A 57,671-nucleotide genomic window follows, 5' to 3' on the forward strand; every position below is an offset into this window, starting at 1 on the left:
CTCGCAGGAGGCACAGCTGCGACAGCTGTCGACCATGCAACCGACGCCGGCCAGGTCGCCGACCTTGAAGCCTGTCACCTCATCACCGACGGCCGTCACGCGGCCGACGATCTCGTGGCCAGGCACCGACGGGTAAAGCGTGTTGTGCCATTCGTTGCGTGCGGTATGCAGATCCGAGTGACACACGCCGCAATAGGCGATGTCGATCTGCACGTCGTTTGGGCCGGGCTTGCGCCGTTCGAACACGAACGGCGCAAGCGGTTGGTCGGCGATTTGGGCAGCGTAAGCGTAGGCTTTGCTCATGGGAAAGGCTCCGGGGCGTTGCGTCGTCGGCGACAAGTTGCAAACGACAGAAAAGTAAGGAATCGGTAGCTTAAAACAGAGCGTGTCGCGCTCCTGCGACAGTCCGTCTTGTCTGCCCTTTCGCGAACGCTACCGGAGCACCATGATGCGCCGTATGCGTGTTGGCGTTCGATCAAAGCCGTGCTATGCGTGAATGGCACGCTAACGCCTGAGCTTCTAGGCGGACCAAGCACCTGATCGCCCTGCACCATCGCCGCTGGCCGTGTCCTCCCCCCGCGGCCGCCCACGTCGATGCCGAAGGAGGCTTCCATGTTCCGCTCTCCCCCAAAATTCCAGCGTCTGCGCGGTGCCGCACTCGCGCTGACCCTGCTCGCTACACTGCCATTGGCGCATGCCAAGGAGCCTGCTGGCGCGAAGAAAGAGTCCGCTGGGCTGAAATATGTCGGCGTCAGTCTGTCCGGCGCCGAATTCAACTCGCGCAAGAAACCCGGCATCTTGTATAAGGACTACACCTACCCGGCGGCGTCGGATTTCAGCTATTTCGCCGCCAAGGGCATAAATACGATCCGCCTACCGTTCCTATGGGAACGCGTCCAGCCCAAGCTCAACGACAATCTGGATCCGGCCCAGCTGGGGCTGATCAAAAAATCGCTCCGAGCCGCCAAGGCCAACAAGCAATACCTGATCCTGGATCTGCACAACTACGCCAAATACAACGGCCAGCGCATCGGTACCACCGGGATCCCCGCTGCGGCGGTGGCCGATCTGTGGCGTCGGCTGGCGCTGGAATTCAAGGACGACAAGGCAGTGATCTTCGGCTTGATGAACGAACCCAACGGCATTTCCGCGCCCGATTGGGCCAGCGTCGCGCAGGGCGCGATCAACGCGATCCGCAAGACCGGCGCAAAGAATCTGATCCTGGTGCCAGGTACCGCCTACACCGGTGCGCATAGCTGGCGCAGCACCAATTACGGCGTCTCCAACGCCAAGGCGCTGGAGATCGTCAAGGACCCCGGTAACAAGCTGGCTTTTGAAGCGCATCAATATCTGGATAGCGACTACAGCGGCACCAAACCGGTCTGCACGAGCGCAACCGTGGGCGAAGAGAAGTTGCGTGGCTTCACTGCATGGTTGCGTGAAAACAAGCAGAAGGGATTCCTGGGCGAGTTCGGCACCGCCAACAATCCTGTCTGCAATCAGGCACTGGAAGGCATGCTGACCTACATGGAAAAGAACAGCGATGTGTGGCTTGGCTGGACCTGGTGGGCTGCCGGCGCATGGTGGAAGCCGGACTATCCTTTCACTGTGCAGCCGGGCAAGGACGGCAGCGACAAGCCGCAGATGTCGATCCTGAGCAAATACGCGCGCCGCGCCGGCAAGTAATTCAGGTATGTATAAGTGCGGCGGTCGCAACAACGGTTGTGGCCGCCGTTTCGTTTGGAGCAGCGCCGGTTACGGGGCTGTCGGTTGTTGAGCCAACCTCGTCGGCCGACTGTGAGGCGTACGCGCTATCGCGTGGAAGCGTATCGGACCGCCGATTGCGCAAGTGAAGTGTTCGCCCATCGCCACGCCTTTGTTGTGTTGGAGGAATTGGTCGCTGCCTTGCTGACGATAGGCGACAAGGCAGGGCGCCGGCGACGCTGGCCAGACAACCTGCACGCCGACAACACCTACGCAATCGACCGCTGCCGCCACTGCCTCAGGCAGCGCGGCATTCAGTGCGCGGATCGGCCGCAAAGGAACCGTGCGCAACAACCGGTTGGGCTGTTATCGCTGGAGCGTCGAGCGCACCCACGCCTGGTCTGCAGGGATGGACAAGTTGCGCATCCGCTTTGAACGCCGTATCGGTCTCCACCTGGCGTTGCTCTCGCTTACTTGCTCGGTCATTTAGTGACGGGTGCTGCCTTGGTTTTATTAGCGGCTCTTACTTCTTCCGCGCGAGTACCCGCTGAAACATAACTGCGAGTCACCGCACAGCTTGAGTGTTTTGATACCTCCCATCCGTAGTTTGTGCGGGTTAATACGCCTACTCTTGTGAAAAATGTGTCGTTGTCATTTACACGGCGAGCTAACGCCAAGGCCAACGCATCTTCTTCACAAACATCTTTCGCACCCAGTAGTCGTTAGGAGTAGGCCATGTTGTCCATCACCCCCCGGACGCGCCAGCTACGTAGCCGCGCGCTGTTTTTGCTGCTGCTTGCCATCGTACCGTTCGCACACGCACAAAGCGCTAACGTCCTGAAGTATGCAGGCGTCAATCTCTCGGGCGCAGAAAACAAATCGTCGAAAAAAAACGCCATGGTCAACATCGATTACATATATCCGGCAGCCAGCGATTACACGTATTTCGCCAGCAAACACATGAACACCATTCGACTGCCGATCCTGTGGGAGCGTGTGCAACCCAAGGCTGGCGGCGAACTGGATCCGGCGCAGTTGGCATTGATCCGGAAGGCGGTCGCCAATGCCAAGGCCGCGAAGATGTATCTGATTTTGGATGTGCACAATTACGCCAAGTATTACGGCAACACGATCGGCAGCAAGAAGGTGCCCATCAGTACCTTCACCAATCTGTGGCGACGTCTGGCGATCACATTCAAGAGCGACAACACAGTGATCTTCGGAATGATGAATGAGCCGTACAACATCAATCCACAATTGTGGGCAGCGGCGGCACAGGCATCGATCGACACGATTCGTAAAACGGGCGCCAACAATTTGATTCTGGTTCCCGGCGCGCGATGGACGGGCGCGCATAGCTGGTATTCCACTAATGCTGGGCAATCCAACGCGGTGGCGCTTGCCTCGATTTACGATCCACTCAATCGCTACGCGATCGAAGTGCATCAGTATATGGATAGGGATTCCAGCGGCACCAGCGCCGGTTGCGTCAGTGCCACAATCGGTGCCGAACGTCTGAGTAGCTTCACCAACTGGCTGCGCCTAAATAAAAAACGTGGTTTTCTTGGCGAATTCGGCACTGGCAACAACGCCAAATGCAATGCCGCACTCAACAGTATGTTGAAGTACATCGAGTCCAACAGCGATTTCTGGATAGGCTGGGCCTATTGGGCGGCCGGCGTGTGGTGGAGTTGGACATATCCATTCAACGTGCACCCCGACGCGCAAGGTCGCGACAAGCCTCAGATGTCGATATTAAGCCCCCACGCACGACGTATTACCGAGTTAAACCACACGCCAGACGGCAACTAACGTAACCCATGACAACCCGTAGTTCCCGGCTTTTCAATAACGGCGTGGCGTCCTGGAGATGACGTCATGCTGCTGGCGGCGAGCTTGTCCATACGACGCAAACTCGACAGCGCAGCAATAGTTTCGGCGCAACCAACGAAACGCACCGCACCGCACTTTGACGCTTTTTTCTGCTGCGTGTCAGGCCGAAAAGTTCGCATCCAAGCCCAGCCAGCTGGCGAATGCGGCCAGTGGATTGATCAGCAGCAGAATCTGCAGCCGCTTGCCGCGGCGGGTCAAACCGTCTTCCATCGCCTGGCCGTCGCGATGGGATTTCAGATCACGAAATGCCAGGTCGATCTGCATCCGTTGTGCACACAGATTTACCAACTGCCTTGCGCTGGCTGCCTGTAGCTACGGGATACAACCATCAACCATGGCTCGCGCTCACGGGCTGCTACCATCAGACTCGATGATGCATGTGAGGACCAGCCATCTTTGATGCCACCAACGCATTGCGTAACATCCAGGAGTATCGGATAGGGCAGCCCGCCGAGCCGAGCCGAGCCGTAAAAGCGTACTCGGATAGCTGACCAGGCGAACTGGTTGACGGCAGTCAACCGACTTGGCCAAGCCCGTACTTCAACGCCGACCTCGAAATCGCACCAGCGCCCCGACAGAATCGAGGCGTTGGTGTTTGCAAACGTTGCGGTATGTGGGCGCTGTCGTTGCCAGCGCCATACCTCCGTCAACTGCCTCGACTACCGCTCAGGGCGCCGGCTGATGGGGCGTATCGGGCGTAGCCACGTCCTGATACGGGATACGTTCGGCCAATGGAGCCTCGCCATATCCGAGCATCCGGGCCAGCGCTGGAAGGGCCTCGAAACTGGCATTCATGCCTCTGACAATTGCTGACCCTACATGACGCAACAACTCGCTCCTGGGAGCCAACGTCCGATGCAATTCTTCGGCGGTAATCTCACGTGTTCCGCTTTCCATGTTCTGGCTAGCACGCGCAAGAATGGTTTGCACCACGCGCGCGTGCTTGGCGTTGTCGGAGTCAAATAGCCCAGGAACTTGGACGCGCCCGCCAAGCGCCAACGCGTTCAGGGCGATGGCTTCGATCGGATTGAAGACGGTGCTTCGGAAAATACGCAGTATCTTTTCCGACAGCAATCCAGTGGCCTTTTTGCTGGCAATCAGCGGAATCATCCCGACAATGGATGCCAGACCCATGGATTTGACAGCGGTGCTTTCACCTGGGGCAACATCCAGCGCATGGCGAGTCATCTGCTCAATCGCCTCCTTCGCGCCCATCCCCTCCCCGGGATGCGCGATCACGCCGTCCTTCATGCTCTGGAACAAGCCAGCACGCATTACCTCTTCACTTTCCTTCAGCTCGGGTGGAATACCGGAGGCGGCGCCGAAAATGGCCGCTTCGGTTGTCGCCGTGTTGGCCGCAAAATCACCGACTCTGGATTTGAAACCAGTGTATTGCAAGAGGTTATTGGGGAATGAAACCACCGAGGAGATAGCGCCTGCCTTCATCGCTTTGGGGAGCAGGTCGCGCATCGACCAATCCTCACCCTTCATGCCCTTGACGATTGCCAGCACACACATGGTGTCCATGGTCTCAATCAGCAAAGGAGGGACTGAATCGATTCCGGCCAATTGCAAAGCATTTTTACTGGGTGAGAAACCCTTGCCGAAGACGGCATTCTTCAGCACTTCCGCAGCGCCAAGCTCCCATGCCGAGCCGAGTATGCTGCTGACGCCAATGCTGCCGGCTAGTCCGCCTAGCTGGAAGTGTTTCTTGGTGGCTGCGTGCAACAACTCTTCTGCGCCCAGGCGGACCTTTAGATCGTCGTCCTTTTCGAGTTTCTGGTTGACGAACTCTGCCAGGACATCGTCATTGGACGTAATCGTGGGAGCACACGAGGCAAGAAACGCTTTCGCGCTGATTTGGCTGCCATCCGGCGCCTCGATCATCGCGCCTGATCCAAATGCAGCTGCCCCCCGCTCGATAGCCTTGAGCAGTAAGGGGATATGAATGTCTGCGTTGATCTCCTCACTTACCCGCTCCGACGAGTCGGCATCGGGCATCAGTTGCGCCTTCTCCACCGTGAAGGCGGCTTTGAATTCCTCAAGTGCTTTTTCCGGATCCCGACGCGGCCGTATTTCCAGCTTGACCCCTTTAATGCTTGCGGCCTGTGGTGGCAATGCCTGATCAGCCTGCACGAAAGATAGCATCGCCTGCACGACTGGATGATCGGAGATAACACGTCCATCCTTCCTGTGGACCGATCCTACATGCACAGGTGGAAGCTGCGAGGGTGGGCAGAACTTCGCCAAAGACGTAAGTAATGAAGTTTCCAGATCGCCGCGATCAGTGAACTCGGATGTGCGCTCAGTATTAACCGGGATTACTCGGTCCCTGCTGGCGCTTCGCCGACGCGGAGGTCTGCCGGTCGGCAACCTGCCGTCATCGACCTGATGTTGACTGCCATGGCCGGGCTGGATGTCGTGGTCCGAACGCGAAGCGCCGTTGTCCAAATTAGAGGTGTGAGACTGCGCTTGCGTAAGTGACGGCAGAGATGCAGATCTAACAAGATTCGGTTTCATGTGCTCTCACTTATTTAGAAATGAATTAGTTTGTCTGGATGACACGTTAGAATTTTATATAGTGCAGGAAATAAAGATGTCATATCACCCGCAAAATTTCTTCTCGAAGCGAATGGAAGTCTTAATTAATCAATGATTTTTAATGTGAAAAATGTAAATTCATTAAATGAAATGTATCGCGCTCGGCGACAACCCAAAGAAGTTCCGAGCAACCAACCAACGTCTCGCAGTTTCAATCAGCGTCGCCTAGATAAGACGTGCAGTTGCCTTGAGTGGGGTCATTCATTCAACCTTTTGCGGTTTATTTAGAGCGGCTAACAAAACGACTGCGCTCACCGCCAGGCGGGCGCGACCGGTGCTCGGAATCGGCATGTACCACGCCTACACTGCGGTTCCTGCGCACCGTCCGCACCCACCGACGACTGCTCGCTACGTTTTGTCAGCCGCTCTTAGCCGTCAAAGACGGCATTGGCCCTTGGCAGCTAGCAACTGTCGGTGCATCATTCATAGATTGATCTGTCTATGCGCTTGCGATCAACAACTGACGCAATCGCCGCGATGCGTAAGTGTTTGATTTTCAGCATGGACGATCGTCGCGTTCGATCAAAATTCTAAGTTTGCTCGCCACGTCGTGAGTTGTTCGGACCCTCCCCTAGCGCAAGAAACTACGATTCGTACATATGTAGATCACTTCGCTTTTTTCTTTTGTGTGACGGGCGTCTGTCGCCACCATACCAGCCATATTCAATCATTGAGGTGATATGCCATGGGTGCGTGCTGCTCAGTACACCGTTGGCATGGCACTCGGGAAGATTTTCATACACCGAAAGCTCTCCAATGTCTTCGCCGCAGACCGGCAATAGACTGGAACGCGCGAGCAATGTCAGTCTGGCCGACGGCCGCTTACGTTGATTGAGCAACTTGAACCGCAGCCGGCCTGTGTCCCGATCATTCTCGGAGCGAAGTGCGCAATCCGACGGCCAGGATGCGGTGTGCGATGCCTTGAAATTCGTGCGGAGCTCCTACTACAAAAAATCCCGCCTTAAATCAGGCAACACGATGAAGCCAAATGGCGGGCCTGCTGAGGCAGGCCGCATTGCAAGGTGGCGCTTGATGTTGCCAGCATCGGGCCAGTCTCAGGCTCTTTGCCTTTGGACATGGCGCAGCGGGGTTTGGATGTGTAAGTCAGCAGCCCACACCAGGACTGCCTGAGAGCAGTGCTGTGAACGCCAGAGAAGGAAAAACCACCATGCATCGCGTTGAAACGAGCAAGCAGCGTTCTACAGAATTGGCAGAGTCGGTGAACCTTGCCGCCGTGCCGGCAGCGGCAACAAGCCCTTCTGTCGAGGGTTCGGCCAGGCAGTCCTCGCCACTGGAGGGGCTGTCTGCCAGGCCCACCAAACCTGTAAAGCCGCCCGTTGCCGGTTCGTCTGCTGCATTGCCTGGGCCATCACGCACGGCTTCATCGCGCGAGCCTGCCACGCAAACGCAGTTGATAGACCCGGTAGACATTCTGAAAATAGCGCTGAAAAAGACCAAAGTCTGGAACAAGGTGATCACTAGCGATGGCGAGCGGCGCAGTCAACAGGGGGCTGCACCACTGTTGTCCATGGAGCAGAGGGTCGAGCTCTCGCAGAACGCCATGAACTTTGCCCGTGAAGGGTTGCAGGCCGTCGTTGATTTGAAGTTACGGAACCGGCTGAGGTCAAAGGACGCAGTGGAGTATGAAGCTACGTTGTTTACGATTCTTGGAACGTCAGCTGCGACTGGTTACACAGCACGCAATGAACTGATACAAGAGCGGTTGCCGATATACCGCACTGATGTAGAGCGTCAGGATCCCGACGAATGGTACGGGTATCTGAGCGAACTCGAACAGTACCGGTCAGCAATGGATGAGTCGCTCAGACGCATGAAGAAGCCGGCTGCACCAGGAAACGCACTCGAAATTATTCACCGCACAATGACGCTGATCACGTTTAGTCACGGATGTTGCCATGAAACGATGCGGTCGATCCGATGTCTGCTTCTCCATATCTATCGCCTGAGGCTGGAGCATCAGGTCAAGGCCGGCGGCTTGCAGGAGGTCATGGCTCGATTGCACGAACTGGAAGAGGCCAGGAACTACCGCAGCGATACTGTGGCAGAGGCTTTTAGGATTCTGTCCTGCGTCTTGAGCGAGACGATATGCCCATCGGAAGCCAGCGCTGCGCTGACCCCGCAGATAGTGGCACAGCATAAGGACGTCCTTGAGGACTATGCAGAACGATTTGGGCGCGTCGGTCTGGGGTTATGCCTGGACGTCGCCGCTCTCATCAAGGGGGACGGCGACGATCACATCTGGCAATCGATGCTCCATCTGGCGCAGGTATTGACCGAGTATCGACAGTGTGTGCTCGACCTGATCCATTCCGTCGGTCACGGAAAGCGTGAGCTCGTCACACCGCCACCGGCAACGATCGAGGAGCCGCCGGTGTCGAGGGCGCGGACGAAATCGACGCGCAAGCATCGCAAGCCTGGCAATCGAGCGGCCGCAGAGTCCAGCCTCGTCCCTGCGGCCCCTGCAGTCCCGAACGATACACGTACGCTTGCGCAGCAGCAGGCGGACATTCTGTTGAAAAAGGTTCCGCTGGAACGCGCCATGGTGACCGAACTGGATGCGGACGTGATTCCGATCGCGAACAAGCTGGGGAAAGACACCAGTAGCGTTGACAAGATGATGCATGGCTCCGAGCAGGATGCGGTGATTGCCTTCACGTTTGTGCGGTCCTCGGTGCAGGAGTGGTTCGCAAAGGACCAGTTGCTACAAGCGAAAGCGAAACTGTCGCCGGGCGATGAGCGGATTGCTCAACTCAGCGAGCGGCTGGAACTGCTGGGCATGATCGAGCAGCGTGTGCAGATCCGCGAGGCAGATGCGCTGAAGAGCGACCCGCAGCCGCGCGCGCCGCATTTGTCGCGCTTGCTGGCGATGAATCAAGTCGCCCGCGTGACCTCGCCGACCCGGTTGCGGTCCGAGGACGACAGCGCAGATCGCGGCACCTTGTTCGAGATGCGTATCGAGCACGCGCCGTTGTCCAACGGCCAGCGCCCTGCGCCGTGGTTCGTGCACTTGCACACTGCCAAGCCGGTGACAGCCAATGCGCTGCCTTCGCTCGGCTACAAGGCGTTTACCGCCGTCCATCTCAAGACCGCGAAGGAGAAGAATCTGGGAAAGCGCTGGGAGACACTCATGCGAGCGCTCGGTCATACCGATGCGAAGGTACACCGATCCACGATCGATTCTGCGTTGCTCGCCAGTTTGTTTCACCTGCGCGGTGGTGGTGAATCCTCACCCGAGAAGTTTCCAAACCAGTAGCGGCGACTGCCTGAAAGCAGTGCTGTGAGCGCCCAGAGAAGGAAAAACCATCATGCATCGCGTTGAAACGAGCAAGCAGCGTTCTACAGAGTTGGCAGAGTCGGTGAACCCTGCCGCCGCGCCTGCAGATCCGGCAGCGGCAACAAGCCCTTCTGTCGAGGGTTCGGCCAGGCAGTCCTCGCCACTGGACGGGCTGTCTGCCAGGCCCACCAAACCTGTAAAGCCGCGAATTGCCGGTTCGTCTGCTGTATTGCCTGGGCCATCACGCACGGCTTCATCGCCCGCGTCTGACAAGCAACCGCAGTCGACGGTGCCGGCAGACATTCTGAAAACAGCGCTGCGCAGGGTCGAAGTCTGGAGAGCGGTGGCCTCTAGAGATGAGGCGCTGCGCAGTCAACAGGGGGGTGAACCACTGTTGTCCAGTGAGAAGAGGGTCGAGCTCTCGCATAGCGCCATGAGTTCTGCTCGCAAGGGGTTGCATGCCATCGGTGATTTGAAGTTGCAGAATCCGCTGACCTCTGACGCCTTAGTGGAGAACGAAGCTGCGTTGTGGACGATTCTCGGAGCGTCCGCTGCGAATGGTTACTCAGCATGTGAGGAGCTGATACGAGACAAGTGGACGCATCAGCTTGGCATCGCCGAGCCTACCGAGCCGATGCTCGGCCCCGTCGTTGTGCGGACGCCGTTGCACCACGCTGATTTGGAACGTCAGGATCCCAACGAATGGTACGGGTATCTGAGCGAACTCGAGCAGTACCGGTCAGCAATGGATGAGTCGCTCAGACGCATGAAGAAGCCGGAAGCGCACGGAAAAACAATCCAAAATATCCCCTCCATGATGGAGTTGATCAGAGCCACTCTAGGATTCTGCCATGAAACGATGCATACGACGCGAGGTATGCTCGTCGATATCCATCGCCTGCGGCTGGAGAGTCATGTCCAAGCCAGCGGCTCACAAGACGTCACGGCTCGATTGCACGAACTGTACGAAGCCAAGAACTACCGCAGCGATACTGTGGCAGAGGCTTTTACGGCTCTGGCCGAAGTTGTGATCGCGTCGATACGCCCATCGGAAGCCGGCGCTGCGCTGACCCCGCAGATAGTGGCACAGCATAAGGACGTTCTTGAGGACTATGCAGAACAATTTGGGCGGGTCGGTCTGGGGTTATGCCTGGACGTCGCCGCTCTCATCAAGGGGGACGGCGACGATCACATCTGGCAATCGATGCTCGATCTGGCGCAGGCATCGACCGAGTATCGACAGTGTGTGCTCGACCTGATCCATTCTGTCGGTCCCGGAAAGCGTGAGCTCGTCACACCGCCACCGGCAACGATCGAGGAGCCGCCGGTGTCGAGGGCGCGGACGAAATCGACGCGCAAGCATCGCAAGCCTGGCAATCGAGCGGCCGCAGAGTCCAGCCTCGTACCTGCGGCCCCTGCAGTCCCGAGCGATACACGTACGCTTGCGCAAAAACAGGCGGACATTCTGTTGGAAGCGGTTCCGCTGGAACGCGCCATGGTGACCGAACTGGATGCAGAGGTGATCCCGATCGCAAACAGGCTGGGGAAAGACACCAGTAGCGTTGACAAGATGATGCATGGCTCCAAGCAGGATGCGGTGATTGCCTTCACGTTTGTGCGGTCCTCGATCCAGGGATGGTTCGCAAAGGACCAGTTGCTACAAGCGAAAGCGAAACTGTCGCCGGGCGATGAGCGGATTGCTCAACTCACCGAGCGGCTGGAACTGCTGGGCATGATCGAGCAGCGTGTGCAGACCCGCGAGGCGGATGCGCTGAAGAGCGACCAGCAGCCGCGCGCGCCGCACCTGTCGCGCTTGCTGGCGATGAATCAAGTCGCCCGCGTGACCTCGCCGACCCGGTTGCGGTCCGAGGACGACAGCGCAGATCGCGGCACCTTGTTCGAGATGCGTATCGAGCACGCGCCCTTATCCAACGGCCAGCGCCCTGCGCCGTGGTTCGTGCACTTGCACACTGCCAAGCCGGTGACAGCCGATGCGCTGCCTTCGCTCGGCTACAAGGCGTTCACCGCCGTGCACCTCAAGACCGCGAAGGAGAAGAATCTGGGAAAGCGCTGGGAGACACTCATGCGAGCGCTCGGTCATACCGATGCCAAGGTACACCGATCCACGATCGATTCTGCGTTGCTCGCTAGTTTGTTTCACCTGCGCGGTGGTGGTGAATCCTCACCCGAGAAGTTCCCAAACCAGTAGCGGCGACTGCCTGAAAGCAGTGCTGTGAGTGCACATAATAAGGAAGAATTACCATGCATCGCGTCGGAAAAATCAAGCAGCGTTCTATAAAATTGGCTGAGTCGGAAAACCTCGCCGCCGCGCCGGCAGATCCCGCAACGGCAACAAGCACCTCTGTCGAGGGTTCGGCCAGGCAGTCCTCGCCACTGGAGGGGCTGTCTGCCAGGCCCCCCAAATCTGTAAGGCCGCCCGTTGTCGGTTCGTCTGCTGCATTGCCTGGGCCATCACGCACGGTTTCATCGCGCGAGCCTGCCACGCAAACGCGGCTGATAGACCCGGCAGACATTCTGAGAATAGCGATGGACAAGGCCCGCCTCTGGAACGACATGATTGCTAAAGATGAAGCGATGCGCAGTCAACCGGGAGCTGCACCGCTGTTGTCCAAGGAGCAGCGGATCAAGCTCTCGCAGAACGCCATGAAGTCTGCCCGCGAAGGGTTGCAGGCCATCGTTGATTTGAAGTTACGGAACCGGCTGAGGTCAAAGGACGCAGTGGAGCAGGAAGCTGAGATGTTTACGATTCTCGGAGCGTCCGCTGCGACTGCTTACGAAGTACGTAATCAACTGATAGAAAACAAGTGGGTGGATCAGCTTGGCGTCACCCAGCTCACCGAGCCGATGCTTGGCCCCGTCGTTGTGCGGGCGACGTTGCACCGCGCTGATTTGGAACGTCAGGATCCCGACGAATGGTACGGGTATCTGAGCGAACTCGAGCAGTACCGGTCAGCAATGAATGAGTCGCTCAGACGCATGAAAAATCCGGATTCACACGGAGAAAGATTCGAAAGTGCCTCTGCCATAATGAGATTGATCAGTGTCGATCATGCATTTTGCCATGAAACGATGCGATCGATCCGATGTCTGCTCGTCGATATCTATCGCCTGCGGCTGGCGCGTCAGGTCGAAGCCAGCGACTTGCAGTATGTCATGGCTCGATTGGATGAATTGAAAGAGGCTACTAACTATCTCGGCGATACTGCGGGAGAGGCTTTTGGAACGCTGGCCCGCGTCTTGAGCGAGACGATATGCCCATCGGAAGCCAGCGCTGCGCTGACCCCGCAGATAGTGGCACGGCATAAGGACGTCCTTGAGGACTATGCAGAACGATTTGGGCGCGTCGGTCTGGGGTTATGCCTGGACGTCGCCGCTCTCATCAAGGGGGACGGCGACGATCACATCTGGCAATCGATGCTCCATCTGGCGCAGGCATCGACCGAGTATCGACAGTGTGTGCTCGACCTGATCCATTCCGTCGGTCACGGAAAGCGTGAGCTCGTCACACCGCCACCGGCAACGATCGAGGAGCCGCCGGTGTCGAGGGCGCGGACGAAATCGACGCGCAAGCATCGCAAGCCTGGCAATCGAGCGGCCGCAGAGTCCAGCCTCGTCCCTGCGGCCCCTGCAGTCCCGAACGATACACGTACGCTTGCGCAGCAGCAGGCGGACATTCTGTTGAAAAAGGTTCCGCTGGAACGCGCCATGGTGACCGAACTGGATGCGGACGTGATTCCGATCGCGAACAAGCTGGGGAAAGACACCAGTAGCGTTGACAAGATGATGCATGGCTCCGAGCAGGATGCGGTGATTGCCTTCACGTTTGTGCGGTCCTCGGTGCAGGAGTGGTTCGCAAAGGACCAGTTGCTACAAGCGAAAGCGAAACTGTCGCCGGGCGATGAGCGGATTGCTCAACTCAGCGAGCGGCTGGAACTGCTGGGCATGATCGAGCAGCGTGTGCAGATCCGCGAGGCAGATGCGCTGAAGAGCGACCCGCAGCCGCGCGCGCCGCATTTGTCGCGCTTGCTGGCGATGAATCAAGTCGCCCGCGTGACCTCGCCGACCCGGTTGCGGTCCGAGGACGACAGCGCAGATCGCGGCACCTTGTTCGAGATGCGTATCGAGCACGCGCCGTTGTCCAACGGCCAGCGCCCTGCGCCGTGGTTCGTGCACTTGCACACTGCCAAGCCGGTGACAGCCAATGCGCTGCCTTCGCTCGGCTACAAGGCGTTTACCGCCGTCCATCTCAAGACCGCGAAGGAGAAGAATCTGGGAAAGCGCTGGGAGACGCTCATGCGAGCGCTCGGTCATACCGATGCGAAGGTACACCGATCCACGATCGATTCTGCGTTGCTCGCCAGTTTGTTTCACCTGCGCGGTGGTGGTGAATCCTCACCCGACAAGTTTCCAAACCAGTAATAGCGATTGCTGTGGAGCGACATCTTTCGTTCAAGACTGAATCTGCGGCTAAGAGCGGCTAACAAAACGTAGCGAGCAGTCGTCAGGTGGGTGCGGATGGCGTGCAAGAACCGCAGTGTACGCATGGTACATGCCGATTCCGAGCACCGACCGCGCCCGCCTGGCGGTGAGCGCAGTCGTTTTGTTAGCCGCTCTAAAGCGCGCGTGACACCCCACCAATACCAGCAGTATCAATGGGCGCATTGCAAGTGCTGTGAGCGCCCATAAAAGGAAGAATTACCATGCATCGCGTCGGAAGAATCAAGCAGCGTTCTACAGAGTTGGCAGAGTCGGTGAACCCTGCCGCCGCGCCTGCAGATCCGGCAGCGGCAACAAGCCCTTCTGTCGAGGGTTCGGCCAGGCAGTCCTCGCCACTGGAGGGGCTGTCTGCCAGGCCCACCAAACCTGTAAAGCCGCCCGTTGCCGGTTCGTCTGCTGCATTGCCTGGGCCATCACGCACGGTTTCATCGCGCGAGCCTGCCACGCAAACGCGGCTGATAGACCCGGCAGACATTCTGAGAATAGCGATGGACAAGGCCAACGTCTGGAACGACGTGGTTGCTAAAGATGACGAGCTGCACAGTCAACCGGGAGCTGCACCGCTGTTGTCCAAGGAGCAGCGGATCAAGATCTCGCAGAACGCCATGAAGTCTGCCCGCGAAGGGTTGCAGGCCATCGTTGATTTGAAGTTACGGAACCGGCTGAGGTCAAAGGACGCAGTGGAGCACGAAGCTGCGTTGTTTACGATTCTCGGAGCGTCCGCTGCGGCTGCTTACGAAGCACGTAATCAACTGATAGAAAACAAGTGGGTGGATCAGCTTGGCGTCACCCAGCTCACCGAGCCGATGCTCTGCCCCGTCGTTGTGCGGGCGCCGTTGCACCGCGCTGATTTGGAACGTCAGGATCCCGACGAATGGTACGGGTATCTGAGCGAACTCGAGCAGTACCGGTCAGCAATGAATGAGTCGCTCAGACGCATGAAAAAGCCGGATTCACACGGAGAAAGACTCAAAAATACCTCCGTCATAATGAGATTGATCAGTGCCGATCACGCATTCTGCCATGAAACGATGCGGTCGATCCGATGTCTGCTCGTCGATATCTATCGCCTGCGGCTGGCGCGTCAGGTCGAAGCCAGCGACTTGCACGATGTCATGGTCATGGCTCGATTGGATGAACTGGAAGAGGCCAGGGACTACCTCGGCGATACTGTGGGAGAGGCTTTTGGAACGCTGGCCCGCGTCGTGACCGAGCCCATACGCCCATCGGAAGCCGGCGCTGCGCTGACCCCGCAGATAGTGGCACGGCATAAGGACGTCCTTGAAGACTATGCAGAACAATTTGGGCGCGTCGGTCTGGGGTTATGCCTGGACGTCGCCGGTCTTATCAAGGGTGACGGCGACGATCACATCTGGCAATCGATGCTCGATCTGGCGCAGGCATCGACCGAGTATCGACAGTGTGTGCTCGACCTGATCCGTTCCGTCGGTCCCGGAAAGCGTGAGCTCGTCACACCGCCATCGGCAACGATCGAGGAGCCGCCGGTGTCGAGGGTGCGGACGAAATCGACGCGCAAGCATCGCAAGCCTGGCAATCGAGCGGCCGCAGAGTCCAGCCTCGTCCCTGCGGCCCCTGCAGTCCCGAACGATACACGTACGCTTGCGCAGCAGCAGGCGGACATTCTGTTGAAAAAGGTTCCGCTGGAACGCGCCATGGTGACCGAACTGGATGCGGACGTGATTCCGATCGCGAACAAGCTGGGGAAAGACACCAGTAGCGTTGACAAGATGATGCATGGCTCCAAGCAGGATGCGGTGATTGCCTTCACGTTTGTGCGGTCCTCGGTGCAGGAGTGGTTCGCAAAGGACCAGTTGCTACAAGCGAAAGCGAAACTGTCGCCGGGCGATGAGCGGATTGCTCAACTCAGCGAGCGGCTGGAACTGCTGGGCATGATCGAGCAGCGTGTGCAGATCCGCGAGGCAGATGCGCTGAAGAGCGACCCGCAGCCGCGCGCGCCGCATTTGTCGCGCTTGCTGGCGATGAATCAAGTCGCCCGCGTGACCTCGCCGACCCGGTTGCGGTCCGAGGACGACAGCGCAGATCGCGGCACCTTGTTCGAGATGCGTATCGAGCACGCGCCGTTGTCCAACGGCCAGCGCCCTGCGCCGTGGTTCGTGCACTTGCACACTGCCAAGCCGGTGACAGCCAATGCGCTGCCTTCGCTCGGCTACAAGGCGTTTACCGCCGTCCATCTCAAGACCGCGAAGGAGAAGAATCTGGGAAAGCGCTGGGAGACGCTCATGCGAGCGCTCGGTCATACCGATGCGAAGGTACACCGATCCACGATCGATTCTGCGTTGCTCGCCAGTTTGTTTCACCTGCGCGGTGGTGGTGAATCCTCACCCGAGAAGTTTCCAAACCAGGAATAGCGATTGCTGTGGAGCGACATCTTTCGTTCAATATTGGATCTGCGGCTAAAAGCGCGCGTGACATCCCACCAGTGCGAGCAGTTCGGTAGGTATCGAATATTAGCAATGCCGCGAAATTTTTTTAAATTAAAATCAGAGTATGAAATTTTCTATTTATGTTTATTGCGTATTTTCATGAGTGCCTGGCTAGCGCGGCACGACTTCGGATCCAGCAGCGTCCATTCGCGTATCTTTCGTAATTGTGAATTTTATCCTGATTTACTGCGTTTCCAATTCATGTTGATGAGGGATGGCAATGGGAAACACCTGCGCACGCGGCATCAGCAGTTCCCAGGCGCGCATGAGCTATGACGCGCAAGTGCAGAAGAAGCCTGTCCAGCAGGCGCCCGCGACACCCGGAGCGAATCAGTCGCCACTGGATGGGTTGGCTCCTCGCCCGCACCGCGGGGCTGGGCCGTCACGGCCAATGAGGCCAGTAGAGAAATGGGACAAGGACATTCGGCAGAGTGTCCGCGATATGGCGCACGATTTTTTTCAGTCGAATAGCCCCATCTTCGATAAGTTGGACATGAGAATCAAAAAAGATGTAATTCAGATGCTGAAGCAGATGCTTGGCCGTGTCGGTGGGGAGCTAAAACACGGTGGCCGCGACGACTTTATGGAGCGAATAAAGCAGATTCAGCAGCGGATTGATAAGCAGAGCGGCAATGCTCCAGCGCTGAACCCTGCCGCCCACATCGAAACCGCAGATAACCTTTTCGAGCTTGAGCAGATGCAGCAACTGATGTGCAGAATCGAACTCGCGCTCGAGGAGGCAAAGGCAGGCGATCCAAGTCCTATGGAGTTAGTGCCGTGTCCTACTTTGAATAGGGGCTTGGTAAATGCTGCTTCGGACATGGCGTCCCTTTTCAAGACCCGCGTCGACGAGACCGGTGCCAGTCCGCTGACACAAGAAGTTGAGACACGTATACAAAATCTTCTTGGAAATATTCTCAAAGGAGAGTCCGTGCCAAGGGGGGTTGCGAACGCTGTTGCAGAGTTGAACAACGACCCTAAGGTATTGCTCGGTAAGCTGCTGGCGCTGGTCGAGCGATTCCCGGATTTAGGAAAGCTCCGAACAACTCCTCCATGAGCCTTCGATCAACAACCGAGGCAATCGCCGCTGTGCGTAAGCGGCTTGGTTTCCAGCATGGGCGGTTGTCGCGTGTGCGCACAGTTCCAGGTTCATTCAGTTCCAGGCTCATTCGGCACCTCGTGCGTTGTTCAGAGGTTTTCTGGCACGATATAACTTCGGATTTAGCAGCGTTCATTCGCGCATCCTTCGTAATTGTGAATTTTATCCTGATTTACTGCGTTTCCAATGGATATTGATGAGGAATGGCAATGGGAAACATCTGCGCAGGCGGTATCAACAGCTCCCACGCGCGCTCAACCTATGACGAGTACGTACACACGACGCCTGATCGCCGCCAGGCGCAATCGGCACCCATGGCGGGCCAGTCGCCACTGCATGGGCTGCCTCCTCGCACGCCGGGCCGGGCCGGGCCGTCGGAGCCACCGGCGGCGCTAGAAAAATGGGACAAGAAAATTCGGTCGCGTGTCACTGGGTTGGCACACGATTTGTTTGAATATACCGGCTGCAGGATCGATACTTTAAACCCGAATTACCAACAATCAATAATTAAGCAGCTAGAGGATATGCTTGCTCGTGTCAGCGGGGAAAACATAATCGGTGGCGACGACTTTAACGAACAAGTGGAGTTGTTAAAGAAGAAGATCGGAGATAAACCAGCGCAGTCCTCTGTCAGTCTGGTCGAGACCGAGCAAGACAGCGATACGCTTAAGAAGATGAAGGGACTCGTGGGCAGGATCGACGTCGCGTTGATGGGGGCCAAAAACGGCGGCGAGGATGGTCTTATGGATATGGTGGCCTGTCCTACCGCTTCCAGGAGTGCGCTAGCGATTGCTTCGAACATGGTGGGCGGCTACGAGACCGGCATCATTGCCCCGAAAGACGAGGAAATGCTGCGGGTACAAAATCTTCTCAAATCCATCGAAAAAGGACAGCTAGGACCGCTTGTTCGAAAGGGTGTCGCGATCGCTGTTCGCGAGTCAAAAGACAACCCAAGTGTATTGCACACCAAACTGCTGGCGCTGGTTCGTCAATACCCGAATTTTAAGGAGTAGAGGGCCGTGCAGAATTACCGGTGAGCCATCGGCTCACTCCACCGGCGCCTTTACCTGATCCGATTGGTGCACCAGCGATCCCCCTGGCGGGCGGGCAGCCGCCCTCCCGCCCTGCATCGGGCGACAGATTCTGCTGCCTCGCCCATGAGGGCGACCGGCGGAGGGCTGCACGTCATACACAGCCGCTTAACAAGCATTTCCATAAGCCACGCACTGCCACATCGACGCCTGCCACAGCCGCGCTTGTTTGATTTTCGTCAATTGGACGGACACATGAAATTCGCAACGAAGGTGTTTGACTGTAACAAGTCAAGAATCGTTGCGGAGTACGCATGAGTGCAGTCACAGTGGGAAAGGTCGGCCAGGCATTGAACCGGCAAAGGTCGATCTGGACGGGAATGGGACTGGTGCGTGGTGAGCGCGCGCTTGCGGATCTGCGAGGTGGTCTGTGCCGCATTGTTTCCATCGTCACGGCGCGTGTTCGCGCTGTCGTCAGCTGAGGGGGCGTCATGCGGATCTGTGTTCTCAATGAAGTGACGCCTTCGCCTATCGGGCTGGATCAGCGCTGTGTGGCCGCGCGCGAGGCGGGCTGCGATTACGTGGTGATGGCCGCGCCGTTCGAGCGCGATGCGGACGGTCGATTGATCGAGCCGTCTGCGGGTGCGGACGCGCAAGGTGAGCGTCTGCGTGAAGCGGTGCAGGCGGTGCATCGGGCCGGAGTCAAGCTGCTGATCGATGTGCGTCTGGACGAAGTGGGTGGCGCCAGCGCGGTAGTGCGCGATAACCCGCAGTGGTTCCGCGCGCGTAGCACGGCGGTACCGGACCCACGGCAGCCGCGTGCGACGCCGGAAATCGCCGAGGCACGCTTCACCTATGCGCAGGAAGGTGCGGCGTTGGTAGCGTGGTGGGCTGCGCGCTTGCTGGACTGGGCTGGGCAGGGCGTGGGTGGTTTTCGTCTGTTGCAGCCGCAGCAGGTGCCGGTGCAACGCTGGCGCGAGCTGATCGCGCACGTGCATGCGCAGGCGCCTGAGGTGGTGTTTGCGGCGTGGACGCCGGGCCTGGGTCTGGAAGCCTTGCGGCAGTTGGCCGGTGCCGGTTTCGATGCGGCGTTTTCCTCACTCGCGTGGTGGGACGGCCGCAGTAGCTGGTTCTTCGACGAAGACACCGCGCTGCGGGCGCTGGCCTCGCACGTGGTTGCGGTACTGCACGCGCCCGACGGCAAGCGCGCAGCAATGCCCGAGCAGCAATGGCAATTGGCGCGCGCCTTGGGCGGCGCCTGGCTGCTGGACGATGCGCATCTGGATGCGGTGCCAGTGTCTATCCGCGCAACCGATGGCTTGCCGACCAGCAACGCGGGCATGCGGCTGCGTCCGCTGCTGAGCGAGGTCACCGGGTTTACCGCGGTGGCAGTCGAGCCGCTCGGCGGGCTGCCGTCGTTGTTGTTGATCAATGGCGACGCCAACCATGTGGTGCCGGTACCTGCATCGGATCTATTGCGTTTGCTTGGCGATGCGGAAGGTCTGGTGGGCGAAGACGGCCGTACCTTGTCCGGTGCGACGCTAGAGGCGTTGGAGCCGGGCGAAGTGCGCGTGTATCGCAGCGTGCCGGCACGCCATGTGTTGGCGGTGCCGCGCATGCGCCAGCGTGCACAGACCGCTGCCGCATGGCCACGTGTGTGCATCGAATCGGTGACGCCGTCGGTAGACAACGGCCGTTTCCCGGTCAAGCGTGCGGTGGGCGACCGTCTCTGTGTCGAGGCCGACGCGTTTTGTGACGGGCATGATCGCATTGCGGTGGCGGTGCTTTGGCGTCCGGCCGACGCCAAGACCTGGGCCAGCGCGCCGATGCGTGCATTGGGCAACGACCGTTGGCGCGCGGAGTTCCCGCTGGAGCGTATCGGCACCTATGAATTCCGTGTGGAGGCCTGGCGCGATGTGTTTGCCACCTTGCATGCCGATCTGGAAAAGAAGCGAGCGGCCAACACGGTGTTGCCGGTCGATGTGCAGGAAGCGGTGGCTGTGGTGCAGGCCGCACATGCACGCAGCGACGGCGCCTTGGCCAAGCGCTTGCAAGCCATCCTCACCCGTATCGGTGCGCAGAGCGAGCCGTTGCAGCAGCTGGCCATCGTGCTGGAGCCGGACACCGCGCAGGCGATGGCGCTGGCCGACGACAAACCGTTCCGCTCCGAGACCCCGGTGACGTTCCGGGTGGAGTCCGAGCGTCGCGCGGCACACTTTGCCAGTTGGTATGAGTTGTTCCCGCGTTCGCAAAGTGGCGATCCGCAGCGCCACGGCACTTTTGACGATGTGATCGGGCGCTTGGCGCATATCCGCGCGATGCACTTCGACGTGCTGTACATGCCACCGATCCACCCGATCGGTGCGAAGAACCGCAAGGGTCGCAACAACTCGGTCACCGCGATCGACGGCGAGCCAGGCAGCCCGTATGCGATCGGTGCGACCGATGGCGGACATACCGAAGTGCACGCCGAGCTCGGCGGGCTGGACGGTTTCCGCCGGCTGATCCAGGCTGCGCGCGCGCATGGCTTGGAAGTGGCGTTGGATTTGGCGATCCAATGCGCTCCGGATCACCCGTGGTTGCGCGATCACAAGGACTGGTTCACCTGGCGCGCGGATGGGTCGATTCCGTATGCGGAGAACCCGCCGAAGAAATACCAGGACATCGTCAACGTCGACTTCTACGCCAGCGGCGCGGTGCCGGACTTGTGGAACACGCTGCGCGATGCGGTGCTGTTCTGGGTCAACGAAGGCGTCAGGCTATTCCGTGTGGACAACCCGCACACCAAGCCGTTCCCGTTCTGGGAGTGGTTGATTGCCGAAATCCGCGGGCGTCGGCCGGACGTGGTGTTCCTGTCCGAAGCCTTTACCCGGCCAAAGATGATGTACCGCCTGGCCAAGTGCGGCTTTTCGCAGTCCTACACCTACTTCACCTGGCGCAACCACAAGCACGAGCTGCAAGAGTATGTGGAAGAGGTGAATGCAGGCGTGCCGCGCGAATGTTTCCGCCCGCATTTCTTCGTCAACACGCCGGACATCAATCCGCTGTTTCTGCAGACCAGCGGGCGCAATGGGCATCTGATCCGCGCCGCGCTGGCCACGACGTTGTCCGGCTTGTGGGGCATGTATCAAGGCTTCGAACTCTGCGAAGCCACACCGCTGGCGCCGGGCAAGGAAGAGTACCTGGACTCGGAAAAATTCCAGCTGCGTGCCTGGCCCGAACGTGCGCCGGGCGACATCGTCGATGAGATCACCCGCTTCAATCAGCTGCGTCGCATGCATCCGGAGTTGCAGTCGCACCTGGGCACGCGGTTCTATCAGGCGCATCACGATCAGGTGCTGTACTTCGGCAAGTTCCTGGATGCCGGCTACCTGTCGCGCAGCCGCAGCATGGTGTTGGTAGCGATCAATCTGGACCCCGATGCCGGCCAGGATGCCGATATCGAAATCCCGCTATGGGAACTGGGCCTGCCCGATCACGCCACCGTGGCGGTGGACGATCTATGGGACGGCCATCGGTTCGAATGGCAGGGCAAATACCAACACATCCGTCTAGAGGCAACGCGACCGTTCGCGTTATGGCGTATCCGCGCAGGAGAGGTTGCATGAAGGCAGTGGCATCGTTACAGGCCGATGCGGAGCAATCCGCCGTGGTTGCTGATCAGCTTTGGTACAAGGACGCGATCATTTATCAGGTGCACGTCAAGTCGTTCTTCGACTCCAATGACGATGGCATCGGCGATTTTCCGGGTCTGATTTCCAAGCTGGATTACATTGCCGAACTCGGCGTGGACACCATCTGGTTGTTGCCGTTCTACCCCAGCCCGCGCCGCGACGATGGGTACGACATCGCCGAATACATGGCGGTGCATCCGGACTACGGCAGCATCGCCGACTTCGAGCAGCTGGTCGCGCAGGCGCATGCGCGCGGCATCCGCATCGTCACCGAGTTGGTGATCAACCACACCTCCGATCAGCACCCGTGGTTTCAGCGTGCACGCAACGCGCCGGCCGGCTCGCCGGAGCGGGACTTCTACGTGTGGTCGGATACCGATCAGGAATACGAAGGCACGCGGATCATTTTCTGCGATACCGAAAAGTCCAACTGGACCTGGGATCCGGTCGCCGGGCAATACTTCTGGCACCGTTTCTATTCGCATCAGCCAGACCTCAACTTCGACAACCCCGCAGTGCTGGAAGCGGTACTGGAAGTGATGCGCTTCTGGCTGGATCGCGGCGTGGATGGTCTACGTCTGGATGCGGTGCCGTACCTGATCGAACGCTCGGGCACCTCCAACGAGAACCTGCCGGAAACCCACGCGATTCTGCGCAAGATTCGCACCACGCTGGATGCCGAATATCCTGACCGCATGTTGCTGGCCGAAGCCAATATGTGGCCGGAAGACACCCAGCAGTACTTCGGCCAGAACGCTGACGAATGCCATATGGCGTTTCATTTCCCGTTGATGCCGCGCATGTACATGGCGATCGCGCGCGAAGACCGTTTTCCGATCACCGACATCATGCGCCAGACCCCGGAGATTCCGGAGAGCTGCCAGTGGGCGATCTTCCTGCGCAACCACGATGAATTGACGCTGGAAATGGTCACCGATTCGGAGCGCGATTATCTGTGGCAGACCTATGCTTCCGATCGTCGCGCGCGTATTAACCTGGGCATTCGTCGTCGTCTCGCACCATTGTTGGAACGCGACCGCCGCCGTATCGAATTGATGACGTCCCTGTTGCTGACCATGCCCGGTACGCCGGTGCTGTATTACGGCGATGAGATCGGCATGGGCGACAACATCCATCTGGGCGACCGCGACGGTGTGCGCACACCCATGCAGTGGTCGATCGACCGCAACGGCGGGTTCTCGCGCGCCGACCCGGCGCAGTTGGTGTTGCCGCCGGTCATGGACCCGTTGTACGGCTTCCAGGCGGTGAATGTGGAAGCGCAGATCCGCGACCAGCATTCGCTGCTGACCTGGACCCGCCGCGTGCTCAGCGTGCGCAAGCGCTACCAGGCGTTCGGCCGCGGTACCTTGCGCTTCTTGTATCCGGGCAACCGCCGCATGTTGGCGTATCTGCGCTCGCATCAGGACGAAACGGTGCTGTGCGTGGCCAACCTGTCGCACACGCTGCAGGCGGTGGAGCTGGACCTTTCCGAGTTCGAAGGCCGCGTGCCGGTGGACATCATCGGCGGCGGCAGCTTCCCGCCGGTCGGGCGCTTGACCTATCTGCTCACGGTGCCGCCGTTCGGCTTTTACGCATTCCAGCTGGTCAGCGAAGGCACGCTGCCGGATTGGCATGTGCCCACCCCTGTGCCATTGCCGGATTACCACACGTTGGTGCTGCGCAGCGATACCGACGAAAGCAACGCCCTGCTGCCGCATCTGCCCACGCTGGAAGCCGAGATCCTGCCGGCCTGGTTGTCGGCACGCCGCTGGTTCTCGGCCAAGGATCGGGTGCTGAAGAACGTGCGTATTTCGCGCCGCACCCCGCTGCCGGGCGATGAGCCGATGAGCTTGCTGGAACTGGAAGTGGAGTTGGAAGACGGCCACCAAGAGAGTTACATGTTGCCGGTCGGCATCGTGTGGGAGCGCGACCAGCCAAGCACCTTGGCCGAACAGCTGGCCCTGGCGCGCGTGCGTCAAGGGCGCGAGGTGGGTTATCTCACCGATGCGTTCGCACTCAAGACGATGGTGCGCGGGGTGATCGATGCGCTGCGCGAAAACGCCACGCTGGATTTCCGCGATGGCGACGATGCCTCGCAACAAGGGCAGGTGCGTTTCGAAGCGACCGCTGCATTGGCCACGCTGGATATTCCGCAAGATCCGGATATCCGTTGGTTGTCTGCCGAACAGAGCAACAGCTCGCTGGTGGTCGCCGACAAGGCGGTGTTCAAGTTGCTGCGGCATGTGGCTAATGGGGCCAATCCGGAGATCGAAATCGGCCGTCGCCTCACCGAAATGGGTTATGCCAACGCCGCGCCGTTGCTGGGTAGCGTCAGCCGTATTGACGGGCAGGGCACGGTCACCACCATCGCGTTGTTGCAGGGCTTTATCCGCAATCAGGGCGATGCCTGGCGCTGGACGTTGGACCATCTGGCACGCAGTTTCGACGAGTACGTCACGGCACAAACCGACGAGTCGCGCGCTGAAGCCATCGCCGGTTACGACGTGTTTGCCGCTGTGGTGGGCAAGCGCTTGGCCGAGTTGCATGCGGCGTTGTCGCGCGACACCGACGATGCCGACTTCGCACCTCAGCGTATCGATCTGCCAACCGCCAACGATGTGGTGGCCGGCGTCGCGCGTCAGGTCGAAGACATCTGGGACACGGTCAATGCACGTCTGGCGAGCAGCGACGATGCGATCGAGCGCGACGCATTGGAAGCGGTGCTGGACGAACGCCCGCAATTGGAGGCGCTGCTGGCCAAGGCACCGAGCGTGCTGGCCGATTCGCTGCTGACGCGCGTGCATGGCGATTTCCACCTTGGGCAGATTCTAGTGGCGTTCGACGATGTCATCTTGATCGACTTCGAAGGCGAGCCGGCTAAGCCGCTGGCCGTGCGTCGCGCCAAGGCAAGCCCGCTGCGCGATGTGGCCGGCTTCCTGCGCTCGCTCGATTACGCCAGCGAAGTGTCGGCACGTGGCGAAGAAGGTACCGCCGCCCGTGCAGGCGTGGGCGTGGACACGCATCTGGACCAATTCCTGGTGGAGTTCCGTCGCCGCTCCACCGACGCCTTCCTGGACGCTTACCGTGCCGTGCTCGATGCCAGCGCCCATCCGTGGATTGCGCCGGCAGCGTTCAACGCAGCCACCTTGCTGTTCCTGGTGGAAAAGGCCTGCTACGAAGTGCGTTATGAAGCTGCCAACCGCCCCAGCTGGTTAATGGTGCCGATCGAAGGCTTGCGACGCATCCTGCAAGGCGTACGCGCTGGTGCAGGAGACACATGATGAGTGGAGCAATGACTGCGGTGACCAATCGATGGGATCCCGGCGTCACACGCGCCCTAGCCGAGGCACGCCATGGCGATGCCTTCGCCGTGCTGGGCGCGCACCCGACCGACGCGGGGCGTGTGTTGCGCACCTACCAACCAGGCGCCAACCACGTTAGTGCGGTGCTCGACGATGGGCAGCTCATCGCATTGGAAGCAGGTCCGGAGCCGGGCCTGTTCGCCGGTGATTTGCCGGCGCAGGGCGGCTATCGGCTGCGTATCGGATGGCCCGGTGGCGAGCAGGAAACCGCAGACCCGTACGCCTTCGGGCCGCAGCTCAGCGACTTCGATCTGCATCTGATCAGCGAAGGCCATCATCTGCAATTGGCCGATGCGCTCGGTGCCAACGCGATTGAAGTCGATGGCGTGCGCGGCACGCGCTTCGCCGTGTGGGCGCCGAACGCTACGCGCGTGGCGGTGGTGGGCGACTTCAACAGTTGGGATGCGCGTCGCCACCCGATGCGGCTGCGTCACCAGTCCGGCGTGTGGGAATTGTTCATTCCCGACGTTGGCCCCGGTGCGCATTACAAGTACCAGCTACGCGGCCCGCACGGCAACGAGTTGCCGGCCAAGGCCGACCCGGTGGCGCGCCGTGCCGAGCTGGCGCCAGGCACCGCCTCGATCGTGGCCGACCCCACGCCGCATCAGTGGAGCGATGACGGCTGGATGGCCACGCGCGCGCGCCGACAGGCGCACGACGCACCGATGAGCATCTACGAAATCCATGCCGGGTCCTGGTTGCGCGAAGAAGGCGTGGATCTGGATTGGGATGGCCTGGCGGATCGCCTGATTCCGTACGTGGCCGATATGGGCTTCACCCATGTCGAGCTGATGCCGGTGACCGAGCATCCATTCGGTGGCTCATGGGGCTATCAACCGCTGGGCCTGTTCGCACCGACCGCGCGCTTCGGCTCGCCCGATGGCCTGGCCCGCTTTGTCGATCGCTGCCACCGCGAAGGCATCGGCGTGATCGTCGATTGGGTGCCTGCACATTTTCCTACCGACGCACATGGGCTGGCGCATTTCGACGGTACCTCTCTTTACGAGCATGCGGACCCACGCGAAGGCTTCCATCGCGACTGGAATACGCTGATCTATAACCACGGGCGCCGTGAGGTCTCCGGGTTTTTGATTGCCAGCGCGCTGGAATTTCTGCAGCGTTTCCACGTCGATGGTCTGCGCGTGGATGCGGTGGCGTCGATGTTGTATCGCGATTACAGCCGCAATGCCGGCGAGTGGGTGCCCAATATCCATGGCGGACGCGAAAACTACGAAACCATCGCGTTTCTGCGAAGGCTCAATGAGGTGGTGCGCGAGCACACCCCGGGCGCAGTGATGATTGCCGAAGAATCTACCGCATTTCCCGGAGTGACGGCCGATGTTGCGCACGGCGGCTTGGGGTTCCATTACAAGTGGAACATGGGCTGGATGCACGACACCTTGCATTACGCCGCGCTGGATCCGCTCTACCGCCGCTATCACCACGGCGAGCTGACTTTCAGCATGGTCTACGCGTATTCGGAGCGCTTTGTACTGCCGATCTCGCACGATGAAGTGGTGCACGGCAAGGGCTCGTTGTTCGGTCGTATGTCGGGCGACGATTGGCAGCGCTTCGCCAATCTGCGTGCGTATCTGGGCTTCATGTTTACCCACCCCGGGCGCAAGTTGCTGTTCATGGGCTGCGAGTTCGGCCAGCCCACCGAATGGAACCACGATGGCGGCATTCCGTGGCATCTGCTCGACGACCCTCGCCACCGCGGTGTGCAGACCCTGGTGCGCGATTTGAACCGGCTGTATGTCCAATACCCCGCGCTGCATGTATACGACGACGATCCGGCCGGATTCGCATGGGTGGTCGGTGATGATGCTGCCAACAGCGTGGTCGCGTTCCTGCGCAAGGGCAAACGCGGCGATGCACCGATGCTGGTGGTGATCAACTTCACCCCGATCGTGCAGCACGGTTATCGCATCGGTGCGCCACACAGCGGCAAGTGGCGCGAAGTGTTCAACAGCGACGCCGCCATCTATGGCGGGTCGAATCTTGGCAATGGTGGCATCGTTACTGCACAACAGCAGTCCATGCATGGTCATGCACAGTCGCTCCCACTGTTGTTGCCCCCGCTAGGTGTCATTGTGCTGACCCCGCACGGCTGATATATCGCTCCATCGCCGCGCTATTGGCCCGGCGATGGAGCGTGAGTGGTTCGCCAGTGAGAGTGCGTCGTGGCGTTCGACATTCGGCCGCGATGCACGTCGGGGAGATCGAGCGACAACACATGAGTCTGAAAGCGATGCGTGCGATGATTTCCTGTGCACGTTCGCAATCCATGCGCTGACCTTATCTGCACGACTGCCGGGCCATCCTGATGCATCACGTCGTTGCAGGCAATTCCACATGAATACACGTCGTCAATTTCTCTGTGCTGCCGCTGCCGGCACCGCCGCATTGGCCGCTGCGCCGTTGATGGCGCAGTCTTCTGCGCCTGGCAGCGTGATGCCCACACGCGGCAAAACCGCTGCCATCGCATTGCCGGCCAATCCCGTCACCAGGAGCGGGCGCTACCGCCCGACGAGTCGTCTGGGTTTTGGCGGTGTAGCGATCGGCAACGCGTTTGCACCGACCAGCGATGCGCAGAGTGAGCAGACCTTGGCGGCGGTGTGGGAATCGGGCGTGCGCTACTTCGACACCTCGCCATGGTATGGGCTGGGATTGTCCGAGCGGCGCACCGGCCACCATCTGCATCGCCACGCGCCGGACGACTACGTGTTGTCGACCAAGGTCGGGCGCCTGCTCACCGCAACCGACAAGCCGCCGAAGACGATGTGGCAGCAGCCATCGCCATTCGATTATCGCTACGACTACAGTGCTTCGGGTGTGCGTCGTTCGATCGAAGACAGCCTGCAACGCCTGGGCGTATCGCAGATCGATATCGCCTACATCCATGACCTGTCGCCGGAAAACGAAAAAGACCTCGGCACGCCGTGGGAACAGCGCTTTGCCGAAGCGGTGAAAGGTGCGATGCCGGAGTTGACCAAGATGCGCAAGGAAGGGCTGATCAAGGCCTGGGGCTTCGGCGTCAATCGCCCGGAGCCTGCCTTGCGCGCAATTGAAGAAGCCGACCCGGATATCTTCCTGCTGGCTTGCCAGTACTCGCTGCTCGACCATGCACAAGCGCTGCACGACACCTTCCCGAAGATCGCCAAGCACGGCGCTTCTGTCGTGGTCGGCGCGCCGTTATTGGCGGGCTATCTGGCCGGTCGCGATCGCTATCTCTACGACGACACCGTGCCGGAATGGGCGCCAGCCAAGCGACAAAAAGCGCTGGCCATCTGCGACCGCCATGGCGTGGATTTGCGCACGGTGTCGCTGCAATTTGCCGCCGCCCCGCACGTGGTGTCTGCAGTGATTCCAGGCGCCCGCACTGCCGAGCAGGCGCACGCAAACGCAGCCTCGATGCGTGTGGCGATTCCGGCAGCCGTTTGGGAAGAGCTCAAGCGCGAGCACGTCATTGAAGCGGATGCGCCGGTGCCTGTTTTAAGCTGATGCCTCATGCGTGGTGATCCGGAGAGGAGGGGCGGTCAGCAGACCAATGCGGTCAAAACGTACCGCGTTGAATAAACGGTGCTTGCTGATAGAGCTTGCGCTCGCCACCGCGCGGATCGTGTTCGAGCCGGCTCGGTGTATCGAACAGCAGCGTTTCGCGGCGTTGCAACGAATATTGCTGCCAGCGCGGTAGGCCGCGGTGGTTCGGGTCGCCGTTGCGCGCGAAGGCGATCAGCGTCTGGCTCATCTGCTCGGCCATGCGTTGGGCATCGGCGCCGTTGCCGGTGCGCGAACCGGGTTGCGCGATGGTGTCGAACACCAGCGGAATATCCAGCGTGTGGAAGGCGCCGAACTTGCCGCCATCCAGCGGCGAGCCCCAATCCAGTTGATAGGCCCAGGTGGGTGCGCCCTGGCGTGCGCGTGCTTCGGCTTCTTCGACCGCACCACGCCACGAGCGGCCTGCGGTGGTCGCCGCGAAAAACACATCAGAGGGCGAATACTGCGGATACAGCCGGCGGTATTCGGCGATGACTACCTGCGGCAACAGGTCGACGTATTGCTGGGTTTCCAGTTTGGCCGGCAGCTCGTCCCAGCTCAACGCAAAGTTCCTCGCATCGTTGCCGAGAAACGCGCGCGTTTCATCGCGGGTATTGCCGATCACCATTGGAATCTTGGCTGATTGCAGCGGCGCAGTGGGCCAGAACGGATGCACCGGCACATTGCGCGCATCCAGCACCGGGCCGAAGTACAGCGCGCTGTTTTCCACCCGCGAGGGGTCGCGCACCTGCGCGGCGGCCAGTAATTGCGCAATCGGCATCGAGCGAATGCGCGCCAGTTCGCCAGGCGAAAGTTTCAGCGCATCCAGCAACATCTGCGCACGTTGCGTGGCCGCACGCGGTCCCGCAACGGTGACCTGTTGCCCGCTCATGGTCCAGGCGCGATGGAACAGCCCGCGCGCGGCCGGCATCGCCATCAGCGTTGCGATCTTGGCGCCGCCACCGGATTGACCGAACACGGTGACATTGCCGGCATCGCCGCCGAATTCGGCCGCATGCCGGCGCACCCATTGCAGCGCCTGGATCAGGTCCAGTTGCCCGGCATTGCCGGAGTCGGCAAAGCGCGCATCGCCGAGCTGCGCCAGCGACAAGTAGCCGAAAAGAGTGAGCCGATGATTGACGGTGATCACCACCACGTCGCCGCGCTTGCACAGGCGCACGCCGTCGTAAAGCGGGTCGCTGCCGGAGCCGGTGGTGTAGCCGCCGCCATGGATATAGAACAGGATCGGCCGCCTGCCGCCATCGCGCAGGCCCGGTGTCCACACGTTGAGGAACAGGCAGTCCTCGCTGGTGGGCTCGCTGGCTTTGAGCTGCGGCGCCGCCGCACCGAAATGGCTGGCATCGCGCGCCTCGGGCCACGGCGTTTCCAGCACTGCCGCCTGGAAGCGGCGCGCGGCGGTGTCGCCGCCGTACGGGATGCCCTTGAACACGCAGATACCTTGGTCGCGATAACCGCGCAACGCGCCGCTGCGGACCTGTGCCAGTGGTGCAACGTCGTCGCGTGGCGGCGGCGCTGCGGCCGCGCCAGTGAAGCCGGGCAGGGCTGCCGCAGCGCTGGCAAGCAGACCGCCGCACAACAGTGTGCGGCGCCGCGCGTCGGGCATGGACGGTGCGGTCATTGCGCAGTGTCCTGTGCGGCTGTGGACACCTGCGCCTTGGCGACATGTGCGATCCACGCCTGCGCCAGCTGCGGCCACGCGGCCACGGTCAGGCCGGTGGTGCTGGCAGTCCCGAAGCCATGGCCACCCTGCGGGAACACGTGCAGCTCGCTCGGCACCCCGGCGTGCAGCAGCGCGTCATGCATCAGCAAGCTGTTGCGTACCGACACCACCGTGTCGTCCTGCGCATGCAGCAGGAAGGTCGGCGGCGTGCGTGCGTCCACGTGCAAGTGCGGCGAATACGCACGCAGCTGGGCAGCGCTGGGCGTGGTGCCGAGCAGGCGTTGGCGCGAGCCCATATGCGCGTTGGCGCTGTCCATGTCGATGACCGGATAGATCAGCAACTCGAAATCCGGCCGCGCGCTCAGCGCATCGGCCGCGTCCACCTTCGGGTACACCTGCGCGGCGTAGTGCGTGCCCAGGCTGGCCGCGACATGGCCGCCAGCCGAGAAGCCTATCACCCCGACCCGCTGCGCATCGATGCCGTAGCGTGCGGCGTTGGCGCGGATCAGCCGCAGCGCGCGTTGCGCGTCGGCCAGCGGCACATCGGCGCCGTTGGGGTGGCCTTCGCCTGGTAGTCGATAGCGCAGCACGAATACCGTGATCCCTGCTTGGTCGACGAAGCTTGGTACCAGCGCGCTGCCTTCGTTGTCCAGCACGATGCGCTGGTAGCCGCCGCCTGGAGTGACCAGCAAGGCAGTGCCATTGGGCCGCTTGGGGCGGTAGACCACCAGGTAGGGCGTGCTGATCTGCTGGATGTAGCGGTCGGGCAGGGCGGGGTCGCTGCCGCGCTGAACGATGCGCTGCGGCTGCGGCAGGGTCTTGTCCCCCGGTGCCACGGCCTTGGGCCACAGCTCGATCCGGCTGGCCTGTTCGGCGGCGGTGTCGGCGCTGGGCACCTCGGCAGCCAGCACTGGCCCGGCCAGTAGCGACCCCGCCACCACCAGCGTCATGCACCGACGCACGGCGCTCGAAAACGCGGCAAAACCGCGCCTCTGGCTTTTCTGTTCCATGCACTCCTCCCAGGGTCGCTTTGCTTTGACAGGCACAATGCCGCACTGCATATTGCTAATGACACCGGTTTACCATATACAACACACCGTGCCATTGTCGATTGGCAGTGCAACACAAACACCTATCGGGGAGACACCCTTGAGCAACGACGCCGCCACCTCAGCATCGTCCGCATCCTCGCTGTCGCAGATCGCTCAGCGCTTTGTGGAGGCACGCCGTGCAGGGGCATCGCTGCCTGATTTTCCCGGGCAAATTCCCGACGATCTGGTCGCTGCCTATCAGGTGCAGGACATTGCCATCAGCCAGTGGGACGATCAGGTGGTCGGCTGGAAGGTGGGCTATATTGCCGCCGGGCGCCGCGACGCGTCAGGCGACGAGCGTCTGCTCGGTCCGATCTTCTTGCACAAGCTCTGGAATGCTACCGGTGGAACAACGCAGTTTCCGATCTACGAGGGCGGCTTCAGCGCGGTCGAGGCCGAGTACGTGTTGCGTCTGGGCGCAGACGCGCCGGCCGAGCAGGCCCATTTCACCCAGGATGAGGCGGCGCTGTTGCCGGCCACGCTGTTCATTGGCGTGGAAATCGCCAGCAGCCCGTTGGCCATCATCAACACGCTGGGCCCGCGCGTGGTGATTTCCGACTTCGGCAACAACAATGGCCTGATTCTTGGGCCGGAAGTGACCGATTGGCTGGGGCGTGAGGCGTCCTCGCTGACCGCCCAGACGCTGATCGACGACCAGATCGTCGGCACCGGTGGGGCCACCACGTTGCCGGGCGGATTGCGTGCGGCCTACGCATTTGCGCTCAGTCGTTCGGCTCAGCGCGGACGTCCGCTCAAGCGCGGCGATCTCATCGCCACGGGCAATGCCACCGGTATCCATGACATCCAAGTGGGACAGCGTGCCCTGATTCGCTTCGCTGGCATCGGCGACATTTCCTGTACGGCTGTGTCTGCCAAATCATGGCGGACACAGTGACCAGCCGCTTGGGAGAGCGCCAATGATCACACGCAGACATTTTCTCGGTGCCGGGCTCGGTGCCGCCGCGGTCGGCCCCTGGCTGGGCGCCGGCGCCACCACGCCGATCCCCGGCAGGCAGTTGTTGACCGCCACCGACGTGCACGTCAGCGACTACCCCACCGTGGAGGCGGTGCGGTGGTTCGGCAAGCAGCTCCAAGCGCGCACCAATGGCCGGCTCACACTGCGCCAATACCACTCCGGCCAGTTGGGTCGCGAGTCGGAGGCGATCGACATGGCGCGCTTCGGCGCCATCGACATCACCCGCGTGTATTCGGGTGCGTTGAACAACGCCTTTCCGCTCACCCAGGCGCTGTGCCTGCCGTACGTGTTCGACTCGGTACCGCATCTGCGCCGCGCCATCGACGGCCACGTCGGCGACAGCGTATTGCGCAGCTTCGAGCAGCGCGATCTGGTGGGCCTGGCGATCTACGATTCGGGCGCGCGTTGTTTCTACAACACCAAGCATCCGCTGCACCGCCCGAAAGATCTCAATGGCCTGAAACTGCGCGTTGCCTCGTCGGACATCTTCCTCAAGCTGATGCGCATGCTGGGCGCCAACCCCACGCCGATGTCGCTGGGCGAGACGTTCTCGGCGATGGAAACGCACATGATCGACGGTGCGGAAAACAATATGCGCAGCTTTCAGTCGAGCCGGCATTTCGAAGCCGCGCATTACTGGTCGCAGAGCGAGCATTCCTACGCGCCGGACATCCTGATGATGTCGCGCAAGAGTTTCCAATCCCTGCGGCCGGTCGATCGCGCGCTGGTGGTGGAACTGGCACGCGCCTCGGTGCCGGTGATGCGCGATTTGTGGGATGCCTCGGAAGTGATCGCGCGCAAGCAGGTGATCGACTACGGCGTAAAGCTCAACCAGGTCGACATGCCGGCATTCCGCGCCGCCGCCGCCCCGCTGCTGGCCGAATACCGCAAGCAGCCGGAGATCGAAGCGCTGTACCGCCGCATCCGCGATTTCGCATAGAGGTAACCCGATGACCGAACCCGAGACTGTCGCCATCCCGATCGCGCCGTTGCAGCGCGCGCTGGACCGCGTTTCCGATATCGCCGTTGGCGTGGCATCGCTCGCCTTGCTGGGCCTGGTGGTCGTGCAGGGCTGGCAGGTAATGACCCGCTACGTGCTCAACGACTCGCCCAGCTGGACCGAGCCGGTGACGCTGCTGTTGCTGAGTACCGCATTGAGCCTGGGCGCCGCCGCTGGCGTGCACACCAACCGCCATTTCGGCTTTTATCTGCTGGGCGAATACGTACCGCCGCTGGTACGCACGGTGTTCGATCTGATCCGCCCGTTGATGATCATGGCCATCGGCGCGGTGTTGGCATGGTGGAGTGCGGCGCTGCTGCTGGATGGGCTGGACATCAAGATGGCTGGCGCGCAGATGCCGCAGAGCATCAACTACCTGCCGCTGTCGATCGGCGGTGCGCTGATGGTGGTGTTCGCCTTGTACAAGCTGTGGCAAGTGCTACGCCCGATCCGCAATGCAGGGGTGCGCTGATGGGCATCGCCATGTTGTTGGGAACCTTTGTGGTGCTGCTGCTGATCGGCGTGCCGGTGGCCTACGCGCTGGGTGCGGCCGCACTGGCCACGTTGCTGTATCTGGATCTGCCCACGGTGGTGCTGGTGCAGCAGATTTCCGCTGGCAGCGGCTCGGCCTCGTTGATCGCCATTCCACTGTTTATCTTCGCCGGCGAGCTGATGCTGCGTGGTGGTATTTCCGAGCGCTTGATCGCCCTGGCTTCGGCGCTGGTCGGGCGCGTGCGTGGCGGTCTGGGCCAGGTCAGCGTGTTGTCGTCGCTGTTTTTCGGCGGCGTGTCCGGCTCGGCGATTGCCGACGTCTCGGCGGTCGGCGGCACCATGATTCCGCAGATGATCAAGCGCGGCTACGACCGCGATTATGCGGTCAATGTGAGCATGACTGCCGCGTTGGTGGCGTTGCTGGTGCCGCCTTCGCACAACTTGATTTTGTTCTCTGCGGCGGCCGGTGGCGGCATCTCGATCGCCGATCTGTTTGCGGCCGGTATCTTCCCCGCGCTATTGATGACCGCGGCGATGATGGTCACCGGCTATGCGGTTGCACGTCATCGCGGTTATGGCACCGAGCCGTTCCCGGGTTGGCGTGCGGTGGCGCTGCGTCTGTTCGGCGCGTTGCCGGGTCTGGGCTTGGTCGCGTTGATCTTCATCGGTATTCGCGCCGGCATCTTTACTGCGGTGGAAAGCGCCGCGATTGCCGTGGTGTACGCGTTGATCGTCACCGCGTTGCTGTATCGGCAGTTGCGCTGGGCGGAGTTCTTCGCCGCGGTCACGCATGCCGCGCGCACGACCGGTGTGATCCTGTTCGTGATCGCAACGGCGGCGGTGTTCGGCTGGTTGCTGGCTTACCTGCAAGTGCCTGCGGCGGCGGTGAAGTTCCTGCAGGCCATTGCCGACAGCAAGAACACGGTGCTGCTGATGATCGTGGTGATGCTGTTGCTGCTGGGCATGTTCATGGACCTGGCGCCGAAGATCCTGATCTGTACGCCGATCTTTCTGCCGGTGGTCAAAGCCTACGGCATCGACCCGATCCACTTCGGTCTGGTGATGGTGTTGGCCGGCGGTATCGGCTTGATCACGCCGCCGATCGGCTCGGTGCTGTTTATCGGTACCTCGATCGGCCAGATCACGGTCGCGCAAAGCATGCGCACCATCTGGCCATTCTGGCTGGCCGCGTTGTGCGTGCTGCTGATCGTGGCGTTTTTCCCGGAATTGTCGTTGTGGTTGCCCAGGGCGCTGCGCGCCTGAGCGCAGTTGCCGGCGGAAGTGTCCGCCTTCATTCAAGCGGCCGACGACAGTCCAGGCGTCGGCCGCCGCATCGCCCCGTATTCGGTGGGCAAGGAGAGAGCATGCGTGTGCGTCGTCCCTTCACCCGTGTGCATTGGATGTTGGCCAGCGGATTGTTGCTGTGCGCTGGCCTGAGCGCTGCAGCCGATTGGAAGCGCGGTATCGAGCATCAGCGCATCGCCGATCAAGGCAATGGCACCTTTCTCAATCCCGTGCTGGCCGGCGATCACCCCGACCCGTCGCTGCTCAAGGATGGCGAGGACTATTACCTCACGCTGTCCTCGTTCGATGCGTACCCGGGTCTGCCGATCTGGCATTCGCGCGATCTGGTCAACTGGCAGCCGCTGGGTCATGCCATCGGCCAGAACGTCGGCGCAATCTGGGCGCCGGATCTGATCAAGCACGGCAAGCGCTATTACATCTATTTCCCGGCACGCCGCGGCGACCAGGGCGCGCGCAGCAACTTCGTGGTGTGGGCCGACGCCATCAACGGCCCGTGGAGCGCGCCGATCGATATCGGCCTGGGCAAGTACATCGACCCCGGCCATGCGGTGGGCGAAGACGGCAAGCGCTATCTGTTCCTGAGCGGCGGCGATTACGTGCAGTTGTCCGACGATGGCTTCAAGGTCGTCGGCACGCCCAAACACGTCTACGACGGCTGGAAATACCCGCAACACTGGGACGTGGAAAGCTACGCGCAGGAAGGCCCCAAGATCACCCGCCACAACGGCTGGTACTACATGACCACCGCAGTCGGCGGCACCGCCGGCCCGCCGACCGGGCACATGGTGATCACCGCGCGCGCGCGCTCGATCCATGGCCCGTGGCAGAACGCGCCCAACAACCCGATCACCCGCACCAGGAGCGCCGACGAGCCGTGGTGGTCGCGCGGCCACGCCACCCTGGTGGAAGGCACTGACAAACGCTGGTGGATGCTCTATCACGGCTACGAACACGGCTTCTGGACGCTGGGCCGGCAGGCGCTGCTCGACCCGATCGAGTGGATGCCCGACGGCTGGTTCGTCGCCAGGGGGGGCGACCTGGCAACCCCGTTGAAAAAGCCCAGTGGGCAGGCGTTGCCGCACGGCCTGAGGTTGTCGGACGACTTTCGCACCGGCACGCTCGGCCCGCAGTGGGCGTTTTTCAACCCGGCCGCCGACGAAGTCAGGCGGCTCAGCGTTGGCAATGGCGTGCTGCGCCTGCAGGGCAAGGGTAGCGCCCCGCGCGATGCCTCGCCGCTGACCGTGATTGCGCCCGATCAGGCCTACCGGTTCGAGGTACACATGACCGTCGCTCCAGGCGGGCAGGGCGGGGCGCTGCTGTTCTACAGCGACAAGCTCTATGCCGGCGTCGGCAGCAACGGCGAAAACTTCGTCATGCACCGCTACGGCGAAGAACGCCCGGCCAGACTGGCGCCCAGCAGCAAGGGCGGCGCGCTGTGGCTGCGCGTCACCAACAACCGCCACATCGTCACCGTTCACAGCAGCACCGACGGCACCATCTGGACCAAGTATCCGGTGCAGATGGAAGTGTCCGGCTACCACCACAACGTAGCCGGCAAGTTCCTGGCACTGAAGCCGGCACTGTACGCCGCCGGCCCAGGCCAGGTGGAGTTCCGCAACTTCCGCTACCGCGCCCTGGACTGACCGCTCTGCATTGCCGGGTATGCCGGGGCGCGGTTGGCTGCGGGAACCGGCACTGCGGACAAGGGAGTCGGCAGGCCTGCTAGGGCTTGCTGGCCCGCTGGCCGGTAGAATCCACTCAACTTCAACGGTTGACCGCTATGCCCGCCCGCAAGATGCCCGACGAGGGAGTGCCCGGCCTGCCGAAGGGCAAGGTAGCAACGATCAACGACATCGCCCGGATGTCGGGCGTCTCCAAGAAGACCGTCTCGCGGATCATCAACAACTCCCCGTTGGTGCGGCAGGATACCCGCGAGAAGGTCCAAGCGCTGATGCGCGAGGTTGGCTACGCGCCCGACCCGCTCGCGCGCGGGCTGGCGTTCCGGCGCTCGTTCCTGATCGGCATGGTCTACGACAACCCCACCGCGCAGTACATCGTGGACATGCAGTACGGCGCGCTGGACGCGCTGCGCGGCTCCAGCTTCGAGCTGGTGGTGCACCCCTGCGACAGCCGCAGCCCCGGCTACATCGAAGGCGTGCGCCGGTTTGCCCAGGCGCAGAAGCTGCATGGAGTGATCCTGGTGCCGCGTGCCTCCGAGGACCAGGCGCTGGCCGACATGCTGGCCGAGATCGGCTGCCGCTACACCCGCATCGCTTCGGTCGCCCTGGACACCACCTCGCAGACGGTGATCACCCACGACCGCGACGGTGCCGCCGAGGCGGCTGATTATTTGCTCTCGCTCGGCCATCGCGACATCGCCCTGGTCACCGGCCCCAGCGCCTATCGCTCATCGATCGAACGCACCTCGGGGTTTGCCGACGCACTGACCCGGCGCGGTATCGAACTGCCGCCCGAGCGCATTGTCCAAGCCGGCTACACCTTCGAATCCGGCGTGGCCGCCGCCGAAAAGCTCTTGCTGGGCAAAAAGCGCCCCACCGCCATCTTCACCGGTAACGACGAAATGGCCGCCGGCATCTACAAGGTCGCCCTGCGCGCCGGCATCAACATCCCGCGCCAGCTCTCGGTGATCGGCTACGACGACAGCTCGCTGGCCTCGCGGCTGTGGCCACCGCTGACCTCGGTGCGCCGCCACACCCGCGACACCGGCCGCACCGCCGCCGCCATGCTGATCCAACCCGACAACGCCCCGCAGCTACCTACCGCCAGCGTGCGCCCGCACCTGATCGTGCGCGACTCCTGCCAACCGCCGGAAGATTGATCCGAGTAGGGTGCACAGCGCCTTGCCGCAAGTCGGACGCTGATTACCATTGGCCGATCGTCAAACGACCGCGCCAGCTCCCCGCTCTTAGCTTCGCAGATGCGTACATGCTCCTCAGCCCTGCTGCTGTGGCCCAGGACACGATGGCAGACTATAAGGCGCGAGGCAGCGGTCGTGAGGATCTCCATACGCTGTTGCCGATCAAACCGCAGCGTCCTGTCGGCGATCGGAGAGGGACCGAACACCGATCACTTGATGATGTGCTGCTGTTGCTTGAGAACGCAGCGCATCACGCAGCGGATCAAAAATTAGGAGTTCCGGGAGTTCCGTATGTTCTCCAAACTTAATAGCAGCTCGCCGTTCGCTGCATCGACTACAGCCTCGACACCCCCCCGGCAGGCATCCACGCGGCAGGTCGACGTCGATGTGCGGCCCGCCGATGCTTCGGATTCGAGCCTGCTCGATGGATTGCGCCAGCCGCGTCCGAACCGGTCCAGCGCCGCCTCCGCGTCGTCGTCTGCATCGGTTGCATCCAACGTGGCTTTGTCGAGCAACGATCTTGCTCTTGCCGCATACCTGCTTGCCCGCGATATGGATGGGCGCCGCGTTCACACAACGGATGTGAGCCGCCTGCGTAAGGCGAATGACAGCATCGGCAACACGCGGCAATTGCTTCGGTTCGGGCGCGGCAATGTCGACACCGATTTGCGCCACACCCACAACGAAAGCGGCTGGCGCACGAAAGCTGCGCGCCAGCTCAAGGATGAACTCTGCGTGCGCAGCGACGGACAATTCGCCGAGTATGCCGAGCAAATGCGCCACTCGGCTGCGGCCGCTGTCGTGTTCGGCTCAGGTAACTGCGGTGAATATGCGAGCACCACAAGCGTGTATCACAGCAGCCGGCTGGGTGCCCAGGAGACGGTGCATCACGTCAGTGGAAGTAACCATTCCTGGGCCGAGGCGCGCGTGCCGGTCGACGATCCTACAGGCTCAAGCACCATCGTGATGGACGGGTGGGCCAAGGGGCCGGCCGTTCTTGCGCCCGATTCGAGATTCGCAGCCATGCGCGAGCAGTTGCAGAGCAACGTGCAATTGGATGCAGCCAATGGACGCGATGCCCGCATCGCAACCAACGACCTTATCCTGGAGATGCGCGCCAAGGGTCCAGCCGAAGTGCAGCGGCGGATCAATCAGGGCGTGACTTTCAGTGCGCGCCTCGTCGCGTTCATCGATTCGCTCCTGCCGTCCGGCATCGGAGATTGGTGCGAACAGCATGTACTGAACGATGCCTTTGCCGGTCGCGTCCGCGCGCAACTCGACACGTCTCCGGTCAGTGCCGACCTGCTCGCGCGGGCGGAACGGATCGCCAGCGAGCTAGGTGTCGTTGGCGCCGCCCGCACGGTCCAGGCGCAGCAGATCATCGCGGCGACCCGTTCGCTCGTCGCGCCCCGCTGAGCCACGCTTCTAGCTCCCACCTGCGATCCAGTCCCATGACCATCGAATCTCAGGGGTGCGGCGGGGGATGATTGCGTCGGACAGGGTGCATCGGGAAATTCGTGCGCTGCGCAATGACACCGGTTGACCAGAGCCGGTAGAATGTCCCGGTGCAAGCCAATATCCCCCTCGCTTGCTCCGGAGATCGCGCATGTCCCTGTACTGCAAGACCCACTACGCTACCCATCCCGATGCCATCAAGGGCGCCAGCAACGACGACCTGCGCGAGCTTTACCTGCTCGATGGCCTGTTCGTCGACGATGCGGTGACCCTCAAATACACCCATTACGAGCGCTTCGTGCTCGGTGGCGCCGCTCCGCTCGGCAAGACTCTGGAGCTGCCCAGGCAGACCGAACCGGCGTCTGCCGCCGGCCATCCGTTCCTGGAGCGTCGCGAGCTCGGCATCCTCAATGTCGGTGCCGGGACCGGCAGCGTGACCGTGGACGGCACCGTCTACACGCTCGGGCCGAAGGACGGTCTGTACGTGGCGATGGGCAGTACCGAGGTCGGCTTCGCTTCCGACGACGCTACCAACCCGGCCAGGTTCTATCTCGCCTCCACCCCAGCGCACGCGCGTTTCCAGACCAAACAGCTCTCGATCAAGGATGCAGTGGCACTGGAGCGCGGCGCGCTGGACACCAGCAACGAGCGCACCATCTACCAGTACATCGTGCCGGCCACCTGCCAGTCCTCGCAGCTGTTGCTCGGGCTGACCGTGCTCAAGCCCGGCAGCGTGTGGAACACCATGCCGCCGCATTTGCACGATCGCCGCAGCGAGATCTATTTCTACTTCGACCTCGGCGCCAACGATCGCGTCTATCACTTCATGGGCGCGCCCGAGGCGCAGCGTCACATCGTGATCCAGAACAACCAAGCAGTGGTCTCGCCGCCGTGGTCCATCCACATGGGCGCCGGCACCAGCAACTACGCCTTCATCTGGGCAATGGGCGGCGAAAACCTCGATTACACCGACATGCACGTGCTGGACATCTGCCAGCTCAAGTGAGGCCGCTCCAACAAAGCGGTCTTTCTTCAAGCTCGCTCTAACAGCGTTAGCGCTATCCGAACTGGCGCTGCCAAGCACCGGCTCGAACGACGCCAGCGGCCGCGTACGGCGCGGTTCACTCATCCAATGTGGCACCCCCGGCAGGAGCGATAAGGTAATGCGCAATCCGTTCAGTCTCGAAGGCAAGGTCGCACTGGTCACCGGTGCCAACACCGGCTTGGGCCAGGGTATCGCGCTGGCACTGGCTCAGGCAGGCGCCGACATCGCCGCCGCCGGCATCCAGGCACCCACCGAGACCGAGGAAAAGGTCAAGGCGCTGGGCCGTCGCTTCGTCGCCATCCGAGCCGACCTGATCAGCATCGAGCCGGTGCAGCGCATCTTCAACGAAACCCTGGCCGGCCTCGGGCGCCTGGATATCCTGGTCAACAATGCCGGCCTGATTCGTCGTACCGACGCGGTGGATTTCAGCGAGCAGGATTGGGACGACGTGCTCAACGTCAACCTGAAGTCGGCCTTCTTCATGGCGCAGGCCGCCGGCCGCCACTTCATCGGCCAGGGCAGCGGCAAGATCATCAACATCGCCTCGATGCTGTCGTTCCAGGGCGGCATTCGCGTGCCTTCATACACCGCCAGCAAGTCGGGCATTGCCGGCATCACCCGCCTGCTCGCCAACGAGTGGGGCAGCAAGGGCGTCACTACCAATGCGATCGCGCCGGGCTACATGGCCACCGACAACACCGCCCAACTGCGCGCCGACCAAGCGCGTAACCAGTCGATCCTGGACCGCATCCCGGCCGCGCGCTGGGGCGTGCCGGCCGACCTCGGCGGCACCGCGGTATTCCTTGCCAGCAGCGCCGCAGACTACGTCAACGGCGCCATTATCCCGGTCGACGGCGGCTGGCTGGCACGCTAAGCCAACCAAGGCCGTGGACGTCGTTGTCGCCGGCAGCGGCCTGATCAGCATGCGCTTTGCGCAAGCGCCTACGCAGCGGGGCGTGGACCGGTTGCTCGTGCGCTTCGAAAAAACGCAAACGCAGTTTCCTCGCACTCAACCATCTCGCCGCGGCGATCATCGCGCCCGTGCACTCCTCACACGTCGCCGTCGCCACTCCAGCCATCGCCGTTGCCGCGCTGGATCACCCGATCGGTTTCCAGCACATCGCCTGCCGGCACCTGCACTTGTTGCGCCAGGTCGGCGTAGATCGGGGTAAAGTCCGGCGCGGTGGCGCTCATCAATTGCGCAAAACTGTCGATGACGAAATAGGTCTTCTGGAAGCTGTCGATGCGATAGCGCGTGCGCATGATGCGGTGCAGGTCCAAGCCGATCCGGTTGGGCGCCGGCGATTCCAGCGAATGCAGCGATTCGCCCTTGGACGACACGATGCCGGCGCCATAGATACGCAGCCCCTGCGGGGTGTTGATCAGGCCGAATTCCACCGTGTACCAATACAGCCGGGTAAGGTTTTGCAGCGCGTCCGGACCGATGCCATGCGCCTTGACCCCGCCACGGCCATAGGCCTGCATGAAGTCGGCAAACAGCGGATTCATCAGCAGCGGCACGTGCCCGAACAGATCATGGAACAGATCCGGTTCGGCGATGTAATCGATCTGATCGGGGCGACGGATCCACCACGTCACCGGGAAGCGTTTGTTGGCCAGATGTTCGAAAAAATTGAGCTCCGGCAGCAGGCCTTGCACACCGACCAGCGTCCAGCCGGTGGCCGCTTGCAGCACGGCGTTGAGCGCGTCCAAGCGCGGGAGGTGGGTGTCCCCCATCCCCATCGCGTCCTGCGCCTTCAGAAATGCATCGCAGGCGCGGCCGACCAGCAACGCGCGCTGGCGGCGATACAACGTGCCCCAGGTGGCGTGATCGTCGGCACTGTAGCCGTCCCACGGTTGCTCGACCACGGCGGTTGTGTAGACCGGCACGTAGCCCTTGTCGGTGAGCTGATTTTCGACGCGTAGCGGCGCAGTGTTCATGCAGCGGCATTTCCCGATGATCAGCGTTCACCTTAGCCGGATGGCCGCGCAACAGGATTGCTAATCTTGCGTGAATCAGGCTAATTGGCGCAAGATCCGTGCGTCATTCTTTACTAATGCGCAACAAATGGACCAGAAAATCGCCTTGGACCGCACCGACTTGCGGTTGCTTGCCCTGCTGCAGACGCAGGGGCGCAGCAGTAACGCCGAGCTGGCCATGCAGGTCAATTTGTCGGCGTCCGCCTGCCTGCGTCGCACCCAGCGACTGGAAGCGGCCGGCATCATCGCCGGCTACGGCGCGCGCCTGGATGCACGTGCACTCGGGCTTGGCCTGCAGGCATTTGTGCGCGTGCAGCTGGAGCAGCACGGACAGGCCGATATCGACCATTTCGCCGAGGGCGTGCGCGGCTGGGACGAGGTGGTCGCGTGCTGGGCACTCACCGGCGACATGGATTATCTGCTGCATGTGCAGGTGCGTGATCTCGAACATTTTTCGCGCTTTCTGCTCGATCGTCTGCTCAATGCAACCGGCGTGTCCGACGTCAATTCCAGCTTCGTCTTGCGCACGGTGAAAGCCGCGGAAGGCCTGCCGTTGTCGCATCTGGTATGACACCTGCGCCAGTGTGTACACGCATACAGCGCGAAATCAGCACGGCGTTCGCCAACCTGGAACAGCCGTCAGCAAAAATCAGCGCAGCCTGATTGGGACGCGGCCTCACGCCCCAACTGTGGCCCAATACCGTTCGCCATCGCGCTGCACCCGCACCGGGCCGTCGAACACGGCCGATAGGCTAGCGTCGGTCAGTAGCGAATCGCGCCGACCATCGGCCACCACACGACCGGCGCGCAGCAGAATCACCCGCGCGATTTCGGGCACGATTTCTTCGATGTGATGGGTCACCAGAACCAACGTGATGCCTTGCTGGGCGAGGTGACGCATGGTGTGGAGCAGGTGCTGGCGCGCGACCAGATCCAGCCCGGTGGATGGTTCGTCCAGCAACAGTGCCTGTGGGCGGTCGACCAACGCGCGCGCGATCAGCACCCGGCGCATCTCGCCGGCCGACAACTCGGCAAATTGCCGATCCAGCAGCGGCAATGCGCGTGCCAACGCGAGTGCCTCACGTGCCCTTGTGCGCATGTCGTCGCTGATCTTGCGATGCGGCGGCACCACGTAGCTGGCGAAGAAGCCCGATAGCACCGCACTCTCCACATCCAGCCCCGGCATGTTTGCCAGGTTGACACTCAAGTCGCCGGTGACGATGCCCAGCTGCGAGCGCAACCGGCCCACCTGCCAGTGTGGTTGCCCGAGCACCTTCACCGCCGGCTGGCCGTCGGCGCGCGCCAGCGGATACAGCTCGCGCGTAATCAATTTGATGAAGGAGGATTTGCCGCAACCATTGGGACCAAGGATGGCGGTGTGCTGCCCTAGCGCGATGCGCAAACTGAGTGCGTGCAACACCCGCACCTGGCCGCGCATCACGCTGGCCTGGTCGAGTTCGATCAACGGGATGGCGTTCGCAACAGCACAATTGGCATAAACATCGGCAGCGACAGTCATACGAGTGGCATCAAACGTAGTGGAGAAGTGGGTGAGCGAACCGCATTTAGAGCGGTTAACAAAACGACTGCGCTCACCGCCAGGCGGGCGCGGCCGGTGCTCGGAATCGGCATGTACCACGCGTACACTGCGGTTCCTGCGCGCCGTCCGCACCCACCTGACGACTGCTCGCTACGTTTTGTTAGCCGCTCTTAGAAATGTAGGCCTCACCCTACGCATCCGAAGGGTGAGGTTTGCCGCGATTGCCCCCATTATGTCTGTATCGACCGAGCGATGGCGCTGCTGTGGAGATGCCGGTGTTGTCCGATCCGATCATCGACTTGCTGGCCTCGGGCATTGCTGGCCTGGGTGTATGGAGCATACTGGTGGTGCTGCCAGTGGCCACCCAGCGCACCCTCTTTGCCGTGATCTTGTACCTGCATCGCCGTCAGGCGCATCGGATCGCCGTGCCCAACGCCGATACCCTGAAAGCGCTGTTGTCGCATTGCTTTCAGGCGCTTGTGTGCGCGCGCAGATCGAGTGGCTTGATCCTGTGCGGCGTGTTGATCGTATGCAGCGCGTGCGTTCCTGCATTCGTCGCGCAGGCCCAGGTGCAAGATAGCCAAGCGTATCTGCAACGCATGGATACCGACGGCGATGGCCGCGTCAGTGGCGACGAATATCTGGCCTGGATGCGTTACGCCTTCGATCAGCGCGATCTGGATCACGACGGTGTGCTGCAGGGCGATGAACTACCAGGTCGCCGCGGCAAACCGGTCACCCGTGCTGCGCATCGCGCTACCTTGATCGAGCGCTTCGCACTCCAGGACGCCAACGGCGACGGTTACTTGAGCGCGCGCGAATTGCTGGCGCCACCGCGCTGATGCGCGCCTTCGCGCGCATCTGATGCCGCGTTCGGCAAGCTTGAGCACATGTTCACTCTCGATCAGGTCAGCCGCCGCTACGGCAAGGCCATCGCCCTGGATGCGGTGTCGCTTAACTTCGCCAGCGGCATCACCACCGCGTTGATCGGCCCCAGCGGCGCCGGCAAATCCACCGTGCTGCGCATGCTGGTGGGGCTGGAATGGCCCGATAGCGGCACGGTCGCCTTCGATGGCACGCCACTGCAACGCGCCAGTCTGCAGGCGCAACGCCAACGCATCGGTTACGTGATCCAGGAAGGCGGGCTGTTTCCGCATCTGGATGCGCGCAGCAATGTGGTCTTGCTGGCGCAGACGCTGGGCTGGACGCGGCAACGCATCGATGCGCGCCTGGAGACCTTGTGCGCGCTGTGCCAATTGCCGCCGGCGTTGCTGGCGCGCTACCCGGCTGAATTGTCGGGCGGCCAACGCCAGCGTGTCGGCCTGATCCGCGCCTTGATGCTGGATCCACCGGCGTTGTTGCTGGACGAACCGCTCGGCGCACTCGACCCCATCGTGCGTTACGACCTGCAGGCGCAAATGCGCGAAATGTTCGCTCAACTCGGCAAGACCCTGGTGCTGGTCACCCACGATGTTGCCGAAGCGGCGTATCTGGCCGATACCTTGGTACTGATGCGCGCCGGCCGCGTGGTGCAGCAGGGCAGTGCACGCAGCTTGCTGGAACAGCCGGCCGATGCGTTCGTGCAGCGCTTTCTCACCGCGCAGCGCAGCATTGGCGATGCCGCATGATCGCGCGCGCGCTGTTGGCAGGTGTCCTGTTGATCTGCAGCATCGGTGCGCAGGCCGCGCACGTGACGCTCGGCTCGAAGAACTTCACCGAAGCAGTGATCCTGGGCGAAATCGCCACTGCCGCCGGGCAGCGCGACGGGGTGGAGGTACAGCATCGCGCGCAGCTCGGAGGCACGCGCATCCTGTGGCGCGCGCTGGAGACCGGGCAGATCGATGCGTATGCCGAATACACCGGCACGCTGGCGCAGGAGTTGGTCCAACTGCCAAATGCCAGCCAGGCCGAACTGCGCGCCGCGTTGGATGCGCGTGGACTTGCGATGACCGACTCGCTTGGTTTTCAGGACACCTATGCGTTGGGCATGCGGCGCGACCGTGCGCGGGCATTGGGCATTGAATCGCTCTCTGATCTGGCACGTCACCCAACGCTCAAGATCGGCCTGAGCAATGAGTTCATGCAGCGCGCCGATGGTTGGCCGGGCGTGCGTGCCGCATATGCGCTGCCGCAGACCGCGACCGGACTGGATCACGATCTGGCGTATCGCGCACTGCAGAGCGGGGCGATCGAGGTCACCGATCTGTACAGCACCGATGCGGAAATTCCGTATTACCGGCTGCAGGTGCTGCGCGACGACCGCCAGTATTTCCCCGAGTACAAGGCCGTGTTTCTGTATCGCAAGGACCTGGCGCAACGCTCGCCGGCGATGTTGCGGGCCTTGCAGGGGCTGCAAGGACGTATCGATGAGGCGACCATGCAGCGGCTCAATGCACAGGTGAAGTTGGAGCGTCGGTCCGAAGCGGCAGTCGCAGCGCAGTGGTTGGGAGTGGCGCCCATATCCGAAGCCGACTCGCGTAGTACCCGTTTGCTGCGACACACGCGCCAACACCTTGCCTTGGTCGGCATCTCGTTGGGTTTTGCTTTGCTGATCGCGTTACCGCTGGGCGTGCTGGCGGCGCGGCGTCCACGCCTCGGGCAGGTGGTGCTGTCGTTGACTGGGGTGCTGCAGACGTTGCCGTCGCTGGCGGTATTCGTCTTCATGATTCCGTTGTTCGGCATTGGCGCCAAACCTGCGATTGCTGCGCTGTTTCTATACAGCCTGTTGCCGATCGTGCGTAACACGCATGCCGGGCTGACCTCGATCCCGCGTGAGTTGCATCAAACCGCTCAGGCGATCGGATTGCCGGCGTGGACGCGCTTGTGGCGTGTGGAATTACCGCTGGCCCGCCGCACGATTCTGGCCGGCATCCAGACCGCAGCGGTGATCAACGTGGGCACCGCCACGCTGGGCGCATTGATCGGTGCAGGTGGTTATGGCCAGCCAATTCTCACCGGTATCCGCCTGGATGACATTGGCTTGATTCTGGAAGGCGCAATTCCCGCGGCCGTTCTTGCACTGCTGGTGCAATCGGTGTTCGAAGGGCTGGAGCATTGGGTCACGCCGCGCGGGTTGCGGCTCAGTCAACGTGGTTGAGTTGCTATTGCAGGAGAGTGGTGGGCGCGCTCGGCATTCGACGATCGGCCCGCGCGGCATCACCCACCCGGCAGCGCCCCGATCAACCGCGACAGTGCGTGCTCGGTGACGCTCAGATGCGGTGCGATACGTAAACGCCCGTGCCGCCTTGTGCAGATCACACCAAGCGCGCCGAGCGTTGTCGCCACCGCCTCCAACTGGTCTGCTGGCGGCCGCAGCGCGGTCAGATGCGGCGCATGACCAGGCGTGCACCAGCTGCCAAGGCCACGCGCATGCAACCCCACGTCCCATTGCGCAGTGAGCGCACCAAGTGCCTCGGCGATACGCGCTGGTTCCCATGCAGCGACTTGCTGCAAGGCCATGGTCGCCATCGCGACACGCAAGGGATCGGCAACGCCGCCGGCATCGAATCGCCGCGCACCGCTGCGATACAGTGGCGCAGTGGCGACCGGGAATTCCCAACTGCTGCCGGCATCGCGCCCGATCCAGTGTTCTTCGATCGGCACGCCGTGCGCACGCCACTGCGGTGCTACCCACAGCCAGGCCAATCCCATCGGCCCGAGCAACCATTTGTGCCCGACGCTGACCACGAAATCCGGCCGCCAACGCCGCAGATCGATTGGCAACACGCCCAGGCTCTGGCTCAAGTCCAGCACCAGCGCTGCCCCGCACGCGTGCACCTGCGCACCGATGCGGTCCAGGTCGAGTGCTCGCCCATCCAGCCAGTACGCATGCGGCAGCGTCACGATGCGCAGCGCAGGCGTCTGGGCAATCGCTTGCAGCACCGCATCGGTCAGCGCGTCGCCGGTGGTAGTCGATACCGCCACGATGTACGCCCCCACTTCGGCACAGCGCCGTTGCCAGATCAGCAAGTTGGACGGGAATTGTCTTTCCAGCAGCAACACCGCTTCCCCGCGTTGCAATGGCAGATTGCGCGCGGCAGTGGCCAGACCATGCGCAGCCGAAGGCACCATCGCCACGCCGTCGGCATCGTTGTCGAACAAGCCTGCGGCAAGCCCGCGCAAATGTTCGATGTCGTGCAGCCACGCATCGAACGGCAGCTGCCAGGGCGTCGCCATTGCGTCGATGGCTTGGTGCGCAACCGCCTGCACCGCGCGCAGCAGCGGGCCACGCGAGGCCGTATCCAGATAAGTGATTTCGATAGGTAACGCGAATGCCTGGTGCCGCTGCGTCCAATTGAGAGGCGCAGGGAGCAGGCTGGACAGGGAGGAAGGTGACATAAAGACAGCTTACCGCTGGCTGCCACGCTGCCGACACGGCGCGTTCACGTGTGCTCCTCAAGCATATGCTGATGTCTGCACTCTCCCCCCTGCTGGGCCACCACCAGCACCAGCAGTTGACCCTGCTGGAACGCTACGCGCAGACCCGCGCGTTGAGCGATCGTCTCGCCGCACCGTTGAGCGCCGAAGACGCGATGGTGCAGAGCATGCCCGACGCCAGCCCCAGCAAATGGCATCTGGCCCACACCACCTGGTTCTTCGAACGCTTCGTGTTGCAGGCCGATCCGGCTTACCGCGTGTTCGATCCGGCCTGGGATTTTTTGTTCAACAGCTATTACCAGAGCGTAGGCCCCATGCATGCGCGGGGGCGCCGTGGGGTGTTGTCGCGTCCCTCGTTACAGCAGGTGCATGATTACCGCGCTGCGGTCGATGTGCAGATGCAACAGCGTCTGCAAGCGGGCCAGCTGGACGCCGAGGCTTGCACAATCGTGCAACTCGGTATTGAGCATGAGCAGCAGCATCAGGAATTGCTGTTGACCGATATCAAGCACGCGTTATGGAGCAATCCGCTGCAGCCGGCGTATCGCAATGCAGCGGCACCGTCTGCGGCCCTCGCCAGCACATTGCGCTGGCATGCGCGCGACGAACAGATCGTTGAAATCGGTGCCGCAGCGTGGCCGCAGTCGGACACGTTTGCCTACGACAACGAATCGCCGCGTCACCGCGTGCTGGTCGGCGCGCATGCCCTGGCCAACCGCGTGGTCACCAATGCGGAGTTCCAGGACTTCATCGATGCCGGTGGTTACCGCAGCGCCGGTACCTGGCTCAGCGATGGTTGGGCGATGGTGCAAGCACAAGGTTGGCAGCATCCGTTGTATTGGGACGTGGATGGACGCGAGTTCACCCTCGATGGTTGGCGTGCGCGCGACCCGCATGCACCGGTCTGCCATTTGAGCGTGTTCGAGGCCGATGCGTTTGCGCGCTGGGCCGGCGCACGTCTGCCCACTGAAGCCGAATGGGAACAGGCCGCCACCGGCGTGCCGGTGCAAGGCAATTTCGTCGACACCGACGCGCTGCATCCGCGTGGTGCCGAGGCTGTGGATACCGGCATCCAGCAGCTGTTCGGCGATATCTGGGAATGGACCGGCAGTGCGTATCTGCCGTATCCGGGGTTCGCGCCGTGGCCCGGGTCGCTGGGCGAATACAACGGCAAATTCATGAACGCGCAATGGGTGCTGCGCGGTGGCAGTTGTGCCACGCCTGCTAGCCACATCCGCGCCAGTTACCGCAATTTTTTCCCGTCCGATGCGCGGTGGCAGTTTGCTGGCGTGCGCCTTGCCAAGGATCTGCCTTGAACGCCGCCGCCCATGCCATGCAACGCGCGCACGCCGCGCTGACCGACCTGCGCCCGCAGCCGGACGACATCACTGCCGACGCACTGGCGGGCTTGTCGCAAACGCCCAAGACGTTGCCGTCGAAATATTTCTACGATGCGCACGGCTCGCAGCTGTTCGAAGCCATCACCCAGCAGCCGGAGTACTACCTCACCGGCACCGAACTGGGTTTGCTGGAAGCCAGCATGCCGTCGATTGCGCAGGCGATCGGCGCCGGCGTGCACGTGGTCGAATACGGCAGTGGCAGCGGTCGCAAGACCGAACTGCTGTTGCAGGGCTTGCACCATGTGGTGGCCTACACGCCGCTGGAAATATCGCGCACTGCCTTGCTCGACAGCACTGCGCGGCTGGCGCAGCAGTTTCCGCAGATCCAGATGCTGCCGGTCTGCACCGACTTCACCAAGCCGCTGCGCCTGCCCGATGCACAGCGCCCGGCGTGTGGGCATCTGATGTTCTTCCCCGGCTCCACGCTGGGAAATTTCACCGACCCGGCTGCCATCGCGTTGATGAATGCGATGCGCCAGACCATGGGTAGCGATGGCTGCGCCTTGATCGGTATCGATCTGGACAAGGACGCCGGTTTGATCGAAGCCGCCTACAACGATGCCGCGGGCGTCACCGCCAAATTCACCTTGAATCTGCTGGTACGGCTCAACCGTGAGATCGGCAGCGATTTCGATCTGGATGGCTTCGGCCACCATGCGGTGTATGCGCGCGAGCGCGGCCGCATCGAAACCTTTTTGATCAGCCAACGCGCGCAGCGCGTGCACGTGGGCGGCAAGAACTTCGACTTTGCCGAAGGCGAAGCGATGCAGGTCGAATACAGCTACAAATACACCGACGCGCACTTCGCCGAACTCGCCGCCGCTGCCGGGTTGAAAGTGACGCACGGTTGGAACGATGCCAAGGATTGGTTCGGGCTGCGCTTGTTGCGCCCTTTTTGACGTCGCGGAGTTGGGCGTGCAACAGGTCGATGACGTGCAGATCGCAGCGGTCATGCGCGCACTGCTTGCACACCGGTTGCCGGAGCGCTCGATCTGCCCTTCCGAAGTAGCTCGCGCAATCAACGATGACGCCACTGCCTGGCGTGCGTTGATGCCGCAGGTGCGCACCGTGGCCACCGACTTGGCACGCAAGGACATCGTGCGGATCACCCAGCAGGGCGAGGTGGTCGACCTGGACACCGCGCGTGGTCCGATCCGTTTGATGCGCGGCTCGCATTTCGAATGAAGCACCTGTGATGGCGTGGCGCAGGGTATCCAAAGCCCGCTGCCGCTGAGAGATCGCGCCCGATCCCATAACGAGCATCAACCACAACCGCCACGCAATCAGACTCGCAACCGCATCAACCGTGCCTAGCCAAAACAGCACCGTAACGCTGATCCGCCACTGTTACGCCGCCTGCACCACATGCAACACCTTGGGATTACGCCACTGCGCCATCAACGCAGCCTCACGCGCCTTGGCGTCTTGCAGATGCGCATGCTTGATATGGCCGTAACCGCGGATGTGTTCGGGGATGCTGGCGATCTGTGCGGCCAGGCCGACGTTGTCGACATCCAGGCGCTCCAGCAGTGATTGGACTGTTGCCACGTAATCGGCAATCAGCTGACGCTCGCCACGCCGTTCGGCGCTGTAGCCGAACACGTCGAGCTTGCCGCCGCGCAGGAATTTCAACCGCGCCAGCAGTTTGAAGGCAATGAACATCCACGGCCCGTAGTCGCGTTTGATCGGATGGCCATGCGCATCCTTCTTGGCGAGCAAGGGCGGCGCAAGGTGGAAACGCAGCCTGTAGTCGCCCTCGAACTGTTGCTGCAACCGGCGTTGAAAATCGCCGCGCGTGTACAGCCGCGCCACTTCATATTCGTCCTTATAGGCCATCAGTTTGAAGCCATAGCGTGCGACGGCCTGCGTCAATGCGCTGCTGCCGGGCACGCATCGCGCCTCCTGCAACCGCACGCGCTCGACCAGGGCGAGATACCGCTGTGCATAAGCGGCATCTTGATACTCGGTCAGAAACGCGACGCGACGCACGATGGCTTCATCCAACGACTGCGCCAGTTGCTCGTCGTCGAGCGGATGCGCCGGCGCATCGACATCGCCATGCAGCGTGCTGCCATCGGTTTGCGCCAAGGCACGTGGCGCACCTTGGCCACTGAGATCATGCGCATCCCAACTGCCGGGTGCATGCGCTTGCGGTATGTGGCCATACGCACGCGCAGACCCGCCAACGTTCGGCAGACCCGCAGCGCGCCGCACTGCCGGCAGATCGATTGCGGCCAGGCGGCCCCACGCAAATGCCTGCTGATTCATCGCCACGGCCGCGCCGTTGAGTTCGATCGCGCGCATCAGCGCCGCGTGCGACAACGGCACCAGCCCTTGCTGCCAGGCATAGCCGAGTACGAACAGATTGCTGGCGATCGCATCGCCCAGCAGCGCCGTCGCCAGTTGCGTGGCATCCAGTAACAAAGGCTCCCCGCCGCCCAATGCGATGCGCACGCCGGCAATGATCTCGGCGGCGGGAAACTGCAGATCCGGCTGGGTGGTGAAGCTGCCCGGCATCGCTTCGTAGGTGTTGAGCACCACCTGGGTGCGGCCATCGCGCACCTTGGACAACGCCCAGTAATCGTTGACCACCACCATGTCGCAGCCCAGCACCAGATCCGCTTCGCCAGCGGCAATGCGCACCGCGTGGATATCTGCTGGTTGGCGTGCGATACGGATATGGGTGGTCACCGCGCCGCCTTTTTGCGCAAGGCCGGTCTGATCCAGCACCGTGGCGCCTTTGCCTTCCAGGTGCCCGGCCATGCCGAGCAGGGCGCCGATGGTCACCACGCCAGTGCCGCCGACGCCGGTGATCAGGATGTTCCAGGGCTGTTCCAGTGTGGTGCGCTGCGGCGGGAGGGGCAGGTTGTCCAACAACGCGCTCGCATCGCGTTGTTTACTTTTGCGCACCGCACCGCCATGCACGGTGACAAAGCTCGGGCAAAAGCCCGACACGCAGGAATAATCCTTGTTGCAATTGGACTGATCGATCTCGCGCTTGCGCCCGAACTCGGTCTCTTTGGGCAGCACCGACACACAGAAACTCTTCTCGCCGCAATCGCCGCAGCCTTCGCACACCAGCGAATTGATCATGACGCGCTTGGGCGGGTCGATCAGCTTGCCGCGTTTGCGACGGCGGCGTTTTTCGGTGGCGCAGGTCTGATCGAAGATCAAGATCGATACGCCCTTGACCGTGCGCAGACGCTGCTGCACCGCATCCAGCTCGCTGCGATCGTAGAAGGCCACCTCGCTGGGAAAACGCTCGCGCCTGCGCGTCCATTTTTCGATGTCGTCGCTGACGACCGCTATTTCGTGGATGCCTTCGGCACGTAGTTGATGCGCGATGTCCGGCACGGTAAGTGTGCCGTCCACCGGCTGGCCGCCGGTCATTGCCACCGCATCGTTGTAGAGAATTTTGTAGGTGATATTGACGCCGGTGGCGACCGACTGCCGAATCGCCAGCGAACCGCTATGAAAGTAGGTGCCATCGCCCAGGTTCTGGAATACGTGGGGCGTATCGGTAAACGGCGCCTGCCCAGACCACGTCACGCCTTCGCCGCCCATGTGGGTGAAGGTGTCGGTGGCGCGATTCATCCAGGTCACCATGTAGTGGCAACCGATCCCGCCGAGTGCGCGCGAGCCTTCCGGCACCACCGTGGAGGTGTTGTGCGGGCAGCCGGAGCAGTAGTGCGGCACCCGCGGAAACAGCACGCGCGGCAAGGCCATTTCCGCTTCTTTGGTGTCCATCCAGTGCAGTCGCTGCTCGATCGAGTCAGTCGTGAAAAAGCGCTGGATGCGCTTGCCGATCACCGCCGCGATCGTGGCCGGGGTCAGCTCGCCGGTGGACGGCAGAATCCACGTGCCGTGCTCGTCGTACTTGCCGACGATGCTCGGTCGCGCCCCGGCGCTGGCCGGCCAGTTGTAGAACAGCTCCTTCATCTGCCGCTCGATGAAGGCTTTCTTTTCTTCCACCACCACGATGTCTTCGAGCCCCTGCGCGAATGCGCCGATGCCCACCGGCTCCAGCGGCCAGGTCATGCCGACCTTGTACACGCGGACGCCGATGTCGCGGCACGCCTGCGCATCCAGGCCCAGATATTCCAGCGCCTGCAGTACGTCCAGATAGCTTTTGCCGGTGGTCACGATGCCCAGCCGCGCATGCGGCGACTCCAGCACCACCCGGTCGATCCGGTTGGCCCGCGCGAATGCTTGCGCGGCGGCGATCGCGTAGCGGTGCAGGCGCATCTCCTGATCCACGGGCGGATCCGGCCAGCGGATGCTCAAGCCACCCGGCGGCAGCGCGAAGTCGTCCGGCAGCACGATGGTGCGTGCGAATGGGTCCACCTCCACCGAGGCGGACGATTCGACCGTCTCGGCAATGGTCTTGAAGCCGATCCAGCGCCCGGTGTAGCGGCTCATTGCCCAACCGAGCAGGCCCATATCCAGGATGTCCTGCACCCCGGCCGGGTTGAGGATGGGCATCATCGCGCTGACGAATTCTTCTTCCGAGCCGTGCGGCAGAGTCGAGCTGCGGCAGGCATGGTCGTCGGCGGCCAGCGCCAGCACGCCGCCATACGGCGAGGTGCCGGCGGCGTTGCCGTGCTTGAACACATCGCCGCTGCGGTCCACGCCCGGGCCTTTGCCGTACCACATGCCGTACACGCCCTGTACCTTGGCGCCGGGGAACAGATTGGTCTGCTGGGTGCCCCAGACCATGGTCGCGGCCAAGTCCTCGTTGAGGCCGGGGGTAAAGGTCACCCTGGCCGCGTCCAGATGCTGGCGCGCACGCCACAATTCCATATCCAGCCCGCCCAGTGGGCTGCCGCGGTAACCGCTGATGAAGCCGGCGGTGTCCAGGCCGGCGGCGTTGTCGCGCAGGCGTTGCATCAACGGCAGCCGCACCAGCGCCTGCACCCCGGATAAGTAGATGCGCCCGTCGGCGCGCGTGTATTTGTGCTCCAGCGTGTAGTCCGCATCCACCTGGCCGAGCTCCGGCGTGTTGGCAGAGTCGGGAGAAGAGAGTGCAGCGGTAATGGTCATGGCATGCCCGGAAAGGGTGGCTGGAACAAGGGGCTCCAAAACGGCCTGACGATTGTAGCAGCCGCTATTTACATGCCCGGTGACGTGCACACAGCTGACCTGACTGGCGTACGCCTGTATGCGCCGAGCTCTATCAGGGCGCGTTGGGGGGCTGCTTTCCAACGGTAGCCGGCAATACCGTGCCATCGTCGGGAACGACGGGCTGGGACCTGCTGCGTTCCGATCCGGCCGACAAAGCGTTGCAGCAGTGGGCCAAGCTGGCCAACGGTCGTCCGGCCGCGTCGGCATGGTTGCCGACCACCGCGGCGTTGGCGCTATGGCGTGCCGGGCGCAACCAGGAGGCGGTCGAGGTGGTACGCCGCCGCCGTGCGTACCTGGCCGGACTGCTGGAGCAGCCCCGCCAACTATGCCGGCCTGCTGCCCGACTGGCGGGAGGCAGAGCGCGCCAGTCTGGCCGAGGTCTTTGTGGCCTGGCAGGCCAACCCACCGGCGTTTCCGTAAGTCGGCATCGCGCTGCCGGAAAACCGCCGCAGCGCGATGCCGTGCATCAGCCGATTCTGCGACGGCCATCTGCACGGGTGGCTGCGTTTGCATGGACACGGCCTGCGCAAAGTGCGCGGGGCTTCATGAGCCAGCACTACAGGCGTTGTTCGTGGCCGATCGCTTCATATCGCGCGCGCCCATCCCCACGCGCGCCGCGTTTCAACAAGGATCGCTGCGCGGCATGGCGTGCCGACGCCCTTGCCCGCGCACCAACATGGAACACGCCGCAAGCACGTTCCTGCTGGCTTTTTGGCGGCGTCCATGCTGCCAAAGGTGTCGCGACGGTGGGCGGACAAGGATCTTGGAAATGGTCGGTGTGCAGGGGTGCGACATGGGCATGCGTCGATCCGGCTGCAGACCCACCATGCTGCGGCATCCGCTCAGGCACGCTAGCCAGGCCAGCGCGCCGCGGATACGGTCCCGCCCCCTACTATGCGATCCTGCGCATCGCTTTCCGACAGACATGACCACACCATGGCGGTGGATGCCTTTTCGTTGATTCTGGCGATGTTGGGATTGGGCCTGCTATTCGCCCGCCTGCGGTTATTGCCGGACAACAGCGCCGAGGTGCTTAACCGCGTCGTGTTGTACATCTGCTTACCGGCCTCGGTGCTGACCTATGTGCCGCGCCTGCACCTGGAAGCCTCGCTGGGTGGGGTCATCGCCACACCCTGGCTGCTCACCGCGATCATCGTGCCCTTGCTGTGGGGCTGCAGCCGCCTGTTCGGCTTCCGGCGCGAGGAATACGCCGCGTTATTGATGTGCGTGGTGTTTACCAACTCCAGCTTCATCGGGTTTCCGATGGTACGTGCGCTGATCGGCGACCAGGCCCTGCCGTATGCGGTGGTCTACGACCAGTTCGGCACCTTCGTGCTGTTGTCCACCTTCGGGTTGTATGTGCTGGCCCGTTACAGTGGCGACACCCCACCAACCGCCAGGCTGATCCTGCTGCGGGTGCTGCGTTTCCCGCCGCTCTGGGCGCTGCTGTTCGCACTGACCCTGATGCCGGAGCGGCCGCCGGCCTGGATCGGCTCCGGGCTCAAGGGCCTGGCCGATGCGATGCTGCCGCTGGTGATGCTGGCGGTGGGTTTCTCGCTGCAACTGCGCCTGCCTGCGGACGAGCTCAAACCGCTGGCGGTGGGCCTGGTGTTCAAGCTGATGGTAATGCCGATCCTGGCATTGCCGCTGTCTTGGGCGCTTGGCCTGCACGGGCAGATGCTGCAGACCAACGTGCTCGAATCGGCCATGCCCACCATGATCACCGCCGCCGCGCTGGCCATTTCGCATCGGCTGGCACCGCGCCTTGCCGCGGCCATGGTCGGCTACAGCATCCTGCTATCGTTGCTGACCTTGCCCGCGTGGGCCTGGTTGCTTGCACGGCTGGTGGCGTAATGCGTTGTTGTTGACGCACGCGCTGCGGTATCGACTAAGAGCGGCACGGCGATCGAGCCGCAGCCTGATCTGCATGCACGACGCCAGCCGATCGCAGTTGCAATGGTGCACTGCGATGACAACAACGGCGATGCAACACTTGGCAACCACACATACGCCGCACAAGGATCTTCGGCCATCGACCACACGCGCCCGATGCTCGCGCCAGCGCTCTGCCATCGCGTTTAACGCGTTTCGACTACTTCCTCACCTGGTCGCGGTGTACGCTGCCGGCTTGCTCCCGGAAGCGAGGCG

At 62.0% G+C, this 57,671-nt stretch carries 37 protein-coding genes, 3 other RNA genes and 4 pseudogenes (1 of these 44 only partly in view); 34 read left to right on the forward strand and 10 right to left on the reverse strand.

The features are described from left to right. Nucleotides 1–303: the beginning of an NAD(P)-dependent alcohol dehydrogenase gene (locus J5I97_RS00545; RefSeq protein WP_208588352.1), read on the reverse strand. It extends 756 nt beyond the left edge of the window; only the first 303 of its 1,059 coding nucleotides appear in the window; the start codon lies at nt 301–303; its stop codon lies beyond the left edge, outside the window. Nucleotides 304–612: 309 nt separating this feature from the next. Here J5I97_RS00545 and J5I97_RS00550 point away from each other — a divergent pair, with 309 nt between their 5' ends. The 3 genes and pseudogenes from J5I97_RS00550 to J5I97_RS00560 all read left to right on the forward strand — a co-directional run bounded on the left by J5I97_RS00550 (nt 613) and on the right by J5I97_RS00560 (nt 3,516). Beyond that, nucleotides 613–1,686 carry a glycoside hydrolase family 5 protein gene (locus J5I97_RS00550; RefSeq protein WP_208588353.1) on the forward strand — a complete coding sequence of 358 codons (1,074 nt, stop codon included), beginning with the start codon at nt 613–615 and terminating at the stop codon, nt 1,684–1,686. A gap of 174 nt (nt 1,687–1,860) precedes the next feature. Further along, nucleotides 1,861–2,194: pseudogene (locus tag J5I97_RS00555) on the forward strand (IS5/IS1182 family transposase); the annotation flags it as partial. Nucleotides 2,195–2,439: 245 nt separating this feature from the next. Beyond that, on the forward strand, nt 2,440–3,516 hold the full coding sequence (locus tag J5I97_RS00560; RefSeq protein WP_208588355.1) for a glycoside hydrolase family 5 protein: 1,077 nt from the start codon (nt 2,440–2,442) through the stop codon (nt 3,514–3,516). A 183-nt stretch (nt 3,517–3,699) separates the two neighbouring features. On the opposite strand, the pseudogene J5I97_RS00565 reads toward J5I97_RS00560, so the two are convergent. Together J5I97_RS00565 and xopB are read right to left on the reverse strand one after the other, a co-directional pair. Then, nucleotides 3,700–3,980 (reverse strand): annotated as a pseudogene (locus tag J5I97_RS00565) (IS4 family transposase); the annotation flags it as partial. A gap of 283 nt (nt 3,981–4,263) precedes the next feature. After that, nucleotides 4,264–6,117: a XopB/HopD1 family type III secretion system effector gene (gene xopB, locus J5I97_RS00570; RefSeq protein ID WP_279631220.1), complete on the reverse strand. Its 1,854-nt coding sequence runs from the start codon at nt 6,115–6,117 to the stop codon at nt 4,264–4,266. Between the two features lie 370 nt (nt 6,118–6,487). Here xopB and J5I97_RS00575 point away from each other — a divergent pair. From J5I97_RS00575 to xopP (J5I97_RS00590), 4 genes are all read left to right on the forward strand, one after another. Next, a non-coding RNA gene (locus J5I97_RS00575) (sX9 sRNA) lies at nt 6,488–6,562 on the forward strand. 804 nt (nt 6,563–7,366) lie between these two features. Then, complete coding sequence (xopP, locus tag J5I97_RS00580) at nt 7,367–9,472, forward strand: type III secretion system effector XopP (RefSeq protein ID WP_238135596.1); 2,106 nt, start codon at nt 7,367–7,369, stop codon at nt 9,470–9,472. Between the two features lie 52 nt (nt 9,473–9,524). Next, a complete protein-coding gene (gene xopP, locus J5I97_RS00585; RefSeq protein ID WP_238135597.1) occupies nt 9,525–11,702 on the forward strand; it encodes a type III secretion system effector XopP in 2,178 nt (725 codons plus the stop codon). A gap of 53 nt (nt 11,703–11,755) precedes the next feature. Next, nucleotides 11,756–13,933, forward strand: coding sequence for a type III secretion system effector XopP (xopP, locus tag J5I97_RS00590; protein WP_279631221.1), 2,178 nt, complete (start codon nt 11,756–11,758; stop codon nt 13,931–13,933). Between the two features lie 56 nt (nt 13,934–13,989). On the opposite strand, the gene J5I97_RS00595 is transcribed toward xopP (J5I97_RS00590), so the two are convergent. Next, a non-coding RNA gene (locus J5I97_RS00595) (sX9 sRNA) lies at nt 13,990–14,065 on the reverse strand. Between the two features lie 149 nt (nt 14,066–14,214). Between J5I97_RS00595 and xopP (J5I97_RS00600) the strand changes: the two genes are divergently transcribed. From xopP (J5I97_RS00600) to J5I97_RS00630, 7 genes are all read left to right on the forward strand, one after another. Then, on the forward strand, nt 14,215–16,401 hold the full coding sequence (xopP, locus tag J5I97_RS00600) for a type III secretion system effector XopP (protein ID WP_279631222.1): 2,187 nt from the start codon (nt 14,215–14,217) through the stop codon (nt 16,399–16,401). Nucleotides 16,402–16,696: 295 nt separating this feature from the next. Beyond that, nucleotides 16,697–17,533, forward strand: a complete 837-nt coding sequence (locus tag J5I97_RS00605; protein ID WP_208588357.1) for a hypothetical protein — start codon at nt 16,697–16,699, stop codon at nt 17,531–17,533. A gap of 251 nt (nt 17,534–17,784) precedes the next feature. Next, on the forward strand, nt 17,785–18,588 hold the full coding sequence (locus J5I97_RS00610) for a hypothetical protein (protein ID WP_208588358.1): 804 nt from the start codon (nt 17,785–17,787) through the stop codon (nt 18,586–18,588). A 509-nt stretch (nt 18,589–19,097) separates the two neighbouring features. Next, the gene (locus tag J5I97_RS00615) at nt 19,098–22,214 is read left to right on the forward strand and encodes a maltotransferase domain-containing protein (protein ID WP_208588359.1); all 3,117 of its coding nucleotides are present in this window, start codon (nt 19,098–19,100) and stop codon (nt 22,212–22,214) included. Continuing rightward, nucleotides 22,211–25,561 carry a maltose alpha-D-glucosyltransferase gene (treS, locus tag J5I97_RS00620; protein WP_208588360.1) on the forward strand — a complete coding sequence of 1,117 codons (3,351 nt, stop codon included), beginning with the start codon at nt 22,211–22,213 and terminating at the stop codon, nt 25,559–25,561. The genes J5I97_RS00615 and treS overlap by 4 nt, the downstream gene beginning before the upstream one ends. Nucleotides 25,562–25,572: 11 nt before the next feature. Beyond that, nucleotides 25,573–27,756, forward strand: a complete 2,184-nt coding sequence (glgB, locus tag J5I97_RS00625; protein ID WP_238135709.1) for a 1,4-alpha-glucan branching protein GlgB — start codon at nt 25,573–25,575, stop codon at nt 27,754–27,756. Nucleotides 27,757–27,997: 241 nt separating this feature from the next. After that, on the forward strand, nt 27,998–29,146 hold the full coding sequence (locus tag J5I97_RS00630; RefSeq protein ID WP_208588362.1) for an aldo/keto reductase: 1,149 nt from the start codon (nt 27,998–28,000) through the stop codon (nt 29,144–29,146). 52 nt (nt 29,147–29,198) lie between these two features. Here J5I97_RS00630 and J5I97_RS00635 read toward each other — a convergent pair whose 3' ends face one another. Together J5I97_RS00635 and J5I97_RS00640 are read right to left on the reverse strand one after the other, a co-directional pair. After that, complete coding sequence (locus tag J5I97_RS00635; protein WP_208588364.1) at nt 29,199–30,821, reverse strand: carboxylesterase/lipase family protein; 1,623 nt, start codon at nt 30,819–30,821, stop codon at nt 29,199–29,201. Continuing rightward, on the reverse strand, nt 30,818–31,873 hold the full coding sequence (locus J5I97_RS00640; protein WP_208588365.1) for an alpha/beta hydrolase: 1,056 nt from the start codon (nt 31,871–31,873) through the stop codon (nt 30,818–30,820). The genes J5I97_RS00635 and J5I97_RS00640 overlap by 4 nt, the downstream gene beginning before the upstream one ends. A 139-nt stretch (nt 31,874–32,012) precedes the next feature. Between J5I97_RS00640 and J5I97_RS00645 the strand changes: the two genes are divergently transcribed. The 9 genes from J5I97_RS00645 to kduD all read left to right on the forward strand — a co-directional run bounded on the left by J5I97_RS00645 (nt 32,013) and on the right by kduD (nt 41,979). Continuing rightward, on the forward strand, nt 32,013–32,849 hold the full coding sequence (locus J5I97_RS00645) for a 2-keto-4-pentenoate hydratase (RefSeq protein ID WP_208588366.1): 837 nt from the start codon (nt 32,013–32,015) through the stop codon (nt 32,847–32,849). A gap of 22 nt (nt 32,850–32,871) precedes the next feature. Next, nucleotides 32,872–33,870: a TRAP transporter substrate-binding protein gene (locus J5I97_RS00650; protein WP_208588367.1), complete on the forward strand. Its 999-nt coding sequence runs from the start codon at nt 32,872–32,874 to the stop codon at nt 33,868–33,870. Between the two features lie 10 nt (nt 33,871–33,880). Continuing rightward, nucleotides 33,881–34,402, forward strand: a complete 522-nt coding sequence (locus J5I97_RS00655) for a TRAP transporter small permease (RefSeq protein ID WP_208588368.1) — start codon at nt 33,881–33,883, stop codon at nt 34,400–34,402. Next, nucleotides 34,402–35,685, forward strand: coding sequence for a TRAP transporter large permease (locus tag J5I97_RS00660; protein WP_208588369.1), 1,284 nt, complete (start codon nt 34,402–34,404; stop codon nt 35,683–35,685). The genes J5I97_RS00655 and J5I97_RS00660 overlap by 1 nt, the downstream gene beginning before the upstream one ends. Before the next feature lie 101 nt (nt 35,686–35,786). Beyond that, on the forward strand, nt 35,787–37,370 hold the full coding sequence (locus J5I97_RS00665) for a family 43 glycosylhydrolase (RefSeq protein WP_208588371.1): 1,584 nt from the start codon (nt 35,787–35,789) through the stop codon (nt 37,368–37,370). A 137-nt stretch (nt 37,371–37,507) separates the two neighbouring features. Next, a complete protein-coding gene (locus J5I97_RS00670; protein ID WP_208588373.1) occupies nt 37,508–38,566 on the forward strand; it encodes a LacI family DNA-binding transcriptional regulator in 1,059 nt (352 codons plus the stop codon). Nucleotides 38,567–38,896: 330 nt separating this feature from the next. Then, nucleotides 38,897–40,021, forward strand: coding sequence for a type III effector HopX1 (locus J5I97_RS00675; protein ID WP_208588374.1), 1,125 nt, complete (start codon nt 38,897–38,899; stop codon nt 40,019–40,021). A gap of 190 nt (nt 40,022–40,211) precedes the next feature. Next, entirely contained in the window at nt 40,212–41,066 is an 855-nt protein-coding gene (gene kduI, locus J5I97_RS00680) for a 5-dehydro-4-deoxy-D-glucuronate isomerase (RefSeq protein WP_208588375.1), read from the forward strand. A 157-nt stretch (nt 41,067–41,223) separates the two neighbouring features. Continuing rightward, complete coding sequence (kduD, locus tag J5I97_RS00685; protein ID WP_208588376.1) at nt 41,224–41,979, forward strand: 2-dehydro-3-deoxy-D-gluconate 5-dehydrogenase KduD; 756 nt, start codon at nt 41,224–41,226, stop codon at nt 41,977–41,979. Between the two features lie 176 nt (nt 41,980–42,155). Here the strand turns inward: kduD and phhA are convergent, their stop codons facing one another. Beyond that, nucleotides 42,156–43,046 (reverse strand): phenylalanine 4-monooxygenase, encoded by an 891-nt coding sequence (gene phhA, locus J5I97_RS00690; protein ID WP_208588377.1) that lies wholly within the window; start codon nt 43,044–43,046, stop codon nt 42,156–42,158. 127 nt (nt 43,047–43,173) lie between these two features. On the opposite strand from phhA, the gene J5I97_RS00695 reads away from it, so the two are divergent. Then, nucleotides 43,174–43,656: an Lrp/AsnC family transcriptional regulator gene (locus tag J5I97_RS00695; protein ID WP_208588378.1), complete on the forward strand. Its 483-nt coding sequence runs from the start codon at nt 43,174–43,176 to the stop codon at nt 43,654–43,656. A 105-nt stretch (nt 43,657–43,761) separates the two neighbouring features. Here the strand turns inward: J5I97_RS00695 and J5I97_RS00700 are convergent, their stop codons facing one another. Beyond that, nucleotides 43,762–44,604, reverse strand: coding sequence for an ABC transporter ATP-binding protein (locus J5I97_RS00700; RefSeq protein WP_208588380.1), 843 nt, complete (start codon nt 44,602–44,604; stop codon nt 43,762–43,764). Nucleotides 44,605–44,715: 111 nt separating this feature from the next. On the opposite strand from J5I97_RS00700, the gene J5I97_RS00705 reads away from it, so the two are divergent. The 5 genes and pseudogenes from J5I97_RS00705 to J5I97_RS00725 all read left to right on the forward strand — a co-directional run bounded on the left by J5I97_RS00705 (nt 44,716) and on the right by J5I97_RS00725 (nt 47,722). Next, a non-coding RNA gene (locus J5I97_RS00705) (sX9 sRNA) lies at nt 44,716–44,791 on the forward strand. Nucleotides 44,792–44,900: 109 nt separating this feature from the next. Further along, nucleotides 44,901–45,044: pseudogene (locus J5I97_RS00710) on the forward strand (DesA family fatty acid desaturase); the annotation flags it as partial. 84 nt (nt 45,045–45,128) lie between these two features. Continuing rightward, a complete protein-coding gene (locus J5I97_RS00715) occupies nt 45,129–45,467 on the forward strand; it encodes an EF-hand domain-containing protein (protein ID WP_238135711.1) in 339 nt (112 codons plus the stop codon). Nucleotides 45,468–45,515: 48 nt separating this feature from the next. After that, nucleotides 45,516–46,253 carry an ATP-binding cassette domain-containing protein gene (locus J5I97_RS00720; protein WP_208588382.1) on the forward strand — a complete coding sequence of 246 codons (738 nt, stop codon included), beginning with the start codon at nt 45,516–45,518 and terminating at the stop codon, nt 46,251–46,253. Next, nucleotides 46,250–47,722: a glycine betaine ABC transporter substrate-binding protein gene (locus tag J5I97_RS00725; RefSeq protein WP_208588384.1), complete on the forward strand. Its 1,473-nt coding sequence runs from the start codon at nt 46,250–46,252 to the stop codon at nt 47,720–47,722. The genes J5I97_RS00720 and J5I97_RS00725 overlap by 4 nt, the downstream gene beginning before the upstream one ends. Before the next feature lie 59 nt (nt 47,723–47,781). Here J5I97_RS00725 and J5I97_RS00730 read toward each other — a convergent pair whose 3' ends face one another. Further along, complete coding sequence (locus J5I97_RS00730) at nt 47,782–48,963, reverse strand: aminotransferase class V-fold PLP-dependent enzyme (RefSeq protein WP_208588385.1); 1,182 nt, start codon at nt 48,961–48,963, stop codon at nt 47,782–47,784. Nucleotides 48,964–49,028: 65 nt separating this feature from the next. Between J5I97_RS00730 and egtB the strand changes: the two genes are divergently transcribed. The 3 genes from egtB to J5I97_RS00745 are packed head-to-tail and all read left to right on the forward strand — an operon-like array spanning nt 49,029 to nt 51,587. Next, complete coding sequence (gene egtB, locus J5I97_RS00735) at nt 49,029–50,318, forward strand: ergothioneine biosynthesis protein EgtB (RefSeq protein WP_208588387.1); 1,290 nt, start codon at nt 49,029–49,031, stop codon at nt 50,316–50,318. After that, nucleotides 50,315–51,301, forward strand: coding sequence for an L-histidine N(alpha)-methyltransferase (gene egtD / locus J5I97_RS00740; protein WP_208588389.1), 987 nt, complete (start codon nt 50,315–50,317; stop codon nt 51,299–51,301). Before egtB ends, egtD begins: the two co-directional genes overlap by 4 nt. A gap of 16 nt (nt 51,302–51,317) precedes the next feature. Beyond that, nucleotides 51,318–51,587 (forward strand): DUF3253 domain-containing protein, encoded by a 270-nt coding sequence (locus J5I97_RS00745; RefSeq protein WP_208588391.1) that lies wholly within the window; start codon nt 51,318–51,320, stop codon nt 51,585–51,587. A 162-nt stretch (nt 51,588–51,749) separates the two neighbouring features. Here the strand turns inward: J5I97_RS00745 and J5I97_RS00750 are convergent, their stop codons facing one another. Continuing rightward, complete coding sequence (locus J5I97_RS00750; RefSeq protein WP_208588393.1) at nt 51,750–55,442, reverse strand: indolepyruvate ferredoxin oxidoreductase family protein; 3,693 nt, start codon at nt 55,440–55,442, stop codon at nt 51,750–51,752. Between the two features lie 107 nt (nt 55,443–55,549). Between J5I97_RS00750 and J5I97_RS00755 the strand changes: the two are divergent. Beyond that, nucleotides 55,550–55,943 (forward strand): annotated as a pseudogene (locus tag J5I97_RS00755) (tetratricopeptide repeat protein); the annotation flags it as partial. 516 nt (nt 55,944–56,459) lie between these two features. Then, nucleotides 56,460–57,377, forward strand: a complete 918-nt coding sequence (locus tag J5I97_RS00760; protein WP_208588395.1) for an AEC family transporter — start codon at nt 56,460–56,462, stop codon at nt 57,375–57,377. Nucleotides 57,378–57,671 lie beyond the last annotated feature (294 nt).

Source organism: Xanthomonas fragariae, from assembly GCF_017603965.1.
Taxonomy (GTDB): Bacteria; Pseudomonadota; Gammaproteobacteria; order Xanthomonadales; family Xanthomonadaceae; genus Xanthomonas; species Xanthomonas fragariae_A.

Excerpts from the sequence above, each read along its gene's own strand:
- J5I97_RS00700 (WP_208588380.1), bottom strand. The coding sequence starts at position 44,604 with ATGACTGTCGCTGCCGATGTTTATGCCAATTGTGCTGTTGCGAACGCC.
- J5I97_RS00750 (WP_208588393.1), bottom strand. The coding sequence starts at position 55,442 with ATGACCATTACCGCTGCACTCTCTTCTCCCGACTCTGCCAACACGCCG.
- J5I97_RS00630 (WP_208588362.1), top strand. The coding sequence starts at position 27,998 with ATGAATACACGTCGTCAATTTCTCTGTGCTGCCGCTGCCGGCACCGCC.
- J5I97_RS00610 (WP_208588358.1), top strand. The coding sequence starts at position 17,785 with ATGGGAAACATCTGCGCAGGCGGTATCAACAGCTCCCACGCGCGCTCA.
- xopB (WP_279631220.1), bottom strand. The coding sequence starts at position 6,117 with ATGAAACCGAATCTTGTTAGATCTGCATCTCTGCCGTCACTTACGCAA.
- J5I97_RS00650 (WP_208588367.1), top strand. The coding sequence starts at position 32,872 with ATGATCACACGCAGACATTTTCTCGGTGCCGGGCTCGGTGCCGCCGCG.
- egtB (WP_208588387.1), top strand. The coding sequence starts at position 49,029 with ATGCTGATGTCTGCACTCTCCCCCCTGCTGGGCCACCACCAGCACCAG.
- xopP (WP_279631222.1), top strand. The coding sequence starts at position 14,215 with ATGCATCGCGTCGGAAGAATCAAGCAGCGTTCTACAGAGTTGGCAGAG.
- kduI (WP_208588375.1), top strand. The coding sequence starts at position 40,212 with ATGTCCCTGTACTGCAAGACCCACTACGCTACCCATCCCGATGCCATC.
- glgB (WP_238135709.1), top strand. The coding sequence starts at position 25,573 with ATGACTGCGGTGACCAATCGATGGGATCCCGGCGTCACACGCGCCCTA.
- xopP (WP_238135596.1), top strand. The coding sequence starts at position 7,367 with ATGCATCGCGTTGAAACGAGCAAGCAGCGTTCTACAGAATTGGCAGAG.
- J5I97_RS00695 (WP_208588378.1), top strand. The coding sequence starts at position 43,174 with ATGGACCAGAAAATCGCCTTGGACCGCACCGACTTGCGGTTGCTTGCC.
- J5I97_RS00560 (WP_208588355.1), top strand. The coding sequence starts at position 2,440 with ATGTTGTCCATCACCCCCCGGACGCGCCAGCTACGTAGCCGCGCGCTG.
- treS (WP_208588360.1), top strand. The coding sequence starts at position 22,211 with ATGAAGGCAGTGGCATCGTTACAGGCCGATGCGGAGCAATCCGCCGTG.
- J5I97_RS00675 (WP_208588374.1), top strand. The coding sequence starts at position 38,897 with ATGTTCTCCAAACTTAATAGCAGCTCGCCGTTCGCTGCATCGACTACA.
- J5I97_RS00760 (WP_208588395.1), top strand. The coding sequence starts at position 56,460 with ATGGCGGTGGATGCCTTTTCGTTGATTCTGGCGATGTTGGGATTGGGC.
- xopP (WP_279631221.1), top strand. The coding sequence starts at position 11,756 with ATGCATCGCGTCGGAAAAATCAAGCAGCGTTCTATAAAATTGGCTGAG.
- J5I97_RS00550 (WP_208588353.1), top strand. The coding sequence starts at position 613 with ATGTTCCGCTCTCCCCCAAAATTCCAGCGTCTGCGCGGTGCCGCACTC.
- J5I97_RS00605 (WP_208588357.1), top strand. The coding sequence starts at position 16,697 with ATGGGAAACACCTGCGCACGCGGCATCAGCAGTTCCCAGGCGCGCATG.
- xopP (WP_238135597.1), top strand. The coding sequence starts at position 9,525 with ATGCATCGCGTTGAAACGAGCAAGCAGCGTTCTACAGAGTTGGCAGAG.
- J5I97_RS00640 (WP_208588365.1), bottom strand. The coding sequence starts at position 31,873 with ATGGAACAGAAAAGCCAGAGGCGCGGTTTTGCCGCGTTTTCGAGCGCC.
- J5I97_RS00655 (WP_208588368.1), top strand. The coding sequence starts at position 33,881 with ATGACCGAACCCGAGACTGTCGCCATCCCGATCGCGCCGTTGCAGCGC.
- J5I97_RS00665 (WP_208588371.1), top strand. The coding sequence starts at position 35,787 with ATGCGTGTGCGTCGTCCCTTCACCCGTGTGCATTGGATGTTGGCCAGC.
- J5I97_RS00660 (WP_208588369.1), top strand. The coding sequence starts at position 34,402 with ATGGGCATCGCCATGTTGTTGGGAACCTTTGTGGTGCTGCTGCTGATC.
- kduD (WP_208588376.1), top strand. The coding sequence starts at position 41,224 with ATGCGCAATCCGTTCAGTCTCGAAGGCAAGGTCGCACTGGTCACCGGT.
- J5I97_RS00615 (WP_208588359.1), top strand. The coding sequence starts at position 19,098 with ATGCGGATCTGTGTTCTCAATGAAGTGACGCCTTCGCCTATCGGGCTG.
- J5I97_RS00730 (WP_208588385.1), bottom strand. The coding sequence starts at position 48,963 with ATGTCACCTTCCTCCCTGTCCAGCCTGCTCCCTGCGCCTCTCAATTGG.
- phhA (WP_208588377.1), bottom strand. The coding sequence starts at position 43,046 with ATGAACACTGCGCCGCTACGCGTCGAAAATCAGCTCACCGACAAGGGC.
- J5I97_RS00725 (WP_208588384.1), top strand. The coding sequence starts at position 46,250 with ATGATCGCGCGCGCGCTGTTGGCAGGTGTCCTGTTGATCTGCAGCATC.
- J5I97_RS00670 (WP_208588373.1), top strand. The coding sequence starts at position 37,508 with ATGCCCGCCCGCAAGATGCCCGACGAGGGAGTGCCCGGCCTGCCGAAG.
- J5I97_RS00635 (WP_208588364.1), bottom strand. The coding sequence starts at position 30,821 with ATGACCGCACCGTCCATGCCCGACGCGCGGCGCCGCACACTGTTGTGC.
- J5I97_RS00720 (WP_208588382.1), top strand. The coding sequence starts at position 45,516 with ATGTTCACTCTCGATCAGGTCAGCCGCCGCTACGGCAAGGCCATCGCC.